43 protein-coding genes and 2 pseudogenes (1 of these 45 running past the window's edge) are annotated in these 57,671 nt (G+C 55.3%); 32 read left to right on the forward strand and 13 right to left on the reverse strand.

Features of this window, described 5'->3' with window-relative positions:
* From T9A_RS06850 to T9A_RS06885, 8 genes are all read right to left on the reverse strand, one after another.
* Positions 1-963, reverse strand: a 963-nt coding sequence (locus tag T9A_RS06850; RefSeq protein WP_035246356.1) for a recombination directionality factor, incomplete at its 3' end; no start/stop codon positions are given.
* A 94-nt stretch (positions 964-1,057) separates the two neighbouring features.
* Positions 1,058-2,065: a YqaJ viral recombinase family nuclease gene (locus T9A_RS06855; protein WP_035246358.1), complete on the reverse strand. Its 1,008-nt coding sequence runs from the start codon at positions 2,063-2,065 to the stop codon at positions 1,058-1,060.
* The gene (locus T9A_RS06860; RefSeq protein WP_232222030.1) at positions 2,062-2,562 is read right to left on the reverse strand and encodes a hypothetical protein; all 501 of its coding nucleotides are present in this window, start codon (positions 2,560-2,562) and stop codon (positions 2,062-2,064) included. The genes T9A_RS06855 and T9A_RS06860 overlap by 4 nt, the downstream gene beginning before the upstream one ends.
* An 84-nt stretch (positions 2,563-2,646) precedes the next feature.
* Complete coding sequence (locus tag T9A_RS06865; protein ID WP_035246362.1) at positions 2,647-3,615, reverse strand: TIGR03299 family phage/plasmid-derived protein; 969 nt, start codon at positions 3,613-3,615, stop codon at positions 2,647-2,649.
* A gap of 100 nt (positions 3,616-3,715) precedes the next feature.
* The gene (locus T9A_RS06870; RefSeq protein ID WP_035246363.1) at positions 3,716-4,210 is read right to left on the reverse strand and encodes a JAB domain-containing protein; all 495 of its coding nucleotides are present in this window, start codon (positions 4,208-4,210) and stop codon (positions 3,716-3,718) included.
* 80 nt (positions 4,211-4,290) lie between these two features.
* Positions 4,291-4,623 carry a hypothetical protein gene (locus T9A_RS17175; protein ID WP_035246364.1) on the reverse strand — a complete coding sequence of 111 codons (333 nt, stop codon included), beginning with the start codon at positions 4,621-4,623 and terminating at the stop codon, positions 4,291-4,293.
* Between the two features lie 534 nt (positions 4,624-5,157).
* On the reverse strand, positions 5,158-6,492 hold the full coding sequence (locus tag T9A_RS06880) for an ATP-binding protein (RefSeq protein WP_197017557.1): 1,335 nt from the start codon (positions 6,490-6,492) through the stop codon (positions 5,158-5,160).
* Between the two features lie 19 nt (positions 6,493-6,511).
* Positions 6,512-7,180 (reverse strand): response regulator, encoded by a 669-nt coding sequence (locus tag T9A_RS06885; RefSeq protein WP_007151491.1) that lies wholly within the window; start codon positions 7,178-7,180, stop codon positions 6,512-6,514.
* Between the two features lie 203 nt (positions 7,181-7,383).
* Between T9A_RS06885 and T9A_RS06890 the strand changes: the two genes are divergently transcribed.
* The 6 genes and pseudogenes from T9A_RS06890 to T9A_RS17045 form a co-directional block, all read left to right on the forward strand.
* Positions 7,384-7,917: a cupredoxin domain-containing protein gene (locus T9A_RS06890; RefSeq protein ID WP_035246366.1), complete on the forward strand. Its 534-nt coding sequence runs from the start codon at positions 7,384-7,386 to the stop codon at positions 7,915-7,917.
* Positions 7,918-8,005: 88 nt separating this feature from the next.
* A complete protein-coding gene (locus tag T9A_RS06895; protein WP_007150118.1) occupies positions 8,006-9,763 on the forward strand; it encodes a copper resistance system multicopper oxidase in 1,758 nt (585 codons plus the stop codon).
* Positions 9,760-10,509 carry a copper resistance protein B gene (locus tag T9A_RS06900; protein ID WP_035246369.1) on the forward strand — a complete coding sequence of 250 codons (750 nt, stop codon included), beginning with the start codon at positions 9,760-9,762 and terminating at the stop codon, positions 10,507-10,509. The genes T9A_RS06895 and T9A_RS06900 overlap by 4 nt, the downstream gene beginning before the upstream one ends.
* A 129-nt stretch (positions 10,510-10,638) precedes the next feature.
* A complete protein-coding gene (locus T9A_RS06905) occupies positions 10,639-11,991 on the forward strand; it encodes an APC family permease (protein ID WP_081737601.1) in 1,353 nt (450 codons plus the stop codon).
* Between the two features lie 30 nt (positions 11,992-12,021).
* Positions 12,022-14,331: a heavy metal translocating P-type ATPase gene (locus T9A_RS06910; protein WP_007151136.1), complete on the forward strand. Its 2,310-nt coding sequence runs from the start codon at positions 12,022-12,024 to the stop codon at positions 14,329-14,331.
* 390 nt (positions 14,332-14,721) lie between these two features.
* Positions 14,722-14,856 (forward strand): annotated as a pseudogene (locus T9A_RS17045) (Cd(II)/Pb(II)-responsive transcriptional regulator); the annotation flags it as partial.
* Between the two features lie 83 nt (positions 14,857-14,939).
* Here T9A_RS17045 and T9A_RS06920 read toward each other — a convergent pair.
* The 3 genes and pseudogenes from T9A_RS06920 to T9A_RS06935 form a co-directional block, all read right to left on the reverse strand.
* Positions 14,940-16,229: pseudogene (locus T9A_RS06920) on the reverse strand (ISL3-like element ISPpu12 family transposase).
* Between the two features lie 21 nt (positions 16,230-16,250).
* A complete protein-coding gene (gene lspA, locus T9A_RS06930) occupies positions 16,251-16,763 on the reverse strand; it encodes a signal peptidase II (protein ID WP_035246372.1) in 513 nt (170 codons plus the stop codon).
* A gap of 3 nt (positions 16,764-16,766) precedes the next feature.
* Complete coding sequence (locus tag T9A_RS06935; RefSeq protein ID WP_007150338.1) at positions 16,767-17,663, reverse strand: cation efflux transmembrane domain-containing protein; 897 nt, start codon at positions 17,661-17,663, stop codon at positions 16,767-16,769.
* A 95-nt stretch (positions 17,664-17,758) separates the two neighbouring features.
* Here T9A_RS06935 and cadR point away from each other — a divergent pair, with 95 nt between their 5' ends.
* The 12 genes from cadR to T9A_RS06995 all read left to right on the forward strand — a co-directional run bounded on the left by cadR (position 17,759) and on the right by T9A_RS06995 (position 34,077).
* On the forward strand, positions 17,759-18,166 hold the full coding sequence (gene cadR, locus T9A_RS06940) for a Cd(II)/Pb(II)-responsive transcriptional regulator (RefSeq protein WP_007148576.1): 408 nt from the start codon (positions 17,759-17,761) through the stop codon (positions 18,164-18,166).
* A 795-nt stretch (positions 18,167-18,961) separates the two neighbouring features.
* A complete protein-coding gene (locus tag T9A_RS06945) occupies positions 18,962-20,257 on the forward strand; it encodes a TolC family protein (RefSeq protein WP_035246375.1) in 1,296 nt (431 codons plus the stop codon).
* On the forward strand, positions 20,247-21,986 hold the full coding sequence (locus T9A_RS06950; RefSeq protein WP_035246376.1) for an efflux RND transporter periplasmic adaptor subunit: 1,740 nt from the start codon (positions 20,247-20,249) through the stop codon (positions 21,984-21,986). The genes T9A_RS06945 and T9A_RS06950 overlap by 11 nt, the downstream gene beginning before the upstream one ends.
* Positions 21,983-25,111 carry an efflux RND transporter permease subunit gene (locus T9A_RS06955; protein WP_007150465.1) on the forward strand — a complete coding sequence of 1,043 codons (3,129 nt, stop codon included), beginning with the start codon at positions 21,983-21,985 and terminating at the stop codon, positions 25,109-25,111. The genes T9A_RS06950 and T9A_RS06955 overlap by 4 nt, the downstream gene beginning before the upstream one ends.
* Positions 25,112-25,376: 265 nt before the next feature.
* Positions 25,377-25,763 (forward strand): BlaI/MecI/CopY family transcriptional regulator, encoded by a 387-nt coding sequence (locus T9A_RS06960; protein WP_007149039.1) that lies wholly within the window; start codon positions 25,377-25,379, stop codon positions 25,761-25,763.
* Positions 25,763-26,725, forward strand: coding sequence for a M56 family metallopeptidase (locus T9A_RS06965; protein ID WP_035246380.1), 963 nt, complete (start codon positions 25,763-25,765; stop codon positions 26,723-26,725). Before T9A_RS06960 ends, T9A_RS06965 begins: the two co-directional genes overlap by 1 nt.
* 10 nt (positions 26,726-26,735) lie before the next feature.
* The gene (locus tag T9A_RS06970; RefSeq protein ID WP_052042580.1) at positions 26,736-28,046 is read left to right on the forward strand and encodes a TolC family protein; all 1,311 of its coding nucleotides are present in this window, start codon (positions 26,736-26,738) and stop codon (positions 28,044-28,046) included.
* Positions 28,046-29,278, forward strand: a complete 1,233-nt coding sequence (locus T9A_RS06975; RefSeq protein ID WP_035246382.1) for an efflux RND transporter periplasmic adaptor subunit — start codon at positions 28,046-28,048, stop codon at positions 29,276-29,278. The genes T9A_RS06970 and T9A_RS06975 overlap by 1 nt, the downstream gene beginning before the upstream one ends.
* Positions 29,279-29,290: 12 nt before the next feature.
* A complete protein-coding gene (locus T9A_RS06980; RefSeq protein WP_035246384.1) occupies positions 29,291-32,419 on the forward strand; it encodes an efflux RND transporter permease subunit in 3,129 nt (1,042 codons plus the stop codon).
* Positions 32,420-32,422: 3 nt separating this feature from the next.
* On the forward strand, positions 32,423-33,316 hold the full coding sequence (locus T9A_RS06985) for a HupE/UreJ family protein (RefSeq protein WP_007148867.1): 894 nt from the start codon (positions 32,423-32,425) through the stop codon (positions 33,314-33,316).
* A 32-nt stretch (positions 33,317-33,348) separates the two neighbouring features.
* Positions 33,349-33,696: a DUF6488 family protein gene (locus T9A_RS06990; RefSeq protein ID WP_035246386.1), complete on the forward strand. Its 348-nt coding sequence runs from the start codon at positions 33,349-33,351 to the stop codon at positions 33,694-33,696.
* Positions 33,697-33,726: 30 nt separating this feature from the next.
* The gene (locus T9A_RS06995) at positions 33,727-34,077 is read left to right on the forward strand and encodes a DUF3147 family protein (RefSeq protein ID WP_035246388.1); all 351 of its coding nucleotides are present in this window, start codon (positions 33,727-33,729) and stop codon (positions 34,075-34,077) included.
* Between the two features lie 205 nt (positions 34,078-34,282).
* On the opposite strand, the gene T9A_RS07000 is transcribed toward T9A_RS06995, so the two are convergent.
* On the reverse strand, positions 34,283-35,623 hold the full coding sequence (locus T9A_RS07000) for a tyrosine-type recombinase/integrase (protein WP_007150272.1): 1,341 nt from the start codon (positions 35,621-35,623) through the stop codon (positions 34,283-34,285).
* Between the two features lie 903 nt (positions 35,624-36,526).
* Here T9A_RS07000 and hsdR point away from each other — a divergent pair.
* The 8 genes from hsdR (at position 36,527) to T9A_RS17420 (ending at position 49,697) form a co-directional block, all read left to right on the forward strand.
* On the forward strand, positions 36,527-40,051 hold the full coding sequence (gene hsdR / locus T9A_RS07005) for a type I restriction-modification system endonuclease (RefSeq protein ID WP_035246391.1): 3,525 nt from the start codon (positions 36,527-36,529) through the stop codon (positions 40,049-40,051).
* A gap of 117 nt (positions 40,052-40,168) precedes the next feature.
* A complete protein-coding gene (locus T9A_RS07010; RefSeq protein ID WP_035246392.1) occupies positions 40,169-41,245 on the forward strand; it encodes a Fic family protein in 1,077 nt (358 codons plus the stop codon).
* A gap of 27 nt (positions 41,246-41,272) precedes the next feature.
* Positions 41,273-42,949: a class I SAM-dependent DNA methyltransferase gene (locus tag T9A_RS07015; RefSeq protein ID WP_035246393.1), complete on the forward strand. Its 1,677-nt coding sequence runs from the start codon at positions 41,273-41,275 to the stop codon at positions 42,947-42,949.
* Positions 42,946-44,358, forward strand: a complete 1,413-nt coding sequence (locus T9A_RS07020) for a restriction endonuclease subunit S (RefSeq protein ID WP_052042582.1) — start codon at positions 42,946-42,948, stop codon at positions 44,356-44,358. Before T9A_RS07015 ends, T9A_RS07020 begins: the two co-directional genes overlap by 4 nt.
* A 28-nt stretch (positions 44,359-44,386) precedes the next feature.
* On the forward strand, positions 44,387-45,526 hold the full coding sequence (locus T9A_RS07025; protein WP_035246394.1) for a hypothetical protein: 1,140 nt from the start codon (positions 44,387-44,389) through the stop codon (positions 45,524-45,526).
* Positions 45,527-45,622: 96 nt separating this feature from the next.
* The gene (locus tag T9A_RS16585) at positions 45,623-47,869 is read left to right on the forward strand and encodes an McrB family protein (RefSeq protein ID WP_052042584.1); all 2,247 of its coding nucleotides are present in this window, start codon (positions 45,623-45,625) and stop codon (positions 47,867-47,869) included.
* Position 47,870: 1 nt separating this feature from the next.
* Positions 47,871-49,430, forward strand: a complete 1,560-nt coding sequence (locus T9A_RS07035) for a nuclease domain-containing protein (protein ID WP_035246395.1) — start codon at positions 47,871-47,873, stop codon at positions 49,428-49,430.
* Between the two features lie 102 nt (positions 49,431-49,532).
* Positions 49,533-49,697, forward strand: a complete 165-nt coding sequence (locus T9A_RS17420) for a YhfG family protein (protein ID WP_084573419.1) — start codon at positions 49,533-49,535, stop codon at positions 49,695-49,697.
* 30 nt (positions 49,698-49,727) lie between these two features.
* Here the strand turns inward: T9A_RS17420 and ylqF are convergent, their stop codons facing one another.
* Positions 49,728-50,666, reverse strand: a complete 939-nt coding sequence (gene ylqF / locus T9A_RS07040) for a ribosome biogenesis GTPase YlqF (protein ID WP_035246397.1) — start codon at positions 50,664-50,666, stop codon at positions 49,728-49,730.
* Positions 50,667-50,873: 207 nt separating this feature from the next.
* Between ylqF and T9A_RS07045 the strand changes: the two genes are divergently transcribed.
* The 6 genes from T9A_RS07045 to T9A_RS07070 form a co-directional block, all read left to right on the forward strand.
* Complete coding sequence (locus tag T9A_RS07045) at positions 50,874-52,076, forward strand: acyl-CoA dehydrogenase family protein (protein WP_035246399.1); 1,203 nt, start codon at positions 50,874-50,876, stop codon at positions 52,074-52,076.
* Between the two features lie 117 nt (positions 52,077-52,193).
* Positions 52,194-53,318: an acyl-CoA dehydrogenase family protein gene (locus T9A_RS07050; protein ID WP_035246400.1), complete on the forward strand. Its 1,125-nt coding sequence runs from the start codon at positions 52,194-52,196 to the stop codon at positions 53,316-53,318.
* A gap of 103 nt (positions 53,319-53,421) precedes the next feature.
* A complete protein-coding gene (locus T9A_RS07055) occupies positions 53,422-54,048 on the forward strand; it encodes a TetR/AcrR family transcriptional regulator (RefSeq protein WP_035246402.1) in 627 nt (208 codons plus the stop codon).
* Positions 54,049-54,180: 132 nt separating this feature from the next.
* Positions 54,181-55,098, forward strand: a complete 918-nt coding sequence (locus tag T9A_RS07060) for an oxygenase MpaB family protein (protein WP_052042586.1) — start codon at positions 54,181-54,183, stop codon at positions 55,096-55,098.
* Entirely contained in the window at positions 55,085-56,752 is a 1,668-nt protein-coding gene (locus T9A_RS07065; protein ID WP_035246404.1) for a class I adenylate-forming enzyme family protein, read from the forward strand. The genes T9A_RS07060 and T9A_RS07065 overlap by 14 nt, the downstream gene beginning before the upstream one ends.
* Positions 56,753-56,897: 145 nt before the next feature.
* A protein-coding gene (locus T9A_RS07070; protein WP_035246406.1) for a lipoprotein insertase outer membrane protein LolB crosses the window boundary here: on the forward strand, positions 56,898-57,671 show its 5' end (the start). Its footprint extends 870 nt past the window's final position; only the first 774 of its 1,644 coding nucleotides appear in the window; its start codon is at positions 56,898-56,900; its stop codon lies off the right edge, out of view.

Below are 57,671 nucleotides of genomic sequence, written 5' to 3' on the forward strand. Positions count from 1 at the left end.
GGCCAGCTTCTGGCTGAGTCCCTGTGCCGACTGCGGTTGAGCATTGCCCGGTGGGGCCGAGCCTTCCGGCACGAACTCCTCCACGACCTGTAACCCTTCCTCCTCCGAGTACTCGAACTGAGTGTTGAGCAGGCCGGCATGGGCCACCTTGTCCAGCTCTGCTTGGTTGATGCCTTGGTTTTCCCTGGCCTTGGCCGTTTCTCTAGCGTAGCTGACGGCGTCCTCCATGGATTGCTCAGCGCGCAGTGTCAGATCCACGTAGTAGATTGGTGCCCGGTGGCTCTGGGTAGTGCTCTTCCCGCGCAGTTTCAATTCCAGGGGCAGGGTGGCTAGGTTGCCGCCAGAGATGGCATGGAAGTAACGCAACCTGGCTGTAAGGGTGCGGATGCTGTTGTAGCCGGTGGTCCGAAACACGAAGCAGCCCAGTTCATCCTCTTCCCCGATCCGCACGTACAGCCGCCCGTAGGGTTTGCACAGATCGTGGGCGCCGAATTCGCATAGGTCGGGTGACGGGCAGGGTAACTGCTCTAGGCCCTGGTCGGTGCGGCGTCGACAGCTCTCACCGTCGCCACTGCACAGCGGGCGGCCACTCTTGCGCTCGAAGAAGGTGTACTCCGCCCGCAGATTCAGGTCCGGATCATTGAAGGGCAGGGTGACGGGAATGTTAAGGTCCGGATCATTGAAAGGCAGGGTGACGGGAATGCTGCGCAGCTTCTTGCCTTGTACTTCCTGACGTAGAGCCTCATCCAGCGGGTGCGGTAGCCAGCGTAGTTTCTTGCCCTGACCCTCCTGGCGCAGAGCCTCATCCAGTGGGTGCGGTAGCCAGCCCTCCCGGGTCTGGATCTGGGTAGTAATGGTGAATTGGTCGTCTTTCTCCGGCAGACGCTTGCCGTTCTTTTCTACCATGCGGCCAATACTGATACGGCCAATCACGGGGGGCGTAATGGCGAGTCCTTTGATCATGGGAATCTCCTGTTATAAAAAGCACAGCCGCCGGGCTGGGCCCGGCGTTTATGCTGTTAGGCGTGGCGTGTTGAGTGGGGGGATGGTTGAACGATCAGGCGTTGGGCTTGACCAGGAACCGGCGACTGCCGGCCCGATGCTTGGGGAATTGCTGCAGTAGCGCGGGCTGAGTCTTGAGCAGGGCGTCAGTATCGAGCACCGTACTGTCCTTGCTGCGTTTCCAGCTCACCTGGCCATCCAGGAAGTAAGCCCGAGCGGCGTCCCCCATGCGTTGCTGGATGCGCTGCTTGAGCCTTGCTTCCCGCTCGGCCAGACGGGCCAGTCGCTCCCGGATATCCAGCATCTCACTGAAATCACCGTTGAGTGCGGTGTCTTCAATGAGATCCAGGGTTTCGCCATCATCACGAGGGTAGAGCGCCCGCAGCGCCTGGTCGGCGGAGTCGGAGCCATCGGCCTCGGGTGGCGTATCGGTTTCCACCAAGTGCCAGAAAGCCCGCTCCAGCTCGATCAGTTGCTTGATGACGGCTTCATCCCGCTCGATGCGATGCACCTGCAACTCCTGCCCGCAGATCAGTACCGCCACGTCCGCTGCCTGCTTGCCGGTGACGGCCAGTTGATGCTGAACCTGGCACTGGATGTACTCCGGTACGCCATCGGCCCAGAGCCGGGCACCATTAAGGCCAGTGGTTTTGCACTCCAGGATCTGCACCTCTGGATTGCCCACTACCGAGTAATCCAGATTGGCCAGCATCCAGGACTTGTCCGCATCCGGGTGCTGGAGTACGGCATTCACTCGCCGCACCTTGTTGCCTGTCGCCTTGGCATAGGCCTCGGCCACCTTGGGTTCAAGAAGATTGCCCCAGTACAGCGGGGTATGGATGTCGTCCGGATCGGGGGCCGGTAATAGCCCATCCCGACCGGTCTTGATCATCCACAGCTCCAGGGGCGACTGATACGGGTTGAGCCCCACTGCCGCAGCGGCATCGCTGGCGCCGATACCTTGTTTGCGGACCTTGAGCCATTGTTCCCGGTTCATGCCCTTGGTGGACACCAGGCGCAGGGCCGGACGGGATGAGGGTTTGATGGCGCGGGGCGTGCTCATGAGTGACCTCCTTCCAGTTGGGCCAGCCGCTCGGTAAAGCGATCATGGAGATTGATCAGCCGATGGGTCTGGGGTGTCTGATCCGACGGGATCTCATGACTACCGCCCTGGCTGAAGAAGGTGACCACCAGATCGGTGATCATCTGCTGGATGTCAGCTTGGGATGGAAAATTGCCGTCATTATCGAGCAGATAGGTACCGAGCTGTTCGCCCAGAATGGACACCACCTCGTACTCGAACACCCCAGGAAACCCTTGCGGGCCGTACCAGTAGGGTTGCACCTGTTTCCAGATATCGGGAATGAAGTCACACAGGGTGCGGATCAGCTCGATACAGCCATTACCCCAGATCTCCAGAAGCCGGGTGCCGCGCTCCTTGTTCAGCATCACCCCTTCATGGAGAAAGGCACCCCAAATGGCGGCCAGATGCGGTGAGAGGGGTGGCGCAGAGAGTCTTGATTCCCGGGTTACAGGACTATCGTGATTGCGTTCTGTCATGGTCAGGCTCCAAACAATAAAAAGCCCAACCGGCACAGAGCGGGTCGGGCTTTAGTCGAGGGAAAAGAGTGAGTCGGGAATCAGTCAGGCCACCAGTTCCAGGGTCTGGCTCAGGGCCCGCTGCTTGATCTGGGCACCCTTGCCGAACCAGGCGGAATCCAGCCGGTTGTCGGTGCTGCGGGCGCGTCGTTCGTGGTCCACGAACTCGGTGACTGCATTGAGCAGTCCGTAGGCCGTGTTCTTGGCAGACGGTAGCTCTGCACCGCGACCGGCGCCCTCATACAACGCCATGGCCTTCTTCATGGCCTGTTCGTTGGGCTTCACCAGCATGTCACCAGAGGCGTAGTTCACATCGGTGAAGACCGAGCGCATGACTTTCTCGGCGGTCTTGCGGGTGATGCGCCGCTCGCTGAGGGCCTTCAGGCGATACATGAAGTCATCCCAGGCGGAGACGGAGATACCCAGCTGTTTCTTGACGGCCTGGGCATCGAAGGTGGTGTTGTGGCGGACCTTCACCGCTTGGCCGGCGCCATTGAGAGCTACCGCCAATGTGTTATTGCACACCACCCGGATGCTGGTGAACTGGGCAGTGGTAGCCAGAGTGCCGTCACAGGCGGTGGCCAGCAGCACATAGCCGTTGGTCTGGTCATTACCTGCCAAGGAGCCTGTTTGCCCGGTGCGGGCAAGGGCCCACAGCTTGCGGCCTCCTTTAAGGACGCCAGCGGTTTCCAGCTCAAAGCCAGAACGCTCGGTGAGATCCCGATAAAACTCCAGGATCTGCCGTGGCTGAACCACCTTGAAGCGGTTGCTCACTACGGACAGAGGTGCCTGATTGTCTGAGCGGAACAGAACCTTCTGATCCGGGAAGGATGAGATCTGCCCGAGAGTCCCGGCCTCGCTACTAATGAAGCGGACAGGAGTCTCACGGATCTCCCAGTCCATGCCGGCTTCGCGCATCCAGACATTGAGGGGTTGTTGGGTGGCGAGCTGGTTACCCAACCCGTGCCAGGGGGTGCGGCCTGCATAGGCCATGCTTTCGACAAGATGTGCCATGGTAAATCTCCAGAAATAGCAATGAGCCCGAAACGGGCGGCTTAACGAATGAGAAGAGGGGGTTGAGTCAGGGGTAGAGCAAAAGCAGAAGAGGAAAAGCTCAGAGCCAGCCACGCTCGGCCAGGCTGACCCACTCGGAACGGGACACGACGAAGTGATCCAGGACCCGCACATCGATCAGGGCCAGAGCGTCCTTGAGCCGAGTAGTGATGGTGCGATCAGCCTGGGAGGGCTCACAGCACCCGGAGGGATGGTTGTGGGCGAAGATCACGGCAGCGGCATTGCAGGCCAGAGCCTGCTGTACCACCACACGGGGATACACCGCCGCGCCGTCAATGGTGCCGCTGAACAAGGGCTCGAAACTGAGCACCTTGTGCTTGCTGTTGAGGAAGATAGCGGCGAAGACTTCGTTCTTCTCCTGGGCCAGGGCCATCTGCAGGAACTGGGCAACATCGGTAGGCGCAGTGAGCGCCTCCCGACCGGTCAGCTCATTCAGCAGGATGGTGGCAGCGGTACTGACAATCTCCTCGGATTTAACGCAGCCCTGTACGTGGTACAGGCCCTGCTCGTTCTTTACGAAAGTGGGAATATCCATAAAAACTCCAAAGCGGCATAAAAAAGCCCGCACAAGGCGGGCTCTGGTATGCAGTGAAAGGGGGAAATGCGAAATACGGGTTAATCGGTGTCGAGTCGAAAGGCGTGGCCGCAATCCAGGCATTGCAGATTGTCGAGAAAGGTTTGGTCTAGCTTGTCACCGAGAGCTGCACCGGCCTCTCCGCCGGCAACACCTCCAATCAGACCGCCAATCACGGCTCCGGCGATGTCGCCGAGCAGAGATCCTCCAGGGCCCGCGACATAGCCCAGTGTCATGCCCACACGGGCACCACTGGTGGCTGCAGCTACCCCACTAGCGGCACCTGCAGCTGTGCCGACAGAGCCGCACACTCTGCGTCCGTTGTGGAGTGCCGCTATCCGGATAGATTGGCAGCTGGGACATTGAATGATCATGAAACCTCCATGCGATGGGTCAGGAAGGTCATTCCTTCCTGGCTTCATGGGGGTGATATGTAGGTGAAAAAATCTGGAATCGAGACGTAGACTAGGTAACAGAAATGAAATTACTAAGTGGGAAGTCAGTTCAGGTGTGTGAATCGCCACCGGTTTGCTAGACACCTTTCAGCCATACAAAATGGTGGCCGCCGTACTGATAATCTCCTCAGGATTAACGTAGCCCTGTACGTGGTACAGGCCCAGCTCGCTCGAATATCCATAGAAACTCCAAAACGGCATGAAAAAGCCCGCACAAGGCGGGCTCTGGCATGCAGTGAAAGGGGGGGGGTATAAAATTCATGATCAAAAGCATCGGTTTGCTGTTTTGGGTTGCAAGTAGAGCAAGTAGTGTTAGTGGGTGTAGATTCAGTATCCTTCAGGGAAAGCTCATTATAGAGCGGTCGAGATTGAACAGGCTGGACGAGACTCCAAATCATCATCCCAACTATTGATGAATTTGACTTGAAGCATAGAGAATGGAGGGTGAAGGTGTCAGTTGTCTGACCGGTCGCCGAATCGATCAGAACCAGGGATTACAACAACTGCAGTAAGGCCTCCTACCTTACTGGACGTGTAATGAACCTGTCCCTGATAACGCTCAACTATTGCGTGGACAATAGCCAGCCCCAATCCATGACCGGGTGTTTGCTCGTCCAGCCTCAATCCTCGCTTGCCCAATTGTGAGTGGGCTGTTTCTGATACGCCCGCTCCGTCGTCGCTGATGATAATTTTTAACTGCTCTTGATCTTCACTCAGCGTGAGCTCCACCCAGCGGGATGACCATTTGCCTGCGTTATCCAGCAAGTTGCCAAGGATTTCGTTCAGATCATGCTCCTCGACAGGCCAGCGATGGTTTTCAGGCAGATCCGTTGACAATTCAAAAGATTTATCGGGGTAGAGGCGGCCAAGCATCCACAGCAGATCCCGGGCCTGTTTGATCGGACATACACTTTGGCCGACCTGTGGACCCGCAAACCGGCTTCGCCGCATTTCGGCCTCAAGCTGAGCATCTATGTCGTCGAGGCGCGCCGCCATTTCCCATCTCAGCTTCTCATCGAGCGGGCGACTGGTGTCTTCCAGGATCTGTCTGACAGCCGCTATGGGGGTTTTCACGCTGTGGGAAAGGTTGGCAAGTGCGTCACGGGAGCGTTCCAGCCGGTCATCCAGTGAATCCAGCAGTCGATTGAGTTGCCGGACGAGGGGCCGGAACTCCTCCGGGCCGTCTGCGTTAATACGGGAGAGCTCGCCTGACTGAAGTTTTTTCAGGTTCATCTGAAGGCCCGCTATTGACCGCAGGGCCAGAGTGATTCCCAGCCATATGCTCCCGATCATCAGAATGACCAGTAAAACCGAGACGACGGCAGTCCAGATATGGAGTTTGGCCTGGCTCCGATGAAGCGCCTCCATATCCTCGGCAACAATGATCACGAAGGGGTTTCCGTCGACCGTGAAGGCACGGCGATACCCAAGCATTTGGGAAGGCGCAGATGGTACCTCAGCATCCCTGGCTCTCACGGCTCCCTCCTGCCCGGAGGTGAGCAACGGCCTCAGAATCGGAGTCCAGGTCTCCGGTGAGATGGACTGCCCAGACGGAGAAGCGATGGCGATGGCGAAGGCGTGGAGGAGCACTTCCTGAAAATAGTCGCCGGTCTGGAGTGTATCAATCTGGCCACCGGATTGGCGGATCTGGTGTTCCAGAAAAGCTACCTCATCTTTCAAGCGGCGTTCTACTAAGTCCATGGTCATCCTCTCCAGCAAGGCCCCATGGATGATCCAAGCCAGTGCCATCAGACCAATACCGGCCGGAAGTAGCAGAATCAGGAGCATCCCCCTGACTGAGCGAGGTCTAGCGGCTATCGGCATCGAACAGGTACCCTTGACCACGTCGGGTCTTGATGGTGTCCGGTCCCACCAGCTTCCTGAGCCGCCGCACATACGCTTCGATCACGTTCTCGCTGGGTATGTCGTCGATGCTGTATAGCTGGTCGAGAAGCTGTTCTTTCGAGAAAACCTGCCCGGGACGACTCATCAGACATCGGAGCAAACGGAACTCCGTACCGGTCAGGCTATGTTCGGTCTCGTCACCGGCCCTTAACGTCTGGCGATTTTCGTCCAGCTCGAACCGGCCCGCTGTCAGGGTATCCATTATTCTGCCTTCGCTTCGCCGGACGATGGCGTGAAGTCGGGCAATCAGCTCTTCGGTCTGGAAAGGCTTCGCGAGGTAATCATCGGCGCCGGCCTTCAAGCCATTGACCTTGTCCTGCCAGTCTCCCCTGGCGGTCAGGATCAACACCGGGAAACTGACCTTATGCGTCCGCCACTGTTTCAGTACGTCCAGGCCGTTGCCGTCGGGCAGGCCCAGGTCAAGAATACCGGCGCGGTAACTTTCCTGCTGCCCGAGGTGCCGGGCTTCCCGCGCTGTACGGGCGGTATCCACGCTGAAACCGGCCTTTTCCAGTTGGGCGCTTAGCCCATTTGTCAGCAGGTAGTCATCTTCCACCAGAAGTAATCTCATTCCTGAACTGCCTTTCTAAATTGAGCATCAGAGTCCGTCAGTGTCGCTGCCCAAGCTGAATTGTGCCAGAACAAAAAATAATTCCGATTTTCAGCCTGGATTCAGGTTGCTGAGCGATGGTAGCAACCGCTTCTGGATATTGCTCAAGTTTTGAGTGAGACAACCCGGCCCTCAGGGCCAAAGCTGTTCAAAGGAGAAGATATATGACCGTATCAAAATTCCTCGTTGCTGCCGCAACTATCTTATTGTCGGCGACCACCTTTGCCGCTGGAATCCATGGTGGAGGACATGATCACGGCGCTGCGAGTGGTGAGCCCGGCAAAGCCTCAGAGGCCAGCCGAACCATAACAGTCGAAATGTACGACAATTACTATGAACCGGGATCAATCATCGTAAGCCCCGGGGAAACGGTGCGGTTCGTGGTGGAGAACAAGGGGAACCTCGTTCACGAGTTCAACATCGGCACACCTGAGATGCATGAGGGGCATCAGGAGGAAATGATGATGATGGTCGAACATGGCGTCATCCAGGGCGGAAAGCTCAACCACGACATGATGGAAATGGACATGGGGAACGGCCAGTCCATGAAACACGACGACCCTAACAGCGTCCTGCTGGAACCGGGCCAGAGGCAGGAAGTTATTTGGAAGTTTTCCGATAACAGCAATATCGAGTTCGCCTGCAACGTGCCGGGTCATTACCAGGCAGGGATGTACGGTGACGTCAAGGTCCAGTAACTGAGTTCACTAATGGGGCGTTGATCCAGTGGGCTTGTAGGTATTTATTTTGAGGGTTCTTAGTGAAGAGCGATTTGGAGCAAAAAGTATGAACAGCCGCTTAGGTTCAGTGTTGTTAAGCCTGCTGATGTCTGCATCGGTCATGGCTGGCGAATATAATCTCACGGTTGATCGGGTCGAAATTGACACCGGCGATTTCGTGAAAGACGGCATCGGTTATAACGGTGCATCTCCCGGGCCGGTGATGCGCTTCAAGGAAGGCGAAAACGTCAAGATCAACGTGACCAACAACCTGGATGAGATGACTTCCATTCACTGGCACGGCCTGATCCTTCCTTTTGATCAGGACGGTGTGCCTGGTATCAGCTTTCCAGGCATCAAGCCGGGTGAAACCTTCACCTACGAATTTCCCATCCAGCAGGCTGGTACTTATTGGTTTCACAGCCACTCCGGTTTTCAGGAGCCGGATGGCGCCTACGGTTCCATCGTTATCGAACCTGAGGGACGTGAACCGTTCCGCTACGATCGCGAATACGTAGTTCAGCTAACCGATAAGCACCCGCACTCCGGTGATCGCATCATGCGTAACCTGAAGATGATGCCGGACTACTACAACCGCGAGCAGCAGACTGTCGGAGAGTTTTTCTCTGACGTGTCCGAGAACGGCCTGATGAACACCGTTCGGGACCGTATGGCCTGGGGTGGCATGCGGATGATGAAAGCGGATGTCGAGGACTTGCAGGGTTTTACAGGGCTGATCAACGGTAAAGGGCCGGATCAGAACTGGACTGGGCTTTTTGAGCCGGGCGAACGCATTCGGCTGCGTTTCATCAACTCCTCGGCGATGACTTACTTTGATATCCGGATCCCCGGTCTGGACATGACCGTTGTGCAGGCTGATGGCAACAACGTTCAGCCGGTTAGTGTGGACGAGTTCCGGATCGGTGTGGCGGAAACCTACGATGTGATCGTCCGCCCGAAAGGTGAGCAGGCCTACACCATCTTCGCCGAATCCATGGGGCGTTCGGGCTATGCCAGAGCGACACTGGCCCCAGAAGAGGGTATGGAAGCGTTCGTGCCGCAACTGCGTGAACCGGCCCGCCTGACTATGGCTGATATGGGCGGTATGTCCGGTATGGACCATGGCGACATGGATATGAATAGCTCAGAAGGGATGTCCGGAATGGATCATTCTTCGATGGAGGGAATGGATCACGCAAACATGAGCAACATGGACCACTCAAATATGAAAGGAATGGATCATTCGGGCACGTCCGGCATGGACCATGGTTCCATGGCGATGGGAAAAGAAGGTCCAAGCGACCCCTTCTATGCGAAGGGAAGTGGCCTCGTCCCCACGGCAGCCAATGGCGGCAAGTTCCTGTCCTACGCTGACCTCAAGGCCCAAGATCCACTGTATGAAGACCGCGAACCGACTCGAGAAATAGAGCTTCGTTTGACCGGCAATATGGAGCGGTACACCTGGAGTATCAATGGCGTTAAGTACGAAGATGCCGATCCGATCCGCCTGAAATATGGTGAGCGGGTCCGCTTCAAGTTTGTCAACGAAACCATGATGACTCACCCCATGCACTTGCACGGTATGTGGTCCATTCTAGATGTTGGCGCAGACCAGTGGAATCCGATCAAACACACGGTCAGTGTGCAGCCCGGCACCACCGTTTACATGGAAACCGAAGTCGACGAGCCAGGCCAATGGGCGTTCCACTGCCACCTCTCTTACCACGCGGCCGCTGGTATGTTCCGTAAGGTGATTGTTGAAGGTGGGCCAGAGTCGACGCAGGCCAAAACAGACGCGGCTGCTGAAGAAGGAGGTGAGGCATGAGTTGTATTCGATCACTTGTTGCGGTCAGTTTCTTTGCCTCTATCGGATTCTCAACGGCGGTGACAGCTCAGGAAATGATCTCCGACACCACCGCTCGTAAACAGCCGCTCACAACCTGGGGTGTTCAATTCGAGGAGTTTGAATACCGCTACAGCGACGATGACGAGGAACTGGGCGTCTGGAATGCGGATGCTTTCTATGGCACCGACGAGTTCAAAGTCCGGTTGCTCACAACCGGGGAGTACGAGATAGAGGAGCAGGCCTACGAAACACTGGAAAACCAGCTGGTCGGCCAGATCCCCATCTCCAAGTTCTTCGACGCCAAAGCGGGCGTACGTTTCGATACGCCCGAGGGGCCGGACCGTACATATGCCGTTCTCGGTGTAGCCGGGCTGGCTCCCCAATGGTTTGAGATCGATGCAAACCTGTATGTCAGTAAGGATGGCGATACGTCAGCCGAACTGGATGCAGAGTACGAGCTGCTTCTCACCAACTACTGGATTCTGGCGGCAACGCTGGATGCCACGGTTGCGTTTAGCGAGGACCGGGAAATTGGCGTTGGTAAAGGACTGGTTTCTACCGAAACCGGACTCAGGTTGAGCTATGATCTGATCAACCGTGCGCTCTCGCCTTATGTGGGCGTGGTGCATGAGCGCAAATACGGCGATAGTGCCGACTTTGCCGAAGCGGACGGCGGCAGTACAGCAGATTGGTTTGCTGTGATTGGAGCGCGCATCGCACTCTGATCAGGTACTTAGGGGCTAAAGATATTTCTTTGGCCCGTTTTTCTCGACATTGATGCAAGTGAGATCTACCCAAGCCAGCATTGGCTATTTATTGAGTATCAAACGCCGTTCAAAACAACAGGAGGTTGTATGAGCAGCACGCACGACAGAACCACGCGCTATCAGAAAGGCAGTCTTACACTTCCGGGAACTGTTATGCTGGGCACCGGTGTCATGATTGGCGCCGGTATCTTCGCCCTTACCGGGCAGATGGCGCAGATGACTGGCGTTCTTTTCCCGTTGGCGTTTCTGGCCGCGGCGGTAATCGTAAGCTTCAGTGCCTATTCCTACATCAAAATTTCCAATGCCTACCCGTCAGCCGGGGGCATAGGCATGTACCTGCACAAAGCCTATGGCAATCGGTTACCGACGGCTTTCAATGCTTTGCTGATGTATTTCTCGATGGTGATTGCCCAGAGCTTTCTTGCGCGAACCTTCGGTTCTTACACCATGCAACTGTTCGATGGCGATGAAAGTGGCCGCATGGTGCCCATTCTTGGCGTCTCACTAATTCTGGCCGCGTTTCTGATCAATCTGTTGGGCAACCGAATGATTCAGGGCGTGGCTTCCTTTATAGGTATCCTGAAGATCGGAGGCATTCTGGTTTTCGGGCTGGTGGGTATCTGGATTGCCGACAGTGTTTCTGTTGATTTCTCTAGCCCCGGTGAGGCTGGAACCTTTGGCAATTTCCTGGGGGCAACGGCCCTTGGCATTCTGGCCTTCAAAGGTTTTACCACCATCACCAACAGCGGCTCGGAAGTCATAGACCCCAAGAGAAACGTGGGGCGAGCGATTATTATTTCCATCGCAGCCTGCGTGGTGATCTACACCCTGGTCGGTTTCGCCGTTGCCAGTAACCTGTCCCTGGCGGAAATCATCAAAACGCAGGACTACTCTCTGGCGGCCGCTGCGCGTCCCGCATTGGGCGACTACGGCGTCTGGTTTACCGTCGCCATTGCGATGATGGCCACCGCCGGTGGCATTCTGGCCAGTATTTTCGCCGTCTCACGCATGTTGGCCATGCTGACTGAAATGAAGCTGGTCCCCCACAGTCATTTCGGCATGCCCGGTAGCATCCAGAAGCACACGCTGGTTTATACCGTGGTGCTTGGGCTTATCCTCACGGCCTTCTTCGACCTGTCCCGAATTGCAGCGCTGGGCATCATTTTTTACCTGATCATGGACATTGCTATCCATTGGGGCGTTCTGCGCTATTTACGGGAGGATGTGAAGGCCAATGTGTGGGTGCCCACGGTGGCAATTGTTCTGGATTTGCTCGCTCTTGGTGGCTTCGTTTGGGTCAAACTGAATACTGACCTGTTTGTTATTGGCGTGGCGGTTGTCACCATGATTGTTATCGCAGTGGCCGAGCAACTGTTCCTGAAAAAGGCCACAGAAGCCGAAGAAGCGGGACACAAAGAATCTCATGCTCATCATCACTAATCACCAGAACTCGATAGGGAGGGATCGGCCATGACGGCTGAGCACACGGTCAAAGATCCTGTTTGCGGCATGTCGGTGAATCCACACTCGGCGGAACATCGCAGCGAGCATGGCGGGAAAACCTGGTATTTCTGTTCTTCGGGGTGCAAATCGAAGTTTGACGGCGACCCGGGACACTACCTCAGTGGAGAACAGAAACAGGACGAACCCGTGGCTCCGGGCACCATGTACACCTGCCCGATGCATCCGGAAATTCGCCAGCAGGGCCCCGGAGATTGCCCTATCTGTGGTATGGCCCTGGAGCCCGAGCAGGTAAGTCTGGATGACGGGCCCTCGGCAGAGCTCAAAGACATGACCCGTCGATTTTGGATTGGCCTGGTGCTGGCCCTGCCGGTATTGGTGCTGGAAATGGGCGGACATCTCACCGGCCTTGACCAGATCGTTGCCCCACAAATGTCCAACTGGATTCAACTGGTGTTGGCGACGCCAGTAGTGGCCTGGTGTGGCTGGCCTTTCTTTGTCAGAGGCTGGAAGTCCGTCGTCAGCCGCAATCTGAACATGTTCACGCTCATTGCCATTGGTACTGGCGTGGCGCTGATCTACAGCCTGGTGGCGACACTGGCGCCCCAGATTTTCCCCGACGCCTTTCGGCAGGAAGACGGTTCTGTCGCCGTCTACTTCGAGGCGGCTGCGGTCATCGTGGTGCTGGTTCTGTTAGGCCAGGTGCTTGAACTGCGGGCCCGGGAGAAAACCTCGGGCGCGATCAAGGCGCTGCTGGATCTGGCACCGGCGACGGCCCGAAAGCTGGATGACCAGGGCGACGAGTCCGATGTGTCGCTGGATCAGGTCAAGGTGGGTGATCGCCTGCGAGTGCGCCCGGGGGACAAGGTGCCGCTGGACGGTGAGTTACTTGAAGGCAGCTCCAACGTGGATGAGTCCATGGTGACCGGTGAGCCTCTTGCAGTCAGCAAAAAGTCTGGCGACCAAGTGATTGGCGGCAGTATTAACCAACAGGGCAGCTTTATCATGCGGGCCGACAAGGTTGGCCGGGACACCATGCTTTCCCAAATCGTGCAGATGGTGGCCAGCGCCCAACGCAGCCGCGCACCGATCCAGGGGCTTGCCGATAAGGTGGCGAGCTGGTTTGTGCCCACCGTGATCCTAATTGCCATTGTTGCCTTTATAGCCTGGTCATTCCTTGGGCCGACACCGCCCATGGCGTTCGGGCTGATTGCGGCGGTCAGTGTTCTGATCATTGCCTGCCCTTGCGCACTGGGTCTGGCAACGCCGATGTCGATCATGGTAGGTGTTGGCCGCGGCGCCCAAAGTGGTGTGCTGATCCGCGATGCGGAAGCCCTTGAACGCATGGAAAAGGTAGATACGGTGGTAGTGGATAAGACCGGCACGTTGACAGAGGGGCAGCCACAAATCACCCGAATTGTTACAGCGAATGGGTACGATGACGATGCTTTGATGCGTTTTGCGGGCGGACTCGAGAAAGGCAGTGAGCATCCACTGGCCCACGCCATTCTGGACAAAGCCAAGGGCATGGAGCTGAAGCTGCCGGATGCGGAAGACTTCGATTCTCCCAACGGTAAAGGGGTAACAGGAAAAATCGACGGCAAGCGGGTGCTGCTTGGTAATCGTCTTCTCATGGAGTCGGAGAATGTCGACACCACTAGATTTGACAGCGATGCCGACGAGCATCGCAAAGATGGTGCTACCGTGATTTTTGCCGCCGTCGATGGAAAAATCGCTGGGCTGTTGGCCATCTCCGATCCCATCAAGAGAACGACCCACGCTGCTATTGTCGCGCTGCAAAAAGACGGCATTCGAGTGGTCATGCTGACTGGCGATAACTACACCTCGGCCGAGGCGGTTGCTCGCAAATTGCATATCGATGAAGTGGAAGCGGAGGTACTGCCGGAAGATAAGGGCAAGATCGTCCAGCGTCTGAAAGATGAAGGGGGTGTTGTCGTGATGGCGGGTGATGGCGTTAACGACGCGCCTGCATTGGCAACGGCGGACGTGGGGGTGGCCATGGGCACCGGCACAGATGTGGCCATCGAAAGCGCGGGCATTACGCTGCTGCGCGGCGACTTGATGGGTATTGTAGAAGCGCGTCGTCTGTCGCTGGCGACCATGCGCAATATCCGACAGAACCTGTTCTTTGCTTTTGTGTACAACTCCGCGGGCGTTCCGATTGCGGCGGGGGTTTTGTACCCGTTCTTCGGGATACTGCTTTCACCGATCTTCGCGGCTGCTGCAATGTCGCTGTCGTCTTTCAGCGTGATTGTGAATGCATTGCGCCTGCGAGTTATCAAGCTTGGCCCTAAGTAATAATCGCTGGTGCCGTACACTATTGATCGAACCATAGAAGATGCTGATTTTGAGGCGGTTGACAAACGAGCGCGTCAGTCTCTCACGGATAACTGCTTCGGGGTGCTGATCGAAATCGACGTCAAAACCACGATGAAGGAGAAGCTGGGCACGGAAATACCTGCCTACCGGATCTTTGGGCATGCAATCCTAGGCCATCGGCGTGGAGCCTCGAGTAGGGGCTATTTTGCCATAGCTGGCGCCTTAAGCGACTTCATCCGTGATCTGTTGACCGTGATCAAGTTCCACGGGGTTTGCTCAGCCCGTTCAACTTTAATCCAACTCATTGTGATTAACTCTCTAGGTGTGTAAAGCCAACAGGTTGCTTATAACAGGAAGTCTGCTGATGCGCGGTCGCAGATAACGGCTTTGCAAGCGCTTGAGAAGCAACTCGTTTCCCTGAGAGCGAGGTGCAACGATGGCCGTGAAGTTGATGCTTGCGGGGTTCTTGCAGGCATCAGCGAAGGCATCGTACAACCGCAATAGATCAAAGTGTCGATTTTATAGTTCTGGGTATACGGATTTAATGGTTGATGGGGCACCTTCACCCCATCAATCTGATACCACCCTCAGATGGTTGATAGATCGACTCCGTAGTTGAGTTCCTCTGCGAAGTCCGGCAGTCCGTAACCGATGGTTTTCTTGTAGAAAGGAGAGACCTTCGCAGTCGGTGCCTTCTTCTTGTGCTTCGTGGTGTAGAGCATTCGTGCCCGCATCACCTCGAAGGAGTAACCGCGCCCTTCACGGTTCTTGTCCTTGGCCAGTCGGTTGATGGACTCCGTGTAAGCGTTGGTGACGGGCATGTCCGTCTCGAAGTAGGTCATGGTCTCTTCGCGCCAGTTTCCCACTGCCCTGACCAGATCGCTCCAGACTTCCTTTTGGCCCTTCGGGATGGTGGCTATCCACTCGTCCAGGGCGGCTTCTGCCTGGAGCCGTGTGGTGGCGTCCCAGATGCCGTAGAAGCGCTCCTTGTGCTCGTAGGCGGCCAGCAGTTGCGGGAACGCGCCTGTCCAGGTCTCCATGATGAGGCGCTCCCGGTCTGAGACTTCGTGAGCGCGTTTCAGCAGGATTTTCCGGTCTCCCTTGAGAGTCCGGCTCTGGGACGGTTTCAGCTCCTTTCTGAGGCCCTTGCGCACTCTCTCTAGGGCATCGTTGGCCATGCGCACCACATGGAACTTATCGACCACGATACGGGCCTGGGGCAGCACAGCCTTGACCGCTGCCCGGTAGGGGTTCCACATGTCCATGCTGACGATCTCGACCTTCTGCCGGTCTTTCAGCTTCATCAGGTAGTTGGTCACCACGTCCTGGCGGCGGGTGGCCAGCAGGTCGAGCAGGGTTCGCTCCTCAATGTTGGTCAGAATGCAGCGGTAGCGCTTGTTCAGGTATAGCTCGTCAATGCCCAGGATGCGGGGCGTCTCGAAGCGGTGCCAGCGCCCCAGGAACTCGGCGCGGGCGTTGAAGATGTCGCGCACCGTCTTCTCGTCCAGGCCGGTCTGTGCCGCCACAAAGGTTTAGGGGTGGTTGAAGGATTCCTTCTCCACGTACTCATGCAGCCGCAGTGTCATACGGAATCCGTCCACCATCTCCGGTAGCTGGGGCCTGAATGTTGTCTTGCAGGCCCGGCAGGTGTATCGGCGGCGGACCACCCAGAGAGTGACCCGCTTGCCGTGGATGGGCAGATCACGATAGGGAACGTCACGCTTGCCGAACCGTACGAACTCACCCTGCACGCCGCATTCCTCGCAGGCGATGGGATCGGGCACGTCCACCTGGAAGTGCATTTCGTCGTCGGTTGATTTGCAGCCCAGTACTTGGTATTGCGGCAGGTGAAGGATGTTGTCGGGAAGTTCGGTCATGGTGTTGTATAGGCGTAGGTGTCAGTCAGATCCATCCGACTCGGCATTGGTGTTTGCTTTTTTACCCAACAAGCTGCTGGAAACGAAAAGTAAGGCACCGAGGACAATTGCAATATCAGCCAGGTTGAAGGCCGGCCAATGCCAGTCTCGCCAATAGAAATCAAAGGAATCCACAACATAGCCGCGAAAGATCCGGTCAATCAGATTGCCCATGGCGCCACCGAGGATAAGACTGTAAGCGATGGCGTCTCCATTATGACCTTTTTCACGAATCAGCTTGATCAGCACGACCGAGACCACTACCGCGATTCCGATAAAAAAATAGCGCTGCCAGCCCCCAGCATTTGCGAACAGACTGAATGCGGCACCGGTGTTCCATACGTGCACCCAGTTAAAGAACGGGGTCACCGCGATCGACTCGCCATAAGCCATTGTTTGTTGAACCAGCCATTTTACAGTTTGGTCCGATGCTGCTATCAGGCCGGATATGGAAAACAGGACATACGGCGAGAGATTGTTGCCAATAAAGGGCATGCTTTAACCCTTGAGCGCCAGAATGCGCCTGGCACCGTTAAGCACGACGAGCCCCGCGATGCTACCGATAACCAGATCCGGATAATTGGAGCCGGTCCACGCGACCAGAACGCCGGCGGTAATGACCCCCAGGTTGATCACCACGTCGTTGGCCGAGAATATCCAGCTTGCCTTCATGTGCGCTCCGCCCTCCCGGTGTTTGGCTATCAGCAGCAGACAACTGGTATTGGCAATCAACGCGACGAATGCGATAGCCATCATCACCAGCGATTCAGGCTCACTACCGAATACAAAGCGTCTCACCACCTCTACGAGCACGCCCACAGCCAAGATCAGTTGCAGTACACCAGCAAGATGCGCGGCACGTACCTGCATTTTCACGCTATGTCCAACCGCATAAAGGGCAAGCCCGTACACCGCCGCATCGGCAAAATTGTCCAGGGATTCTCCAATCAGGCCGGTGGACTGGGCGATCAGACCGGCAGTCATTTCCACCACGAACAGAAGTGCATTGATGCCGAGCAACCAGCGCAGGGTCCCGGATTCTTGCTTAGCAGAAGCTGCCGAAAACTCGGCGGCCTTGATGGTCTCCGGATTTGCAGCGACGGTTTCCTGAAGCGAGGCGCCTAGCCCCAAGGTCTTCAGTTTCGAGGTGACGGGCTCGACCTCGCCGTCATGCACGACCTTCAGCCGGCGGTTCGACAAGTCGAAGGACAGCGCCCGAATCTCCTCAAAGCCGTTCAGGGCTAGGCGAATCATTCGTTCTTCTGATGGACAGTCCATCTTCGGCACGGCATAAACACTGACCCATCTCCCTGGCGCCTCGGAGGAGGCCTGTATATCGGTATCCGCTGCGGACGTTGCATCACCGCCACAGGCGCCACCACAGGATTTGCTCATGATACGACTCCACTTGAACAATGTTGTGGTACCATTTAAAACTATAAAGCTACTATAAGGTCAATAGAGTAAAGAATCCGTTGGGGAGGAGGCTGATGCGCATTGGTCAGTTGGCGCAGTTGGTAGGGGTCGAAACACAGACGATCCGCTTCTATGAACAGCAGGGCTTGTTGCCGCCGCCTGATCGGCAGGACAACGGTTACCGTGTCTATACCGAGAAGCATGGTGAGGGGCTGGCCTTCATCCGTCGCTGCAGAATCCTGGGCCTGTCACTGGCTGAGATTCACGAACTACAGAGCTATCAGGACGACCCTCATCAGCCTTGTACCGCCGTCAACACCTTGCTCGATGATCACATCTCTCATGTGCGGTCGCAGATAACCGCTCTGCAAGCGCTTGAGAAACAACTCGTTTCACTGAGAGCGAGTTGCAACGATGACCGGGAAGTTGAGGCGTGTGGGGTTCTTGCTGGAATTAGCGAAGGAAACATGCACCAGCAGTAGGTGAAGCATCAACCAGATAATCCGATGAGATGCCGGTCTGTCTCACTCTCATGCAAAGGTAAGATCAACCATTTAATCCGCTTACCCATAGTTCTTAACCACGCCGCCACCTGTCGACATAAGCCTCGGTACCCAGCATGCCAACAGGCGCCTGGAATGGCATCGAGAGACACTTTCACGCTTCATCAAGTAATGCTATTGAAGGCTGTGGCGTAGCAGAAGAGCATGCCAGAGGGAGCAGAGCTGGCGATCAATAGTTACATAGCTCAATATTAAACGTTGACATGGGGGCTACCCCAAGGTTTATGTTGTTAATAGCACATTGCTTCGGACTATGCTGACACCATATGTTTATTGCTCGGTTTTTCATTAGTTGCCTATTTCTGCTTAGCATCTCCTTGCAGGGGATGGCAGCGGTGCAATTGGCGCAGCCTTGCCCCATGGAACAAACCATGATGCAGGCAGACATGGATGACCGTTGCAGCATGATGTCCGCCATGCCACAAAACGATTGTTGTCTGGATGGTGAATCCAACACGCACAGCGGCCCGGTTTGCAAGCCTGGCCAGGAGTGCCATGCTGGGCAGCTCTCGATCATGAATACGGCTCCGGCGGTTTCTTTTCAGGCAGCAAATCCGGCTACCCCTCATTTTTCTAACCCTCTCTATCTCCCCCTTGCCTTATCTACCATCTGGCGACCGCCTCTAGCACTTTCTCACTGATCTTTTCGGGGTCCGGCCTGGTCTGGGCCCACTGAGGGCGCGTTGCGCGCCATGATCCGTGTTGGAGTGACACATGTATTGGATATTTCTGAGCGCCGGCCGGTATCGGCGCGCACTCGGCTGGCTAGCGCCCTCCCTGCTGCTAGCTAGTGTCCAGGCGTTTGGGGCAGAAGGCCTGACTTTTAATCAGGCGCTACAGCTCGCCTTACGTCAATCACCGGAATTGCGGGCGGAATCGGCCCGCGTCGAGGCCGCTCAGCAGGCAGAAGGGCCTGCCGATGCTTTGCCCGATCCCACCCTGATTCTTGGCCTCGACAATGTACCTGTGGATGGCGCCGATCGTTACAGCCTGTCGAGTGATTTCATGACCATGCAGCGTATTGGTGTAACCCAGCGTTTCCCCAATCGCAGCAAACGCACAGCAAGGGCAGAAGGTGCCAGACAGCAAATCGGCTTAACGGAGGCCACGAAAGAGGCCACTCGTCTGGCCGTGCTGCGTCAGACCGCTCAAGCCTGGATTGAGCTCCACACTCTGGATCGTCAACTAGTCCTGCTGGAAGAACTCATTGCTGAAAATCGTTTGTTCGACAAGGCAGTGCGTGCCCGGCTTTCATCGGGTCAAGGAAAGGCTATTGATAGCGTGGCACCCAGGCAGGAAGCCGTGACATTACTGGATCGGCGAGATGCTCTTCTGGCCAGGCAACGCCAGGCTAAGGCTCGTTTAATACGCTGGCTGGGGGAAGCCGGCCGGCAATCACCGGCTGGCCAAGCACCTGATTTCGCCATCAATGCTGAACAGTTACTGAATAGCCTGCATAAGCACCCTGAACTTGAGATAGCGTCGCGTCAGGCTTCTGTCGCCCAGGCTAACGCGGACGAGGCTCGTGCCGCCAAGAAGCCGGACTGGGCTTTAACTCTGGCTTATATGAATCGTGAAGAATTCAGTGACATGGCGATGCTACAGGTCAATGTGGACCTGCCATTGTTCAGCCGGTCGCGCCAGGGGCCTCGCATTGCCTCGGCGGAAGCTGAGTGGCAAGCACTGGAATCTCGTGCAGAGGCGGTACGTCGCGAACATGAAGCGATGCTGCAGAGCGATCTGGCCGAATATGAACGCCAGGAACGCACGCTTGCCCGGCAACGGGAGCGACTGGTGCCTCTGGCAAAAGAGAAAGTGGGATTGGCTAGGGCCGCTTGGCGCGGCGGTGATGGCAGTTTGGCCGATCTTGTACGGGCACGTAGCGAATGGCTGGACGCCAAACTGAAGGAGATTGATCTCAGCGGGCAGTATGACCAGCAGGCAGCCGCCCTCCATTTTACCTACGACCACCACGGCATGGTGGGCGAGGAGCAAGATAATGAACATTAAACGCAATGCCTTGATCGGTTTGGCTGCCTCGCTGTTGTTGCTAGCCGGAATATATTTGGGCCGTTACGTCACCCCTTCGCAGAGCAGTATATCGATGGCGATGGACAGCGGTGAAACCAACAGCAAAGCGGATGAAAAGGAAGTGCTGTACTGGTATGACCCTATGTATCCCCAGCAGCACTTTGACGAGCCCGGGCCCTCACCTTTCATGGATATGGAGTTGGTGCCCCGTTATGCCAATGGTGGTGATGATAGCGATCAGCCAACGGTCCGTATTGATGCAGCCATGGTACAAAATCTGGGAATTCGCAGTGCCTCGGTGGTCGTGGCTCAGTCACAATCTCAGCTTGATGTCACGGGGTTGATTGCTTACAACGACCGCGCCCTGACACGCCTGCAAAGCCCCGCGCCTTCCTTCGTAGACAAGGTCTGGCCTCTGGCTGAGGGCGACACTATCTCCAGTGGTCAGCCGCTGATGCAATTGAGAGTTCCGGCCTGGACTGGAGCTCAGCATGAATGGCTGGCCGTGCTCGGCAGCGGCAACAACGAACTGATCGTCGCCGGGCGGGAGCGCCTGTTGTCATTGGGCATGCCTGCATCCCTGATCCGAAGTATTGAACGCCAACGTAAACCGCTGGAAACCTGGACGGTGACAGCTCCGCATGATGGCGTGATACGCAGTCTCAATGCTCGTGCTGGCATGACGCTGTCGGCCGGTGCTCCCGTGGCGGAGATTCAGTCACTCAACCCCGTGTGGGTGGAGATAGCAGTCCCGGAACGCCAATTGGGGCAAGTCAGTAGTGGTAACGCTGTTGACGTGACCGTTCAAGGAGTGAAGCCAGCACTGCGTGAGGGGCAAGTTGCCGACATTCTGCCTCTGGTGGATCAGTCCAGCCGAACTGTGCCGGTGCGAGTGACCTTGTCCAATGACGAGGGTGATCTGCGTCCGGGCATGAGCGCTCAGGTACGCATTCATGGCGAAGCCACACAGAAAGCATTGGCCGTACCAACCGCAGCCTTATTGCATACAGGAAAGCGCAGCCTGGTGATGCTTGATGAGGGGGAGGGTCGATATCGTCCGCAGGCAGTGTTGCCGGGGGGCGAGCTGGGAGACCAAACGCTGATCCTGGCAGGGCTGAAGGAAGACCAGAAGGTGGTTGTCAGTGGTCAGTTCCTGCTCGATTCCGAAGCCAGCCTGCAAGGCATTGCCGTTCAGGAGCTGGCTATGTCAGATGAGACGGAAATGATGAACGCACTGCACTATGCCGAAGGTGTTGTCGAGCAACTGAATGGCAGCAAAATAATGCTGGACCATGGCCCTTTCAAGAGCTTGTCCATGCCTGCCATGACCATGCGTTTTAACCTGGCGAATGAACAAGTAGGCAAAGGGATATCGGTAGGTGATCGCGTGCGCATTGGCATTCGTGATACAGACAAAGGGTTGATTGTGGAGCGCCTAGAAAAGCAGGTGGCGGAACAAAAAGACACCCAAGTGAATTCGTTGCATTACGCCGAGGGGGTTATCGAGGGGCTATCCGACGGCAAGGTCAAGCTTAAACACGGTCCTTTTAAGACGCTCGGTATGCCTGGCATGACCATGCGCTTTCGTCTTGCCAGCGAACAGGTGGCCAGCGATATAGCAGTGGGCGATCGTGTGCGCGTCGGCGTCAAAGATACCGATAATGGCTTGACTGTGGTGTCTCTCGACAAACAGGAGGTTGCACCATGATCGCTACCCTGATTCGCTGGTCGTTGGCTAACCGATTTTTGGTGCTGCTGGCGACGCTGTTCATGAGTGCGTGGGGAATCTGGTCTATCAACAATACCCCCGTAGATGCTTTACCGGATCTGTCCGATGTACAGGTGATTATCCGCACCAGTTACCCAGGTCAGGCACCGCAGCTGGTGGAAAAACAGGTTACCTATCCACTTGCCACCACCATGCTGGCCGTGCCAGGTGCGCGCACAGTACGTGGTTACTCGTTCTTCGGTGATAGTTATGTTTACGTGTTGTTTGAAGATGGTACCGACTTGTATTGGGCACGCTCACGGGTGTTGGAATACCTTAGTCAGGTCCAGTCTGAATTGCCGCGTACAGCACGACCATCACTTGGGCCAGACGCTACCGGTGTCGGCTGGATTTATCAGTATGCATTGATCGATCGCACCGGCCAGCATGATCTATCGCAGCTAACCTCGATACAGGACTGGTTTCTAAAATACGAGCTGCAGACTCTGCCTGACGTTGCAGAAGTGGCAACCATCGGTGGCATGGTACGTGAATATCAGGTAGTCCCTGACCCGGTCAAACTCGCCAGCCATGGGATTAGTCATCAACAAGTACGCAAGGCGATAGAACAAGCTAACCAAGAAACCGGGGGAGCAGTGCTGACGCTGGGCGAAGCGGAGTTCATGGTGCGCTCCAGTGGCTACCTTCAATCACTCGAAGATTTCCGAAAAATCCCACTAAAACTGGTTGATGGGGTGCCAGTACAACTTGGAGATGTAGCGCAGATTCGCCTTGGTCCGGAGATGCGGCGTGGTATTGCCGAGCTGGACGGAGAAGGGGAAGTCGTCGGCGGGGTCGTCATTCTGCGTTCGGGCAAGAACGCCCGCGCTGTGCTATCTGCCGTGCATGAGCGACTTGAGACACTGCGGGAAAGCTTGCCGGAAGGGGTTGAAATCGTCACTACCTATGATCGAAGTGAGCTGATTGATCGAGCAGTCACAAACCTAAGTTACAAATTGATTGAAGAGTTCATTGTAGTCGCACTGGTGTGCGTATTGTTTCTTGGCCATTTGCGTTCGTCACTGGTGGCCATCATTTCCCTACCGCTGGGAATCCTTGCTGCCTTTATTGTGATGCGTTACCAGGGCATCAATGCCAATATCATGTCGCTTGGCGGCATTGCTATCGCTATCGGCGCGATGGTGGATGCAGCAGTGGTGTTAATCGAGAACGCCCACAAGAAAATTGAGATTTGGCATCGGGATAACCCAGGGCAATCTCTGACTGGTAATGCGCATTGGCGAGTCATAGAGCAAGCAGCTGTCGAAGTGGGGCCGGCGCTGTTCTTCTCGTTGCTAATTATTACCTTGTCGTTTATTCCTGTCTTTACCTTGGAAGCACAGGAAGGGCGGCTATTTGGCCCACTGGCATTTACCAAAACCTGGGCTATGGCGGCGGCAGCCGGCCTATCGGTGACATTGGTTCCACTGTTAATGGGGTACTGGATTCGGGGAAAGATACCTTCCGAGGAAAGTAATCCAATCAGTCGCTTTTTGATTAGTTGTTATCAACCCGTACTAGAGCGAGTCTTGGCGTGGCCGAAAACCACCTTGCTGGTTGCCGGTTTAGTTTTTGTTACCGCCTTTTGGCCGCTAAGTCAGCTTGGTGGTGAATTTTTGCCACCGCTGGATGAGGGCGATTTGCTGTATATGCCAAGTGCCTTACCAGGCTTGTCAGCACAAAAAGCTACCGAGCTTCTACAGCAGACCGATCGGTTGATCAAAACGGTGCCTGAGGTGGAGCAGGTGTTCGGCAAGGCGGGGCGTGCGCGGACAGCGACTGACCCTGCACCATTGACGATGTTTGAAACCACCATCCGTTTCAAGCCCAAGGACCAATGGCGTGAAGGCATGACAACGGAGAAGCTTGTCGAAGAGCTGGACCGTATTGTACGCGTGCCTGGACTGGCAAATATCTGGATTCCTCCGATACGCAATCGTATCGACATGCTTGCCACTGGCATCAAGAGCCCAATTGGCATCAAAGTAGCGGGTAATGACCTAGAGATCATTGACCAGGTGAGCCGTCAAATCGAACAGGTAGCCAAACAAGTACCCGGTGTCTCCTCAGCATTGGCTGAACGGTTGACTGGTGGTCGTTATGTGGATATCGATATTCGGCGTGGCATTGCGGCTCAGTATGGCCTCAACATCGCGGATATTCAGTCGGTGGTCAGTGGTTTGATTGGTGGTGAAAACATCGGTGAGACAGTGGAAGGGCTGGAGCGTTACCCGATCAGCCTTCGTTATCCTCGCGAGTGGCGCGACACGGTGCATCGCTTACGCGATTTGCCCATAGTCACTCCCGAAGGAAAACAAATTACCCTAGGAACTGTGGCGGATATCAAGATTACCGATGGGCCACCGATGTTAAAAAGTGAGAATGGCCGACTGTCTGGGTGGGTGTATATCGATGTGCGGGGGCGTGACCTGGCCTCGGTAGTGGATGATCTACGTGTCTCAGTGAATGATGGAGTCAGGCTGCCAGAGGGGGTCAGCTTGTCCTTTGCCGGTCAGTTTGAGTTCCTGGAGCGGGCCAATGCGAGACTGAAAGTGGTGGTGCCGGCGACCTTGCTGATCATTTTCGTACTGTTATTCCTGACCTTTCGCCGTGTAGGTGAAGCCTTGCTGATTATGGCGACGTTACCGTTTGCGGTGACCGGCGGTATCTGGTTCTTGTATCTGCTGGACTACAACTTGTCGGTGGCTACTGGTGTCGGCTTCATCGCCCTGGCGGGTGTCGCTGCCGAGTTTGGCGTAATCATGTTGCTGTACCTAAAGCAGGCGTGGCAGGAGAGACAGGAGCAGGGCCAAAAGGGTGAAGCTGCCTTGATGGGTGCTATCCGTGATGGCGCGGTATTACGTGTTCGACCTAAGGCGATGACTGTAGCTGTTATTATTGCCGGCCTTCTTCCGATTTTCTGGGGGGGAGGCACAGGTAGTGAGATCATGAGCCGCATTGCTGCGCCCATGGTAGGAGGGATGGTAACAGCACCTTTGTTATCACTTTTCGTACTGCCCGCAGCCTATCTGCTGATGCAACGACGCAACAGGAATCCAGGTTAACCAAGCTTAAAGCTTGGGTGGTTGCGATTGTGAATAAGTAAATAGAGCACATAAGGATCGCAATCTTCTGGTCTTGGCACCCTGCTTAGTGTCAGATCAGTGCTGATCTGACACTAATAATCGGCGGGGGGTTACAGGTGCTAAAGACAAAATTTGTCCGTGTGATGGTGGGAGAGGGAGCTAGTCATACAAAAGCCGATTGACGATCGGTTTTAGGTGTGTCAGTCTGATTACCAGATTGATAATCTCTAAGTGGTTAGGATTCATGCAGCTGGGTGAACTAGAAAAGCAAGTCTTGCAATACTTCTGGAAGGGGCGGACGGCAGACGCAAAGTCTGTCTATGCGCATTTCGAGAAGCAGCGCGGAGGTACCTTGAATACTATCCAGAGCACGCTGGATCGATTGTTCAAAAAAGGGCTCCTTTCCCGTGAAAAACAAGGGCATGCCTTTCAATATAGTGCAGCCATGGATCGCCAAGCTTTTATCGCCAAGCTTATCGAAGAAATTGGCGAAGATTACAGTGCGGATCCTGGCAGTACCCTTATTGCAGCTTTCAGCACCTTTTCTGAAAAGCTGTCGGATGATCAGGTTTCGGCCCTGGAAAAGCTGATTGAAGCGCGCCGGGCTGCCGACTCGAAGAGTAGTTGCTGATGATATTCGGCTATCCGGCGTTGTTTCTTCACTTGTTGACGATCCTGATATTGGGAATGGTCACAGGAACGATGATGGCTAGTCTGCTGGTTCGTCTGGTTGCCAGTCGTCTGCCGCACTATCAATTGGCTATACGAAGAAACCTACTTTGGGCCTTTGCCGTTTTTCCGCTGTTTGCCGGGGTGGCTGCAGCGTTGCTTTCCTACCTCCCTGAGTGGAAGCCTCAAGCGAACCTGTGGCTGGCCGACATTATTCATTGGCATCATGCCTATCTTTTCTCGCCCGCATCCTGGCATGGGGTATTCTTGCTTTTTTGCCTTATTGGGCTGCTGGCCTTGTTTGCTTGGAGGGGCTGGCAAGGGGTGTCCGAAGTTCAGCGTCAGCAACTTCTCGGACTGCTCAGTGAGCGCGACAAAGATGGACTAGCAGAACTAGACACCCCTGTGCCAATGGCGTTTGTGGCCGGTTTGTGGAGTCCCAAGGCCTATATTACTCGAGGCCTTGCCTCCAGAATCAGTGCGAAAGAGCGGCGGGTTATTAGTCTTCATGAGCAGGCTCATATTTGTCGCCGCGATCCGTTGGCCAAGTTCGCCTTCTCCCTGTTGACGTGCCTGTATCCCCCCGGTGTACGCCGTTTCCTGCAGGCCGAGTTTGAGCTGGCGATTGAACAGTTGGCTGATGAGTGGGTTGTGCAGCGCTATCCCCAGCCTGCAATTATCGCTCAGGCGTTACTCCAGGTGGAGAAAATCGCCGTAAACGCTCAAGACAGGCAAGCAGATGATGCATATAGCTATTTTGCCCGCCATGCGGTTGAACGGCGTGTTCATCACCTGCTAGGCGTCAGTGAATATCGTGCTTTGCCTGTGGTGACTGTTGTAGTGCTTGCTATTTCTGCAACATTAAGCAGCGCGGCCGGTGTTGACGTGCTCCATCATTTATTCGAAACCCTTTTCCTTCATTGAGAGAGTTCAGATGAGCTGGATTTCTGTTTTTTTTACGCGTAAAAAACCGATTGCCAATCGGTGTTTTACGCACTTGATGCTGCCCATTTTACTGCTGATAGGTCAGACCGCTTTAGTGGAGGATGCGGCGGCAGCCTCGCTGACTCTACAGCAAGCTATTGAGCGCAGCCTCACTCAGCATCCGCAACTGGAAGCCATGTCATTTCGTGCTGGCGCGTCACAGGCACAAATTAACCAAGCCAAATTAAGAACCGCTACCGAAGTCCAGTTCGAAGTAGAAGATGCGCTCGGTAGCGGTGTCTACGAAGGGGCTGACAGCGCCCAGGCGACCTTGAGTCTGAGCTGGGCTTTGGAAGGTAAACAGATAGATAGTCGGGTCGGCGCCGCTGAAGCGCGCCAGTCTCTGGTTACCATCGAGCTTGAGCGCCAGCGATTTGATGTAGGAGCGCGTACCGCACAAGCATTTCTCACTGCGCTGTCTTACCAGGAACGATTGGCTGTAGCCGAAGGGGCAAGAGACAGTGCGGCCCAATCTCTTGAAGAGATACGTCGCCGTGGTCGGGCAGGGGGGGCATCCCGAGTGGATGTCCTGCGTACAGAGGTGGAATTGCGTCGCCGTGAACTTGATGTGGAAGACCTGGAGCATGAGCTGGCGATAGCCCGTCAGCAGCTTGCAGCGCAATGGGGTAACAGTGATTCAGCGGACTTTGAGCTCCTCGGACAGCTTCAGACAAATCAGACGCTGGTTTCCATGGAGGATCTGAAAGTCAGACTCAAAGACAGCCCTAGAGTCAAAATCTTCCTAACCCGAGCCAGGGTGAATGAATCGGAGATGGCGATAGCCAAGTCTGATGCGCTTGCAAGTTGGCGCTTTTCTGCGGGTGTCCGTCGCTATGAGGCGACAGATGATTTTGGCGTAGTGGCCGGTGTTGCGATTCCTCTGGGTAAAAATCGGCGCAATGAAGTAAGGGTCAGCGAATTGCAGGCTAAACGATCAGTCAATCAAGCCATGGCGATCAGCGAGGAATCGCGTTTAAAAGCCAGGCTGTTTGAGTTGTATCAAGCCTTACAGCACAGCCGGCATCAGACCAGCACCTTGCATGAAGAAATTATTCCTCGGCTACAGAAGGCGGTGGCTGAGGCAAATAAAGCATATTCGGTCGGCCGTTTTACTTATCTGGAATGGCAATCCGTTAAACAGGAATTGCTGGATGCTCGATTGGCGTTGATCAGTGCGCAGTTGAGCTCCCACGTTAATCTCACAGAAATTGAACGTCTCACCGGAATATCTCTCTCTGCAAACAGTAAGGAGAAAAATTAATGAAAGTAGCAATAAAAAATATTGGTCTGCTGTTAGTGGTTTGTCTATTGGCGATTCTCCCTACTGTTGGTATTGCTGCTGGTGCTGTTGAAAATAAAGAGGCCGAGCCTGATAAGGGACCCAATAACGGTCTGATGCTTCGCGAAGGAAATTTTGTGGTGGAGCTGGCTATCTTTGAGACCGGAGTGCCGCCAGAGTATCGCGCCTGGATAACTGACGATGGTAAGGCAGTGGATCCGGAAGTAGTGGAACTTGAGGTTGTGCTGACACGGCTTGGCGGCGTGCGTGATGAAATCGGTTTTACTGTTCAGGAGTCGTTTTTGCGCGGAGATATGGAAATATATGAGCCTCATTCATTCAAGGTGACGGTAACCGCGCAATATCAGGGGAAGAACTACCAATGGCAGTATGACAGTTTTGAAGGCCGCACAACCATCGATCAAGAAGTCGCTGACTCCATGGGTGTTGTCACGGAGGTCGCTGGTCCCGCTCTCTTGCATGAGACTATTTCTGCCTACGGAAAGCTGAAGCTTCCTCCTTCTGGAAAGCGAGAGCTGCGAGCTCGTTTTAAAGGACAGATTGTCCGTGTGCACAAAAAACTTGGTGATACGGTTTCCCGTGGAGATATTCTTTTTACTATCGAAAGTAACGATAGCCTACGGTCTTACTCATTGCGTGCCCCTATGCCCGGTGTGATCGCTTTTATGGATGGGGGGGCTGGTGAGGCGACCGGAGAACGTATCTTGGCCGTCATAGTAGATATCGAGCAAACCCAGGCAGAAGTCGCGGTCTATCCTCTTGACCGCCAGCGGGTAAAAGAGGGTAACCGGGTCATGTTGAAGCAGGCAGGTGGCAAGACGCCGGTGTCTGGCGAGGTGATCTTTATTGAACCTATGGCTGTCTCAGGCCAGTCCCAGAACGTGCTAATAAAACTAGACAAGCTTCCTTTAGGCTGGAAGCCGGGGCAATTTGTGGCTGCTGAAATCGAAGTGGCTAAGCATCCGGTCGACCTTGCTGTGAAATGTATTGGGTTGCAGGGATTCAGGGATTTTACCGTAGTGTTTGCCAAGGTAGGGCAGCAGTATGAGGTGCGCATGCTGGAGCTGGGTCGCCAGGATAAAGAGTGGGTGGAGGTGCTCGGTGGTTTGAAGCCCGGCACCGAATATGTCAGTGAGAACAGCTTCCTTCTCAAGGCCGATGTCGAAAAGTCCGGCGCTTCCCACGATCACTAAAGGCCTGTAGATATGCTAGAAATCATAATTCAACACGCCATCCAGCGCCGCCGTTTGGTGCTGGTGGTTGTCGCTCTTCTGTCTTTTCTTGGATTGTGGAATTTCAGTCGCTTGCCGATTGACGCGGTGCCGGATATCACAAATGTCCAGGTGATGATCAATACTGAGGCGCCGGGATATACCCCGTTGGAAGTTGAGCAGCGGGTTACCTATCCGATTGAAACCACGTTGGCTGGCCTACCTGGGCTCGAATATACCCGCTCGGTCTCCCGTTATGGCTTATCTCAAGTAACAGCAATTTTCAGTGACGACACTGACGTCTACTTTGCTCGACAACTAGTAAGTGAGCGGTTATCAGGTGCCCGTTCAGATCTGCCTATGGGTTTGCAACCAGAGATGGGGCCAATCGCTACCGGGCTGGGTGAGATCTTTATGTTTACGGTGGATGCGGAACCCGGTGCCGTTGATGCACAGGGCAATTCCATTACACCCACGGACCTGCGTTCAGTGCATGATTGGATCATTCGCCCGCAATTGTTGCGTGTGCCCGGTGTTGTTGAGGTGAACCCCATTGGGGGCTATAAGCGGGAAATTTTGGTGGCTCTTGATCCGGGTAAGTTACTTGCAGCCGGTATCAGTCAGCAACAGATCGTAGAGGCTGTGGAGGCCAATAATCAAAATCGTGGTGTGGGATTTGTAGAGCAGAACGGCTCTCAATGGTTGCTGCGGGTGCCGGGTCAAGTTGTCTCACTTGAGGCTCTTTCCAATACCCTTGTGACGGCAGAGGATGGCAGTCGGTTACGACTTAAGGATGTGGCTACGGTAGAAGAGGGGCTGGAATTACGTTCGGGAGCGGCAACCCAGAATGGCCGCGAAGTGGTAATGAGTACGGTGTTTATGCTGGTCGGTGAAAACAGCCGAACGGTCGCTAGCGCAGTGGGTGAAAAGCTTGAGGAAATCAAGGCTGGCCTACCGGAAGGTATTACCGCCACCGCTGTCTACGACCGCACCGGTCTGGTAGAAAAAACCCTGGAAACTGTACAAAAAAACCTATTGGAAGGGGCGTTGCTGGTCATCGTTATCCTGTTCCTTTTGCTGGGTAATGTTCGTGCAGCGCTTCTAACTGCTGCTGTGATTCCCATCGCCATGTTAATGACCATTACTGGCATGGTACATGCGCGAGTAAGTGCAAATTTGATGAGCCTGGGTGCGCTAGATTTTGGTTTGCTGGTGGATGGCGCAATCATCATCGTGGAGAATTGCCTGCGCCGACTGAGCCAAGCGAAGGGGGCGGGGTCGTCACCAAGTCAGAAAGAGCGTCTGGTTATTGTCTTTACGGCAACCAAAGAGGTGATGCGGCCTGCACTGTTTGGTGTCTTTATCATTACCGCCGTCTATCTTCCGATATTTTCCTTGTCCGGCGTAGAAGGGAAGATGTTTCACCCCATGGCGCTGACAGTGATCATAGCCTTGGCTAGCGCCATGTTGTTGTCAGTAACGTTTGTGCCTGCCTGTGTAGCTTTGCTTTTTCGCAATGGAGTGGAAGAGAAGGAAAATAGAGCCATGATAGGGTTGCGAAATGGCTACCAACGTCTGGTAAAAAAAGCCGTAGCTCTACGTATGGTGGTTGTCTCTTTAGCTGTATTCGTTGTGCTCGTATCAATGTTTATGGCCAGTCGTCTTGGCAGTGAGTTCGTGCCGAATTTGGATGAAGGGGATATTGCTATGCATGCCCTTCGCATCCCTGGAACCTCCCTTGGTCAGGCAATTTCGATGCAGAGAACGCTGGAAGAAAAAATCCGGAAGATGCCTGAAGTGGAGAGAGTTTTCGCCAAAATTGGCACAGCCGATGTGGCAACCGATGCCGTTCCACCAAGCGTTGCGGACAACTTCATTATTCTCAAGCCTAGGGATCAGTGGCCAGATCCAGGGAAATCCAAGGCGCAAGTCGTCGAGGATTTATCTGCCATCGTCGATACTGTTCCGGGTAGTCGTTATGAATTTCTGCAACCGATACAGATGCGCTTTAACGAGCTGCTGGCCGGTGTTCGCGCGGAGCTGGCTATTAAAGTATTCGGTGATGACTTCAAACAGCTTGAGGCTGTGGGAAAGCAGATTGAAAGTGTGGTGTCTGAAATAGACGGGGCTGCGGACATTCAGATGGAGCAAGTAACTGGCCTACCTGTTTTGACGATTACACCTAAGGAGTCAGTGTTATCGTCGTATGGCCTAGATAAGTCAACGCTGCAATCCCAGTTGTCTATAGCATTAGGGGGTGAAGTGGCAGGGCGTTTCTATGAGGGTGATCGTCGAGCCGATATCGTCGTTCGACTGGCTGAAAAATATCGAACCGACATGGAAGGCTTGGGATATCTTCCTATTCAGGTTCCTGGTTTCGGTTCGATTCCCTTGCGCGAGCTGGCTAGTATTGACTTGGTTGATGGATTCAACCAAGTAAACCGTGAAAATGGCAAGCGTAGGGTGGTCGTCACCGCTAATGTGCGTGGCCGAGATCTAGGTTCGTTTGTGGAGGAAATTCGCGAAGCCATCAATGAAACCGTACAGGTGCCGGCAGGTTACTGGGTGGAATACGGCGGCACCTATGAAAAACTGCAATCTGCTAGTCAGCGACTGACGCTGGTTGTGCCACTGACATTGTTGATGATTGTGGCGCTGCTGTATTTTGCACTGGGTTCTATCAAGGATTCACTCGTGATCTTTACTGGTGTGCCGCTAGCGTTGACGGGCGGTGTGCTACTGCTGTTTCTCAGAGATATCCCCTTTTCCATTTCTGCAGCTGTGGGTTTCATCGCGCTCTCGGGTATTGCCATCCTCAATGGGTTGGTAATGGTGTCGTTTATCCGTGAGTTGATGCATGAAGGTGTAACGCTGGATGACGCGATTATTGAAGGCGCGGTGACCAGATTACGGCCAATTATAACCACCGCACTGGTGGCATCATTGGGTTTTGTGCCGATGGCGCTGAATACGGGTATCGGGTCTGAGGTTCAGCGACCACTGGCGACTGTCGTTATTGGCGGCATTATTTCTTCTACCTTGCTAACGCTATTTGTCCTGCCAGCCCTGTACCGGCTGGTCAATGGGAAGGCAGCGCAGCAAATCAACAACAAGGGAGTTTAGGTTGTGAAATTGAAATACTGGATTGGTCTTCTATCCATTTTGGCAAGCAGCATCGCCATGGGGCATGGCATGTCAGCAGAGGATAAGGCGAGGGCGCTCAATGCCGGTTTCATGGAGTACATTGAGCTTGGAGCGATGCACATGGTCACAGGCTATGACCATTTACTGTTTCTGTTCGGCGTGGTGTTCTTTCTGACCCGCTTCAGTGACATTGTTCGTTTTATAACCGCGTTTACCATTGGCCACTCGATTACTCTGGTGTTTGCCACCCTCTATAGTATTCAGGCGAATTACTACCTAGTGGATGCGGTTATCGCTCTGACTATCTGCTATAAGGCGTTTGATAACCTTGGCGGTTTCAAGACTTATCTGAAGATGAAGTCACCAAACTTAATGTGGATGGTTTTCGCTTTCGGTCTTATTCACGGGTTTGGACTGTCGACGCGATTGCAGCAATTACCTCTGGCAGAAGATGGTTTGGTTTTTCGCATCCTGGCTTTCAATGTTGGCGTAGAGTTGGGGCAGATTGCTGCGCTGGCCATCATGTTGTTTTTATTGTCTGGTTGGCGCCGCATGGCATCGTTCAAACGCTTCAGTCAAGCGACCAATGGGCTGCTGATGGTGTTGGGGTTGCTGTTGCTGTTGATGCAGCTGCATGGATATCTACACTCAAGCAATCCTGATGAATTTCCGCTGAACAAGGATGATCACCAGCATACTCATGAAGACATGGGGGTTGCTAATTCTCCGCTGTCCGGGTACGAGAAGCGCTTTGATTTGGATGCAGAGGATAGTGTTAACGGTGAGGTTGAAACAGAGGGTCGTGAGCCGGAGGAGTTGCCAAACAGTGCCTCTAATCCTCACGCCCATGGTGACGGCGAAGCCCATGTACATTAATAAATTTGATCTGTTTTTATGAGGAAAATGTTATGAGATGGATGAAAATCTTGATGACGATGATGGCCTTGAGTTTTGCCTCGCCGGTGTTTTCTCACGGCGGAGGGCATGCCACGGTAACCGCCGATCAGGCGGAGGAAGTAGCCAAGTATGTGGCTGTCGAGCTCACCGAGGAAGATCGGGGTATGGGATTTGGCAAACTGGACGAAAGCTGGAGAGAGATCCCCGACGAGAGCGTGGGTATCAGTAAATCTGGCCCCGGATATTACATTGTGGCTATGAATCATGAAGATGAGGAGCGAACGCTTTATATACTTATGTCCAACACGGGTAACGTGTACGACGTAAACTTCACTGGTGAGTTCAAAGGAATTGATTGATATTAGGCTAGGGAATCAGGAGGAAAAATTATGTCAATGCTAGTCATTAAATACCTAGTATCAGCCGCAATTATAGTCTTGGTTTCCGAGCTAGCTAAGCAGAGTGATAGGGTGGGGGCGCTATTGGCGTCACTGCCTGTCGTTACACTAATGGTCTTGGTGTGGCTTTATTTTGAGGGCCAACCCACTGCCAAACTGGCCAATCATGCTTGGTATACCTTTTGGTATGTGCTCCCAACGCTGCCCATGTTCGCCTTATTCCCAGCAATGCTTGAGCGCTGGGGATTTTGGCTGGCTTTATTAGTGTCAGCTTTTTTGACCGTATTTTGTTTTGCTCTGCTTGCTTTCTTGGTAAAACGCTGGGGAATTGATCTATGGTGAGGAAAGCGACTATTTTGCGGAAAATTGCCCAATCCTGTTTAGACTAATGTCGATTGCTGGCTGTCAGAATTCAATAATAGGCGTGTTATTTAGGCGTGGGTCAAATATGTGAGTATATTCTTCATAGAAAGAGTAGGTAGCCTGAATGCTTAGTTGAGCTCTAGATGTCACTTGGAGCGAAAACTCCCATTTAACGCATCAGCTATCATCTTGGTTCTGTCAGATCCTGGAGCCGGGAGCCCAATTTCTCCCAAGCCTCGCTGCATTCCTTGGTATAGCTATGGCGTTGATAGGTCCTTTTAACCCTATTTTCTTCGGTGTGGTTCAGGCAGCGTTCTGCGACTTCAGGAAGTACGCCTAGAGCGGTCATCATGGTTGCGCCGGTTCTGCGAAGGTCGTGAGGTGTCCACTTGCCACCGGGTAAACAAAGAGCTTGCGCGTTGTTAGTGCGATTGCTCATGGTGCCACTATTTGACGGGCGCTGTCGGTCAGAAAGCTGCTTGGTTATGGTTTTTGAGCAGAGAGGGCCGGTTTCCGCTCTGTTCGGGTAGCACCATGGGGACAGGCCTGTCATTTCCTGCAGCTGTTGGAAGAAACTGACAGAAAAGGCTGACAGGTGTACTTGATGAGGCTTGCCGTTCTTGCTGTTTTCGGCAGGAATAAGCCAAGTTCTTTGCTCTAGGTCAATATACTCCCAGCGTGCCGCCAGAAGTTCACCAATGCGGCAACAGGTGGAAAGTGCTATCCAGACAGCCAATTCAGAGGTTTTCAGCAGGTTGGCAGAGGGTAGGGCGTTTGTCAGTTGTCGAATCTCGTCCTCGGATAGCACTCGGTCACGTTCAGTCTCCTTACCTCCGATTTTGGCTTTCCGAATACTGCTGCTGGGGTCGAATTCAATGATGTCTCGGTCCACGGCAAAGCGGAACATCTGTCGCATCAGGCTGAATACGACTTTCACCATGCGGGTGACACCCCGTGCCGCCATGGCATCTGTCACCTGAGTGATGTGCCCTTTACGGATGTCTGCGACAAAGACTTGGCCAATGAGGGGGAGAACGTCCTTCTCGAACATGCGCCGGACTTCTGTACCCTTGTCTTTCCGGTGTGACACGTCAATTTCCATCCATCGCTCAAAGAGCTGGGAAACGGTTTGCCGAGAAGCCAGTGCAGCGGCCTCGGCCTCTTTTTGTGCCGCTTCTTGCTCAAGGCGTGATAGCTCTGCTTGCCTAGCGGCCTCTCGAGCGGCCCGTTCTGAGTTAAGGTGCTCTCCAATGTTCTTGATGCCTGAGACGTAGAGCCGCGATAACTCGCTGGCTTGGGTGCGGGCTTGCTTGAGAGTGAGCCCGGTGGTGCCAGTGCGTGAGTAAACTCCAAGCGGGTGAAACTGGCGTTTACCTGTCTGGTCACTGTAACGGAAGTAGAAGAGATGCTTCCCGTTTGGCTGAAGTCTGACCATGAATCGACCATGCCCACGTGGGCCGTCTTCGGTTAGCCAGGCATCTTTGGGGTCTTTTGGAGTGAGGTGTCTATCTGTGATGATGCCCATGTATGCTCCGAAATCTCGTCACCGTTCCGTCACCGTTTCTCAATCGCTTTCGGTGGATTCTAGTGGACGTTGTTGGACAATGCAAAGATGTATTTTTAACTAACTTACTGATATTTAATGGTTTATAGATTCTGTTGGACGGCGACGGACAAGCTGTAACCTTTATGGGGTGCAAGGGGTAGGAGGTTCGAATCCTCCCGTCCCGACCAATCGAGATACAAAAAAGCCCGGCTGGAAACAGCCGGGCTTTTTTGTGCCTGAAATCCGGCAGCTCCACCAAAGGCTAATCCTGCGCCAGGAACGGAGCGTAGCGAAGTAACGCACGTCGTTCCGTGCGGCCCAAAGGGTGAGCTCAGCGAATAACACCTCTCGAGGTCCGAAACGCCCACGTTCAAGAAAACCTCACTATTTCACCCGCAAAATCTCAAAATCGGCCGCAAAGGCCCCGGTTTTCGTTAAAAAATGCGCAAGCGAAAGTCCCAGTTGTCACAAAATTTGTGACAACTCAGCGCCTTGCGGATGTCGATTCAATCGACATACTGGTTGACCATGTCGAAATTTTGCCATTCTTTCGACATTGATTGCTCCTGAGATCGCCGACTTATGGGTGAAGTGTCTCTCATGCCGGTTTCTAGCCCCGCCGTAGGAATTCGGGGACGTAACGCACGTAAGGGGTATAGAAGAGAATAGCGGCTCTCAAAACGCGTGACCTGGTCTAGACCAGTAGTGTGATTCGAAAGCGCCCAGCCAGATGCGAAAAGTAGCCAGAGAAAGCTGGCAGCCCTGTGGCCTTGTGATAAGGTTCACAGCAAATATGAATAAACTTCAGGCTGCCAGGGTGGTGGCTGATATCGCTGGTGACAGGGACACTAAACCGGCACCTGAAAGGATTTGGGGGCAGCATTGAATCAGGGAACCACCTCGACCAATTTCGATTTCCTGCAAGAGCACGACCCACTGTTCGTGGAGCTGGCGGCGTCGGCGGAGCGGGCCTTTGCCAGTGACCCCAACACCACCCTGATCAAGCTGCGTCAGTTTGCGGAAGCCATTACCCAGCATCTGGCAGCACGTGCCGGTGTCGATTTTGATGAACAAACCTCCCAGGCGGACCTGCTCTATCGCTTGAATCGCGAGCTGCGCTTCGAACCGGTGGTGCGAGAGTTGTTCCACACCCTGCGTATCGAGGGTAACAAGGCCACCCACCAGTTCCGCACCCAGCACCGCGAAGCCATGGATGGACTGAAAGTGGCACGCGCTTTGGCTATCTGGTTCCACCGTGCTTTCGGCAAGGCGGGAGCCGGTTTCAAACCAGGCCCCTTCACGCCCCCCGAAGACCCCAGTACTCAGCAGCGCCAGCTACAGGTGGAAATCGAAAAACTCCAGCATGAGCTGCAGGAAGCCAACGTCAGCCTGGGTTCCAGTCAGCAGCTCAATGACCTGATCGAAAAAGAAAAAGCGGAATATGAAGCCCTGGCGCTGGCCATGGATGAAGAGTCTCGCGCTCTGGCCAAACAGGCAGAAGACCATGAAGCCGCGCTAAAGCAGCAACAGCAAGATTACGAAAAAACCATCCAGACCCTGCAGCAGCAGTTGAAAGAGCAGGGCGAGAAAGCGGCCTCCAGCCAGATGCAGTACGTGGCCACCCAGACCCAGGCCGCCAGCAAGGAAATCGTGCTGGATGAAGCCCTGACCCGCGTACTCATCGATAACCAGCTACAGGAAGAAGGCTGGGAAGCCGACAGCGAAGAACTCACCTACCAGAAAGGTGCCCGACCGGAGAAAGGCCATAACCGGGCCATCGCAGAATGGCCCACCACCTATGGGGGCAAGAAAGGCCGCGCTGACTATGTGCTGTTCGCAGGCCTTACCCCCATCGCCGTGGTCGAAGCAAAAAAGGAAAACACCAATGTGGCGGGCAAGATCCGCCAGGCAGAACGCTACAGTAAGGGCTTTCAGATTGCGGCACCGTTAGTGCCCGCCTTCGAGCTGGCAGGGCGTACCATCGCTTGGCCCGATGATAATGACGCGCACTACAACGTGCCCTTTGTCTATTCCTGTAATGGTCGCCCCTATGTGCCGCAGCTGGCAGAGCAGTCCGGCACCTGGTTTCGGGATGTCCGCGCACCCAGCAACACCAAGCGCGCACTACCCAAATTCCACACCCCGGGAGGCCTGCTGGATCAGCTCAAACGCAGCAAGGAAAAAGCCGAGCAGGCGCTGCAAAGCGAACCCTTCGGCTACCTGAAACTGCGCGACTACCAGGTAAAAGCTATCCATGCGGTGGAAGACGCCCTGTCACGGGACATCCGACGGGCTCTGCTGGCCATGGCCACCGGCACCGGTAAAACCCGCACCGTTATTGGCTTGATGTACCGCTTCCTGAAAGCGGAACGTTTCAAGCGCATTCTCTTTCTGGTGGATCGCTCAGCGCTAGGCCAGCAGGCCATTGATGCCTTCAATGAAGCCCCCCTGGAACAGAACCAGACACTGTCCAAAATCTATAACGTGGCCGAGCTGGGCGACATGGCTGCTGAAGCGGAAACTCGTGTGCAAGTCGCCACCGTGCAGGCCATGGTCAAACGCGTGTTCATGAGCGACACGCCGCCGCCGGTGGATGCCTATGATTGCATCATCGTCGACGAAGCCCACCGGGGGTACACCCTGGACCAGGAAATGACCGAAGGCGAACTGGCCACCCGCGATGCCAGCCAGTATCTGTCCAGCTACCGCCGGGTGCTGGATTACTTTGATGCTGTCAAAGTCGGCCTCACCGCCACCCCGGCCAAACACACCAGCGACATTTTTGGCAAACCGGTCTACACCTATTCCTACCGGGAAGCCGTAGCCGACGACTGGCTCATCGACCACGAGCCGCCCATTCGCTATGAAACCCAGCTCACCCAGGAAGGCATCAAGTTCGACAAGGGTACAAAAGTGTCCGTCATCAACACCCGGAGCGGCGCCGTGGAAACCGCCGAGCTGGAAGACGAAGTGAGTTTCGAGGTCGACACCTTCAACAAGCAGGTCATCAACGAAAACTTCAACCGGGTGATCTGCGAACAACTGGTGAAAGAACTGGATCCCTTCGGTGATGAAAAGACCATGATCTTCTGCGCCACTGATCGCCACGCCGACATGGTCAAACGCCTGCTTGATGATGCCTTCAAAGCGCTCTACAACGGCACTTACAACCAGGCCGCCGTCGCCAAGATCACCGGGCAGAGCGACAAGGTGTCCCAGTTGATCAGCCAGTACAAGAACGAGCGCTACCCCAGCATCGCCATCACTGTGGATCTGCTCACCACCGGCATCGACGTACCCGCTATCTGCAACCTGGTATTCCTGCGTCGGGTGCGCTCGCGCATCCTCTACGAACAGATGATCGGCCGCGCCACCCGCCGCTGCGACGACATCGGCAAGACCGTATTCCGCATCTACGACCCGGTGGATATCTACGCCGCCCTGGATGATGTGAACACCATGAAGCCCCTGGTGAAAGACCCGAACATCACCCTGGAGCAGCTGGTCAACGAACTGGCCAACCCGGACACCCTGGAGCAGGCCCTTAACGCCCCCGGCGAACAGCAGGACGAAAGCCATGCCGACGTGGTGCTCAGCCAGCTCAGCCAAAAACTCATGCAGGTGCTGCGCAAGGCCGGACAAAAGGCGGACACCAACCCCCAGGTCAAAACCAAGCTCAGCGAACTGGAGCAGCTGTGGGGCGTGGAGCCGAAAACTCTCCACAAACACCTGCACGATCTCGGCCCCAAACAGGCTGCCGCCTTCCTGCAGCAGCATGGCGGCCTGATCGACCAGTTGGCGGAAGTCAAAGTGCTGCTCGGCAGCGAACGCATGCCGCTGATCTCCGATCACGACGATGAACTGAAAGACCGCACTCAGAGCTACGGCAAGTACCAGCGCCCGGAAGATTACCTGGACAGCTTCAACCAGTTCATCCAGCACCAGCTCAATGAGTCCGCGGCCCTGGCCGTGGTGGTCAACAAGCCCCGCGACCTCACCCGTGAGCAACTCAAGGAAGTGCGCCTGCTACTAGACAACAACGGCTACACCGAAGCCAAGCTGCAAAGCGCCGTGCGCAACCAGACCAACAAGGACATCGCCGCCAGCATTGTCGGCCATATCCGCCGCGCCGCCCTGGGCGAAGCCCTCAAACCCTTCGAGCAGCGTGTCACCGAAGCCATGGACCGCATCTACGCTCAGCACAGCTGGGCCCCTAACCAACTCAAGTGGCTGGAGCGTTTGGCCAAGCAGCTGGTCCACGAAGTCATCATCGACCGGGACTTCGTTAACCAGCGTTTTGGCGAGCAGGGTGGCGTCAAAATGCTGGATAAAGTGCTGGAAAATCAGCTGGATACGGTGCTGGATGAGCTGGGGGAGGCGATCTGGCCACCCCAGGATGCAGGCTGATATATATAAAAAACCGAATTTTCTATATATAACTATGCGAATATGTATAGCAAATTGCGAGTTTCTATACCTGATATCGCGATACCTATAGGAAACGGCCGAAACGGAGCGCCACCCATGACCACCGTCACCCCGCTGCCTCTTGAGGATATCGAGCGCTTCGAAACCCGCGCCGTGCTCAAGAAAACCGCAGAGGCGCACCGTTATCTGGCCGAACTCAAAGGGGTGGCTGCCACCATCCCCAACGAAGCCATCCTGATCAACACCCTCACCCTGCAAGAGGCCAAGGACAGCTCCGAAATCGAGAACATCGTCACCACTCACGATGAGCTCTACAAGGCCAACCTGTTTGCCGAAGCGGTCACGAACCCCGCCGCCAAGGAAGTGCAGGACTACGCCTTTGCCCTGCAGGAAGGCTTTCGGGTCGCGCGCACCCAGCGGTTGCTCCGTCTTCACGACATCATCGCCGTGCAGCAACAGCTGGAGCGCAACAAGGCAGGCTTTCGTAAACTGCCGGGCACCGAGCTGAAAAACTCACAGACCGGGGAAGTGGTCTACACTCCGCCGCAGGATGCCAACGACATCGATGCACTCATGAACAACCTGGTGGAGTACATCAACGATGACGGCTGCTGTGATGCCGATGAGCTGGTGAAAATGGCGGTCATTCACCACCAGTTTGAAAGTATCCACCCCTTCTACGATGGCAATGGCCGCACCGGGCGCATCCTCAATATTCTCTACCTGGTGGCCAAGGGGTTGCTGGATCTGCCGGTGCTTTATCTCAGCCGCTACATCATCCGCAACAAGGGCGATTACTATGCCCAGCTACAGGCCGTGCGGGATACCGGTAACTGGGAGCCCTGGTTGCTCTACATGCTGGAAGGCGTCGCGCAAACCTCCCAGACCACCATCCAGTTGATTAATCAGATCAAGCAGCTCATGCAGCACTACAAGCACCGCATGCGTGAAGAGCTGCCCAAGATTTATCGGCAGGAGCTACTCAACAACCTGTTCAATCACCCCTATACCAAAATCGACTTCGTAATGAACGATCTGGGTGTCAGCCGAATTACCGCCACCCGCTACCTGGATCTGCTGGTCGACCATGGCTTCCTGCACAAGGAAAAGATTGGTCGCGCCAACTACTACATCAACCAGCCGCTGTGCGAACTGCTCATCGAGCACGCATAACGCCAATGGAATAACGGAAACACCTTCATGACTAACAACGATATCGTCCAGAAACTCTGGAACCTCTGCGACGTCCTCCGCGACGACGGCATCAACTACTCCGACTACGTTACCGAGCTAGTGTTGCTGCTGTTTATCAAAATGGTTCACGAAAACACCGAAGCGGGCACCCTGAAAAACCACCCACTGCCGCCAGGGTGCCGCTGGACCGATCTCAACGAAAAATCCGGCATCAACCTGCTCAACGACTACAAGCGCATCCTGCTCAGCCTTTCCACCGGCAAGGACAACGACGGCAAGCCGGTCCACGAAGACCCGCTCATCAGCGCCATCTACGCCGACGCCCAGACCCGCCTGCGCGAGCCCCGCCATCTGGAGCAGATGATCAAGACCCTGGACCAGATCGACTGGTTCAGCGCCCAGAAGGATGGCCTCGGCGATCTCTACGAAGGCCTGCTGGAAAAGAACGCTAACGAAACCAAATCCGGCGCCGGGCAATACTTCACTCCCCGCGCCCTGATCGATTCCATGGTGCGCTGCATCCGGCCGCAAATCGGCGAAACCATTCAGGACCCGGCCGCCGGCACTGCCGGCTTCCTGGTGGCCGCCGATCAGTACATGCGCGAACAAACCGATGACTATCTCGATCTCAGCGCCAAGGATGCCAAGTTTCAAAAGAACAAGGCCTTCATCGGCGTGGAGCTGGTGCCCTCCACCCGCCGCCTCGCCTTGATGAACTGCCTGCTCCATGGCATGGAAGGCGACAAAGAGGGTGTGGTTCACCTGGGTAATGCCCTGGGTATGGTCGGCCAGAGCCTCGACAAGGCCGACATCATCCTCGCCAACCCGCCCTTCGGCACCGCCAAGGGCGGCGAAGCCTCCATCACCCGAGATGACCTCACCTACAAGACCAGCAACAAACAGCTCGCCTTCCTGCAGCACATCTACCGCAACCTCAAACCCGGTGGCCGCGCCGCCGTAGTGCTACCGGATAACGTGCTGTTCGAAGCTGGCGTCGGCACCGACGTGCGCCGCGACCTGATGAACAAGTGCAACCTGCACACCATCCTGCGCCTGCCCACCGGCATCTTTTACGCCCAGGGGGTCAAAACCAACGTACTGTTCTTCACCAAAGGCAGCGCCAAAGACAAGCTGCAAGAAGAAAACTGCACCGAAAACGTCTGGGTCTACGACCTCAGAACCAACATGCCCAGCTTCGGCAAACGCACCCCCTTCGGCGAACAACACCTCAAACCCTTCGAGTCTGTTTTTGCTCCCCTCGCCCCTGCGGGGAGAGGGGCCGGGGGAGAGGGGGGCGCGGCGCAAGCCGCCTACCCACAAAACCGCACCGAAGGCGAATACAGCTTCAACGCTGAAGAAATTGATCTAAGCGCCGATGCAAAAAAAGCCGAAGAAAACCAGGACGCCGACGAACAACTCATCAAAAGCCGCTGGCGCTGCTTCACCCGCGAATGGATCGCCAACCACAAGGGCGACTCGCTGGATATTGCCTGGCTCAAGGACAGTGACAGTGTGGACGCGGCGAACCTGCCTGAACCGGAAGTTTTGGCCGGGGAAGCCATGAGTGAGTTGGTGCAGGCGTTAGGAGAGCTGGATGGCTTGATGCGGGAGTTGGGGGCAGAAGAGGAGGCTGATGGGCAAAGAATACTGCTGAAGGAGGTTCTTGGGGAGCGGCAATTATGACAGAGGCAGTCAAACCCCTTGAGTGGATTCGGTCCCCCCTCGGTGAGATAGTTAGTTTTCAAAATGGATTTGCTTTTAAAAGCAGCACTTATTGTGATGATGGTGCATTTGTTATCAGAATCGGCAACGTACAAGCAGACGGCATATCGCTTCATAATCCTGCCTACGTCAATATTGAACAGCTCGGCGCAGAGAAATTCATGCTCCGGTGTGGGGATATGCTTATGTCTCTCACAGGGAATGTGGGGCGTGTTGCAACAATTAGAGAAAAGCATTTGCCTGCCGTATTGAATCAGCGTGTTGCACGGCTAGTTCCATCGGTAAAAATGGATAGTAGGTATATTTATCACCTAACTCGGTCAGACTTGGTTCAGAGAGAAATTCAGAGGTCAGCTAAAGGAGCTGCTCAGCTTAATATAAGCACAAAAGATTTGTCTTTGATTGAGGTGGTTATCCCGCCGCGAGCCGAACAAAAAACCATCGCCGAAAAACTCGACACCCTGCTGGCCCAGGTGGAAAGCACCAAAGCCCGCCTCGAACGCATCCCGAAAATCCTCAAACGCTTCCGCCAATCCGTCCTCGCCGCCGCCGTGAGCGGGAAGTTGACGGAAGAGTGGCGAGGAACAAACGCAATTTCATTCCAGCAGCCTCCAATCACTATTGGTCGAGAGTATGAGGAGGTGCCTGAAGGGTGGGCTTGGAATGATTTGGTTGATTTGGCAAAACTGGAGTCTGGCCATACCCCAAGAAAGTCTAGAACGGATTATTGGGAAAATGGTGATGTTCCTTGGATTAGCCTTCAGGATATTCGGGCCGCTCATGGCAGGGTAATTGAGAAAACAAAGTTCATGCCCAATATGAAAGGGATAGAGAATTCCAGTGCGCGAATTCTTCCAAGGGGCACTGTTTGTTTCTCCCGTGATATCTCTGTGGGCTATACGACAATCATGGGCTGTGAAATGGCAACGACGCAGCACTTCGTGAATTGGATATGTAGTCCTGAGCTCAATAATTATTACCTGATGTATGCTTTTATGGCGGCCAAAGATCACCTGACAATATCGGGGCAAGGGTCAACGGTAAAAACAATCTACATGCCTGCATGTAAAAAATTTCGCCTGATTGCCCCGCCGCTTGACGAACAAACCGAAATCGTCCGCCGCGTAGACCAACTCTTCGCCTACGCTGACACCATCGAAACCCAGGTCAACAACGCCCTGGAGCGGGTCAATAACCTCACCCAATCCATCCTCGCCAAGGCCTTACGCGGTGAGCTCACCGAACAATGGCGCAAGGACAATCCCGACCTGATCACCGGCAAAAACAGCGCCGAAGCTCTGCTGGAAAAGATTAAGGCAGAACGCGTAGCGGCCAAGCCGGTGAAGCGGGGAAGGAAGAAGGCGAAATGAAGTCGGATTCAAGGTTTGAGCGATAGTCATGACTGCTAGAGACTCTCTTCCTGACATTGAGTTGGCATGGAACAGCCGCTGGTGGGAAAAGCCGGTTTGGCGTGACCAGGTTGCGCTATCGGATGCGCGGATCTCTAAACTGATGTCAGTGTTAAGAGGTGTTTTCGATGCGGGCTGGCAGGCAGAGAACCAGGATTACCCGAGACATCCGGTCTACCAGAAACTGGTGTTCGGAGAGGGGATTTCACAATTCGGCAGCTTGCTAGCGAAGGCGAAGCAATATGAGTTGCTCCGCAATGTTCATGGCTTCAAACGGGTAAGGGAGGGCTATGAAAATCCCGCGACCTGGGAAGCCGCGGACCTGGAGATGTTGATGGGGGAAGTCTTTTCCCATCCGGGTTTTGAACCCGAATACATAGTGCCGCGTTCTCGAATGGGGAAAACGCCAGATCTGATCGTGAGCACAGAGGCCGGACGCTTCACCGTCGAATGCAAGCGCCTTCAGGAAGCCGATGGCGAACAATGGATTGGCGGTTATCAGATGGCGTGGCCCCAGTATCTCAGGAAAGCCGCGGAGCCGTATGGCCTGTTTCTTGATAGCGGATATAAGGAGATTGATATCAGGGATTATGGCTATCCAGATAGCCTGTCCCCGCCATCACTGCCTGCCGCCATCGATGCAGCCCCTTTCGTGGCCTTGATCAATAGCCTGAAGCAGAAGAGAAAGAGCAATGTGCTGGTTGCTCACCAGGAATATAAGCTGGCTTTGTTGGATGGGGCAGCCAATTTGGACTTCATGACTGTGCCGGGGTTAAGTGAAAATTTTCTGCTCAGGCGGCTGATCGGGAATGGGCTGAAAGCAGGCTCCAAGCAGGTCATGACCTACTATGAAAAGGAAGGTGTCCCTGGAGTGGTATCCATATGGCAGGGCTATCCCTGCGATTTCTCACGGCTGGGTGGAGCCATTGTTAAAGAATTGATGAAGCCAGAGCATGAGGGAGTGATGGGCGTTATCGTGCACCAGATGGGAAATATCCTCACCCATCAACCTCCTCTTTGGATAAAGAGCCCTCTGTATAGAGATGAACCAGTTCTGGAGGCCATCGAGTCAAGGCTGGTGCAGGCTTTCTGTCCCGTTGTGTATTCTGGGCGTTGTTGGGGAAAGTGAAGCTCTGTTGGGAATAGCTGGATCTCAGTCATTGATTCCAGCGGTTGAGAATAATTGGTTGATGTGTATTACGGGATTGCGAATGGAGAATCTCATATGGATTTGAGCAATGATCAGCAGCTTGCTGAGGTGCTGGCGAAAATTGATCCGATGGAAGTGAATGCAGGATGGGTAAACAATATTGTCAATTTCCTTGATTATGTCAGGGCGGCGGATCTTGATACCCGAAAGACGCATGAGTTTCAGCGTCGACTTTGGGAAGACAATCCTGTTTCCGGTATTGGAATGGGGACTGTTGATATCAGCGCTGCACTGGATGATCCTGAGTTCTGCTCATGGATGGCAGAGGAATCTTTCAAACTATTGCCGGAAAGCCCTGATGCAAGAAAGGCGTTTCTGCAGAACTTTTTCAATCAGATAGTAGAAAAGCTGAAGCAATATTCACGGCGCGTCCCGTGGATGAAAATATTTCGGGCCTTGGCTGCGCTTTATCCCCGTTACTTTACAACCATCACTTACCGGCGGATGGCCTTTGAGTGTCATCGGGCCTGGTTTGGAAAGCGCAGAAAGAAGCCCGGCCCGCTAGCCTGTCAATTGGACATGATGGCGAAGCTGGATCAGATTCTTGGCCCTGCCGAAGACTCGACCGAAGCGCTTGCCATCCGTATGACTTTACCCTGGATGGTATACGAAGCTCACGTTCAAGTGGAAAGCGCTGAGCCTGAAGTTGAATCCGCTAACAGTCAGGGCGATATTGAGTTGCGACCACTGCCAGCGTTGCAGCGGCGAAAAGGTCTTAACAGCGTACGCAATGGATTGGCGATGCTGGCCAGTGCGGTCAGTTTTGTAGTGGATGGGGTCACTCGGGAAGAGCTGATTGATTTTTTGCGGGGAGAGTTTCCGGATTACAGCGATGCTTCTTTGAGAACCGTTGTTAGCCTTCTCAAGAATGAATTCTATGTGGTTCAGGAGGAGGGAGGCGTCTTTACTCCCACAAGCAGGGGGGAGTCGTATCTTCTGGATAACGATCCGTCTGAACTTGTTCCCCTGTTGATCACCCGAACCCTGGGCGTCGATCATTTGTTTATTCGCATGAAGAATGGTCCGGTTCAGGTAAGTGAGCTGCTTGATCTCCTTCAGTCTGTAAACCCTGGCTGGAAGTCGCAGTTTGCACCCCGCGCATTACTTAAATGGATGCGTGATTTCGAACTGGTAGAAGATTGCCGGGATGGAAACTATGCCTTGACTGAATCCGGCCGATTTTGGGCTAACCAGATTGATTGGGAGCCAGAGTTTCTGCCGAAAGAGAGCGTTAGTGAAGATGTTCTTCCTGTCGATGATGCCGCAAAACTGGATATGCGGGGTGTCAACCAGGAAAGGATGATTGCATCGACTATCGATGGTCTCGCATTTTCTCCCCGTTTGGTCAGTCAGCTGCATGTCGGGTTGTGGGCAAATCCGCGCCGTCATTTCGCGATTCTCGCTGGTTTGTCTGGCTCTGGGAAGACCCTTTTGGCGCAACGCTATGGACAGGCAGTAATGGCTCAGTTTGCTCTGCCAGCTGAGGATCATGTGCTTGTGATGGCTGTTCAGCCGGGCTGGTATGACCCTTCTCCATTGTTTGGCTATATCAATCCGCTGCAAAGGGACCATTATGTCAGATCACCTCTTCTGGATTTTTTGCTAAAGGCAGTGAATCGTCCGGATCAGCCCTTTATGGTGATTCTGGATGAGATGAACTTGTCCCATCCGGAGCAATACTTTTCGCCTGTGCTATCTGCAATGGAGTCTGGTGAGGATCTGTGTTTACACAATGAGGGGGATAGCTTTGATGGTGTGCCGGGCCAGATACCGTTTCCTGCCAATGTGGCGATTATTGGCACGGTAAACATGGATGAGACGACTCATGGGATTTCCGACAAGGTACTGGATCGTGCCTTCACGCTGGAGTTTTGGGATATTAGCCTGGACGACTATCCCCGCTGGGGCAGTTTTGGGCTGGATGCAGAAGAATTGACGACTGTACAGGCCTGCCTTGCTGGCTTGCTTGATGCATTGGCCCCGGAGCGACTGCATTTCGGCTGGCGTACAGTGGAAGATGTGTTGTCCTACCTTTCTCTGGCCCGCCAGGCTTCAGGATTTTCGTTTGTCGATTCTCTGGACGATGTGGTTTATGCCAGGGTCCTGCCGAAGTTGCGTGGAACGGAAAGTGAGCGTTTACGGATGGCGATGGATGAGACGATCAAGATCCTGGATCAGCATGGGCTGGAACGCAGCGTGAATAAAGTGAAGTCTCTAAAGTCAGATCTTGCTGATATTGGCATGATGCGATTCTGGCGATGATATGGAACTTCCTGTCTTTCTCGAATCAGAAGGGGGGCTGACTCAGGTCGGCTGTCTGTCTGTTAGGGCAACACTGCAAGGCTTATATGAGCTTGGCCGTTATCAAATTGCGGTGCCTTTCAGTGGTGCGCGCTTGTACGTGGATGACGCCTTGCTGGAAATGGATCGCCAGCAAGCATTCTGGATTTGGCAGCCGGGATTTTATTCCGGTGAAGTGACGGTTGAACTTGAACTGGCCGACGAAAGCAGATTTTGGCGTTACGTCGCAGATGTGGCGCCTGCAGAAAACAAGTCCGGGCGGGATCAGTTCCATGAATACCTTTCCGCGATAGTAGAGTACTCCCCATCGCTGGTACTGGGCAGCGAGCCAGGAAAGCATGGCCTGGCCGGTCAGTCAGATAATGCACGGTCTATTTGGTTGCGCTATTTTCGCCTCAAGAAGTATGTATCAAGTTATCTTGACGGACTAAAACTAATCAGCGAACGGCCTGTAGTTAGGCCTGAAAGCTATCGGGAGCAGGTGCCGTTGTCGATGGCCCGCAGGGTGGATGTGGCCACCTTGCGGCGGCTGGCGGGTGATCCTGCCTTGCTGGCTGCATTTGCAGGCGTGGGGGACGAGCCGCTCCATGATCCCGCCGGAAAATATCTGGATGTGCCATTTCATGAGCCAACCCAGGATAATCCTGCTAATCGTCTAATGGCAGATCAGCTGAATACAGTTAGGCGACATGTCAGGACCTTGGCTGCGATCTTGTCTGATTGGAAAGACAGGACGTCAGATACTGAAACGGATCTGTTGCCACGGTTGCCGAGAAAGTTGGCATTCCTGCGTGATATCGATCAGAAGTTATTGCGCTATTCACGCATGGAGCCGTTCTGTCATGCCAGTGAAAACCGGGGCGGTGTTGCCGGACTGAATACCGTCTCTGGTCATCCGCACTATCTCCGTGCTTATCAGTCTGGCGGCCGAATTATTCGCCGTGGAATCAACTCGCTTTCCCCTGATGAGAAGCACTATCTGGCGCCGACATGGGCGATCTATGAAGGCTGGTGTTTTGTCGTTCTTGCGCAGGCTCTGGAGGCGGCGTTTCCTGAATACAGCTGGTCGCTGGATCAGCCTTCAAGCACGGTTGATCATTGCCTGACAGGTCGAAATGGCGATGCTTCCATTCGGCTTTATTCTCAGCTGGTTTGTGGATCGATGCTAAGTCGCAACCGCTATGGCTATTGCTCTGTGTCACGCCAGCGAATACCGGACCTGCTTTTAGAAGTTGATGACTTTAGTGGAAAGCGCTTCATGTGCTTGGACAGTAAGTACTCTGTCAGTCGATCCAGAATTCTTGATGCCATGGCGTCGGCGCATATCTATCGGGACTCTATAAGAAGGGGTGATGCTACACCTGTTCTATCTATCTTGCTGGTGCCGGACTGTGAAAGTGGTATTAGTATGCTGACCAATAACAGTTTTTGGGGGGAGCATGGCGTCGGCTGTTTTGCGCTCTGCCGGGATCCTGATGCGGAGTTGCTCCTTGATCGGCTCAGATCAGCGCTGAGTTTCTAGTTGTGCGGGAGATATGAATCCAGCGCGAAGCGTTGATCAAAATATGCCACTTTTTACTGATATTAATATGATCTTAGGTGTGAATTTACCCGAAGGTGCTTTATGTCTTCTCCTTCTTTGAAAACCAAAAAGGCGTATTTCGCCAGCGTTCGCCGTCGCAATTATGAAGCGAGTTTGAGACTAGAGGGCTTTGATGTCACCCCTAGGGCGTCCGGATCACGATTTGTTTCTAAAGAAGACGCCATACGTTTTCATCGTCGCCACTAATGATGTTTTGTTATTGCCAATGGGATAACACTACTTCTGCCCCTTCGCCTTATACGCCGCCTTCCTGGCCTTCTTCTTCGCCTCCTTTTCTTCCTCTTTCAGCCTCCGTATCTCCGCCACCTTTACATGCTCCTGCTCTGCCATGGCCGGGGTTTCCAGGGTGAGCTGGCCGAGTCTGCCGCCGCGGTATTCGCTGATCAGCAGGGTGGCGGCGCGGTCGAAGTCCACGTGGCCGCCGCTGCCCAGGCAGCCCCGTTGTTTGCCGATGGTTTCCAGGAAGGGCACGCCTTCTTCGGGCAGGTCGTCGCGTTTGAAGCGCTCTTTCATTTGTTCAGGGTAGGCCTGCATGAAGTATTCGGCGGCGAACAGGGCCACGTCGTCTTCCTGCATGGCGGTGGCCTTGATGGCGCCGGAGAGGGCCAGGCGGTAGCCGCTGTTACGATTTTCGATTTTCGGCCAGAGTATGCCGGGGGAGTCGATGAGGATCAGGCCGCCGCCCAGTTCGATACGCTGCTGACGCTGGGTCACCGCCGGTTCGTTGCCGGCCCGGGCCACCTGACGGCCGGCCAGGGTGTTGATGAAGGTGGACTTGCCCACGTTGGGTATGCCGGTAATCAGGGCGGTAATGGTGGTGGCCCGGTCCCGCTTTTTGTGGACCATCTGCTGGCAGATATCCGCCAGTTTGCGCATCGGTTCCGGCTGGTGGGTGGTGATGGCCAGGGCGCGGACGGTGGGGTCTTTTTGCAGGTGCTCAAGCCACTGCTGGGTGATGGCCGGGTCGGCCAGGTCGCTTTTGCTGAGCAGTTTCAGACAGGGCTTGCCGGCACGGAAATTCTCGATCACCGGGTTGGAGCTGCTGTAGGGCAGGCGGGCGTCGACGATTTCGATGATCAGATCCACCTTGGGCAGGATCTCGCGGATCTCGCGGGTGGCCTTGTTCATGTGGCCGGGGAACCAGTTGATGCTCATAAGCGGGTGTTGCCTGTCTGCATGGAATATCGGCGCATTATAGCGGACTTGCTCCGGCGGGGCGTGGATCGTAACCGGGTTGCCTTGAGTCAGGAGGGGGCGGACCTTTGACGCTTTGCGCCAGGGGCGTGATACGAATCGTCATTAGTGTCTCATTTTGTCTCCCGTACACTGGGTCCACTGAGTCTGATAACAGCGGAGTAGGGTATGGATCTGCGGGTGCCGGAGCAGGAGAAGGCGTTTCGGGATGAGGTGCGCACCTTTCTGGAGGAGAGCCTGACCCCGGAAATTCGGGAAGCGGGCAGGATGGTGACCTCGGTGTTTGCGCCGGTGAAGGAAGCCATGGCCTGGCAGCGCATTCTCAACGACAAGGGCTGGGCGGCGCCGCACTGGCCGAAGGAATTCGGCGGCACCGGCTGGAGCGTAACCCAGCGGGCCATCTTTGCGGAGGAGCTGGTCCGTGCCGAGACGCCGCCGCTGGTGCCCATGGGCCTGCACATGTGCGGCCCCTGCCTGATCGGCTGCGGCACCGAGGAGCAGCAGCAGGAATACCTGCCGAAGATTCTCAACGGTGAGCACTTCTGGTGCCAGGGCTATTCCGAGCCGGGTTCCGGTTCTGATCTGGCGTCCCTGAAGACCTTTGCCGAGAAGGATGGCGACGACTACATCCTCAACGGCACCAAGATCTGGACCACCTACGCCCATTACGCCAACAAGATGTTTGCGCTGGTTCGCACCAATCGCGATGGCAAACCCCAGCAGGGCATTACCTTCCTGCTGCTGGATATGGATCTGCCGGGCATCACCATTGAGCCCATTGTCGGCCTGGATGAAGTCAGCGAGCAGTGCCAGGTGTTCTTCGACAATGTGCGCGTGCCGCAGAAGAACCGGGTGGGCGAAGAAAACGATGGCTGGACCGTGGCCAAGTACCTGCTCACTTTCGAGCGTGGTGGCCAGGAATATGCCCCGGGCCTGAACGTGATGCTGGAAAAGATCCGGCTGATGGCCGAGAAGCAGCAGACCGCCTTTGGCCCGTTGAACCAGGACCCGGTGTGGCAGTACAAGTTTGCGGCCCTGGAAGCGGATGTGCTGGCGTTGGAATTTACCGAGATGCGTATCAAGTCCGCCCTGTCGGCAGGTAAGGACCCGGGGGCGTTGTCGTCCATGAGCAAGATTCTCGGCACCGAGCTGCTGCAGAAAGTCACCGAGCTGCGTATCGAAACCCTGGGTAGCCAGAGCGTGATCTGGCAGCCCCAGGCCCTGGTGCCCGGCGAGGAACAGCCGGTGATCGGGCCGGAGTATGCACTCACTGCCATGCCCCATTATCTGAACTCGCGGGCCTGTTCCATTTATGGCGGCTCCAATGAAGTGCAGCGCGGGATTATCGCCAAGGCGGTGTTGGGGCTGTAAACGATAGTGTTGGAGCCTTGCTCGCAAGACGAAGCGCGTAGACGAGGGTATTCGCCTTGCGAGCAAGGCTCCAACGGTGGGAAGGGGTGAGGCCCCGCCCGGGAATGGAGAACAACGATGAATTTTCAGTTGAGTGAAGAACAGCAAATGCTGGCGGACAGCGCCAAGCGGTTTGTGCGCGACAACAGTGATGTGGAAAAACATCGCCAAAATAAAAAGCTGATGCCACTGGATGCGGCCACCTGGCAGCAGTTTGCCGATCTGGGCTGGCTGGCGGTGCCGTTCGAGGAAGAGCATGGCGGCCTGGGCATGGGCCAGCTGGAAACCATGGTACTGCTGGAAGCCCTGGGCGAGGGCCTGATCATGGCGCCCTATATTGCCACCGTGGTGCTGGGCGGCGGTTTTCTGCGCCAGGCCAGCGCGGCCCAGCAGGCGGAAACCATTCCCGCCTTGCTGGAAGGCAAGCTGCAGGTGGCCTTTGCCGCGGAAGAGTACGAGCGGGTGTTCACCCTGGAAAACACCGCCATGGCTGCCGAGGTGCAAGGCACTGACGTCGTGCTGAACGGCATCAAGAGCTGCGTGATGAACGGCGACCAGGCGGACCTGCTGGTGGTGCTGGCGCGCACCGGTGGCCAGCCCGGTGATCAGGATGGCCTTAGCCTGTTTCTGGTGGATGCCAATGCGCCAGGTGTGGAGCGGGTGGCCCACCGCACCGTGGACGGTCGCCAGGGCGCGGAGATTCGCTTCAATCAGGTGAAAGTATCCGAGGCTGCACGTATCGGTGAACTGAACGGCGGCTATGCCATCGCCCGGGATGTGCTTCATGAAGGCCTGCTGGCCCTGTCGGCGGAATCCGTGGGCAGCCTGTCTGTGCTGCTCAATGAAACCGTGGAATACAGCAAGACCCGCAACCAGTTCGGCATGCCCATCGGCAAGTTCCAGGTGCTGCAGTTCCGCATGGCGGACATGTTCATCGCCATGGAACAGACCCGCTCCTTGCTGTTGGCCGCCACCCTGAAAACCGTGGAAGGCCATGATGATGCTGCCAAGGCCGTGCATGCCATGAAGGCCCAGCTGGGCCGGGCGGGGCGCAAGATTGCCCAGGAAGCGATCCAGATTCACGGTGGCATGGGCATGACCGATGAGCTGGGCGTGGGCCATTATGTGAAGCGGGTGACCGGTGTGGATGGCCTGTTCGGCAATGCGGATGTGCACCTGATGGCCATGGCTCGGTCGGCGTAAGGGCGTCCTGTTGCGGGTGGGCGAGTCCGGGATCGGATTTGCCGACCACGGTGACCATGCGGTATAAGCCATGGAAACCATCGGGCACACACCGGGAGTCTGAATGTCACGTAACGCGGCCGCGTCGAAAACCCTGCTGAAAAACCTGCAGGTGCCGGAAGGCGACAAGACCTACGAGAAAATCCTCGATGCGGGTCTGGCCCTGTTTGTGGAATTCGGCCTGCGCCGCACCACCATGGAAGATGTGGCCGGCAAGGCCGGTATCGGCCGGGCCACGGCCTACCGCCGGTTTGCCGACAAGGACCAGTTGATCCAGGTGGTGATCCTGCGTGAGTGTCAGCAACAGCTGGCCAGGATCGAAGCGGAACTGGCACAGATCGACAACGGTGTGGAACGGGTGCTGGAATCCTTTGTGCTGGCGGTGACCCGGGCCCACCACCACCCGCTGCTGCAGCGGCTGCTCACCTCCGAGCCGGAAACCATCTTGCCGATTCTTACCCAGCGCCTGTGGCAGATGATGGGGTTTTTCCGAATGTACATGGCCAGCATGCTGGACCAGGAGCAGGAGAAGGGCGCCATTCGCAAGCAATCGTCCGAGGCCCTGGCCGAGCTGATGCTGCGCCTGACCCAGTCCATGGTGCTGTCGCCGGACGGCGTGATGAACCCGGCCAACGAGGCCGGTGTGCGCCAGTGGGCCAATGACTATCTGCGCCCGCTGCTGACCCCCTGACATTATGTTCCTTACCTTGACCAAAACGCGCTAAACAGAAACGCGAAAACTGTGTGATGCGCTTGTCTGTGTGATCAATTGAGACGTATTTTAATATTTGTCTCAATCGAGTATGCATCGACAGGATTTGCCATGACACAAACGGCCACTGACACACCGCGCGATATCCCTCAGCCCCTGGGCCCGGATTCCTACACCTGGCAGGACTTCGGCTCCTGGCGTTTTCATCTGATGCTGCCCCAGGCCTTCGTGCTGCAGGTGGCGCACCCGATCATTGATGCCGGAGTGGGCGAGCACTCGGTCTACAAGACCGACCCCTGGGGGCGCGCCAAGCGGTCCACCGAACTGCTCTGGCCTATCGTCTATGCGCGCCCGCAGAAAGCCATCGAAATGGGCATCAAGCTGCGCGACCTGCACCGCACCATCAAAGGCGTGGACAAGCACGGCAACAAGTACTTCGCCCTGGACCCGGAAGCCTACAGCTGGGTGCACATCACCGGCTACGACGCCACCATCCGCATGCATGAAATGCTGGGCAAGTCGCCCACCGCCGAACAACGCCGGGCCATGTTTGTGGAGTGGCGGCAGCTGGGCAAGATGATGGGCATTCGCGACCAGGACCTGCCTGCCACGGAAAGCGACTACTGGGCCTATTTCCACGGCATCATCCGCGACCGCCTGGAGTGGGGCGAGGTGGTTCAGGACCTGATGAGCCCGGAACATTATCTGGAAATTCCCAAGCCGCCGGGCAGCCGCATTCCCGATACGGCCTGGGGCCTGATCCTGATTGTTATGGGGCGCTTCATGCGTTTCAACCTGCGCGCCACCTTGCCGCATCAGTTCCGGGAAAAATTCCAAATCCCCTGGAGCAAGACGGACCAGCGATTGTTCCGTGCCTGGTGTGGCGTCTACCGCGTGCTGCATGCACTGACACCGAAAAAGCAGCGGCTAATTCCCCTGGCTCGCAATGCCTACCGCGACGCCGAGCGTCACCCGGACGCCTATCACCTCAACACTATTCCCGAAGGTGCCCACTATGACATCGGATAACCGCCCCTGGCTGTCCACCTATGAATCCCTGGGTTACGACTGGCATTCGTTGCCGGCGTTGCCCGAGAAAACCCTGTCCGATTATGTTCGCGACTACGCGGAACAGTTTCCCGACCGGGAAGCCCTGGTGTTCCTGGGCAAGGCGATCAGCTACCGGCAACTGGATAATCTGGCCGATCGCATGGCGGCACTATTTGCCGCCCAGGGTGCCAAGGCCGGCGATGTGCTGGGCCTGCAGATGCCCAACACGCCCCAGTATGTAGTGGCCTTTATCGCGGCGGCCCGGTTAGGCATGGTCAGCACCAGTATTTCCCCGCTGATGACGCCGCCGGAAATTACCCATCAGGCCAATGATGCCCAGGTGAAAATCCTGCTCACGCTGATGCCGTTCTGGCAGACCTCGGTGCCGCCGGTGCTGGGCAAGGTGGACACCCTGAGCACGGTGATCGTCTCCGGCCCCATGGACCTGATGACCGGGCAGGGCGAGGCCCTGGAAGAGACTCACGAAGGCGTGCAGGTGATCTCCCTGCATGATCACCTGCCAGACACCGCCGAGCCGGTGAACACGCACGTGGATATGGATGCAGTGCTGTACCTGCAGTACACCGGCGGCACCACAGGCCTGCCCAAGGGCGCCCGGCTGACCTCGCGCAACCTGTTCATGAACAACCTGCAGGCCAATGTCTTTTACGGTTACCGCACCGGCGAGGAAACCGTGGCCTCCGCGTTTCCCCTGTTTCATATCGGTGGCGCGGCAGTGGTGTTCAATGCCCTGCGTACTGCGTCCACCTTTCTGTTGATTCCTGACCCTCGCGATATCGATCACTTCGTTGCCGAAATGACAGCGCGAACGCCCACGGTACTGGCGGCGGTGCCGGCGCTGTATCAGATGCTGTGTGCCAACGAGACCTTCAAGAGCCTGGATTTCAGCGGCCTGCGCATGGCTATTTCCGGGGCGGCGCCCTTTGCCAGGGAAGAAGTGCAACGGCTGGAAAGTGTGATCGGCAAGAACAAGTTCTGCGAAGTCTACGGCATGACCGAAACCAGCCCGGTGATCACCCTGAACCCGGCCTCCCACTTCAAGGAAGGCCATGTGGGCATTCCCCTGCCGGGCACGGAGGTGCGCATCGTGGATGTGGACACTGGCAAAACGATGCCCCTGGGTGAGCCCGGGGAAATCATCGCCGCCGGCCCCCAGGTGATGCAGGGCTATCTGGCCATGCCCGAGGCCACGGAAAAAGCCCTGCAGGAGATCGGCGGTAAGCGCTGGATGCACACCGGGGATATCGGCGTCATGGATGAAGATGGCTTTGTCCGCGTCTGTGATCGCAGCAAGGACATGCTGATTGTCGGTGGCTACAAGGTGTTTTCCGTGGAAGTGGAAGGCAAGGTGCAGAGCCTGCCTTGGGTGAGCATGTGCGCCGTGGTGGGTCGCCCGGACAGTAACCGCCCCGGCAACGAAATCGTGCAGCTTTATGTTGAACGCAGCGCAGATTGCGACAAGAGCGAAACCGATCTGAAGGCAGAGCTGGACAGTTTCTGCCGGGAAAACATGTCGCCCTACAAGGTGCCGAAGGAAGTGTTCTTCCTGGATGCCATTCCGCTCACCTCCGTGGGCAAGATCGACAAGAAAGCGTTGCGGAAAACCGCCTAGCTTGAAACGTAGGGTGCACTGAGCCTAAGGCGAACTGCACCGACCCAAGGCCTATGTGGTGCAGTTCGCCTTAGGCTCAGTGCACCCTACGGGAAAGGCTGGCGATATTTTTTACCCATACCAATAACGATAAAGGGTCACGACCATGACAAAAATAACGCTGCAACATAGCAAGGTGATCCTGCTGGGCATGCTGCTGGTTCTGCAGGGATGCTCGGCGTTCAAGGCATCCCACTTCGTGCCGGAATCTGCAGAGAACATGCGCGAGTGGGAAGTGGAAGGGCGCTTTGTACTGCGGGCAGACAGCACCGTCAGCAAAAGCCATTTTGCCTTCCGGCAGATCGGCGAGGAGTACGCCCTGTCCATTCTCATGGAGGAACCGGTGGGCGAACCCAAAGTCATCATTCACGGCAACGTCTATGAGCCGGACAGTGAAACCGTGGATGTGATCGGTGGGGCGGAGGCCATGAACGTGGCCGAGCATCTGCAGGCGCATATTCGTGCCGGCAATCTGTCCTACTGGCTGCGGGGTCTGCCGGCCACCGCCGATGCGGTGGTGTATCAGGAAGATCTGGACCGGGTGGATCGTATCGAGGAAGCCGACTGGGATATCGACTACAAGGAATATATGGCGGTGCAGAATTACCTGTTGCCGTCGGAAGTGAAGTTCAAGGGTGAGCAGGGGTCGTTCACCCTGGATATGGTGCGCGCGGAAACCGCTTATCTGACCAGCCCCTGTGGGCAGAATGTGTCGGCTAGTGAGCTTGAGTCGCCGCCGGAAAATAACGCCGTACAGGATGCAGTGAGACAACTGGTACCCAGCGACGGTAGTCCGCCGATTCCCCGCTGGGTGGACGAAGCCGCCTTCTGCCGGCAACTGGTGAAGGTCCACGGCAAGATCCCGGACTCCCGCGTGGGT

Origin of the sequence: Alcanivorax jadensis T9, assembly GCF_000756655.1 — a bacterium.
GTDB classification, from domain to species: Bacteria; Pseudomonadota; Gammaproteobacteria; order Pseudomonadales; family Alcanivoracaceae; genus Alcanivorax; species Alcanivorax jadensis.

What these genes read in the sequence shown, in the direction of transcription:
- T9A_RS06880 (WP_197017557.1), bottom strand. Translation starts at nt 6,492, where the DNA reads ATGCTCCTGATTCTGCTACTTCCGGCCGGTATTGGTCTGATGGCACTG.
- T9A_RS06905 (WP_081737601.1), top strand. Translation starts at nt 10,639, where the DNA reads ATGAGCAGCACGCACGACAGAACCACGCGCTATCAGAAAGGCAGTCTT.
- ylqF (WP_035246397.1), bottom strand. Translation starts at nt 50,666, where the DNA reads ATGAGCATCAACTGGTTCCCCGGCCACATGAACAAGGCCACCCGCGAG.
- T9A_RS07015 (WP_035246393.1), top strand. Translation starts at nt 41,273, where the DNA reads ATGACTAACAACGATATCGTCCAGAAACTCTGGAACCTCTGCGACGTC.
- T9A_RS06995 (WP_035246388.1), top strand. Translation starts at nt 33,727, where the DNA reads ATGTCAATGCTAGTCATTAAATACCTAGTATCAGCCGCAATTATAGTC.
- T9A_RS06990 (WP_035246386.1), top strand. Translation starts at nt 33,349, where the DNA reads ATGAGATGGATGAAAATCTTGATGACGATGATGGCCTTGAGTTTTGCC.
- T9A_RS06860 (WP_232222030.1), bottom strand. Translation starts at nt 2,562, where the DNA reads ATGACAGAACGCAATCACGATAGTCCTGTAACCCGGGAATCAAGACTC.
- T9A_RS07065 (WP_035246404.1), top strand. Translation starts at nt 55,085, where the DNA reads ATGACATCGGATAACCGCCCCTGGCTGTCCACCTATGAATCCCTGGGT.
- T9A_RS07035 (WP_035246395.1), top strand. Translation starts at nt 47,871, where the DNA reads ATGGAACTTCCTGTCTTTCTCGAATCAGAAGGGGGGCTGACTCAGGTC.
- lspA (WP_035246372.1), bottom strand. Translation starts at nt 16,763, where the DNA reads ATGCCCTTTATTGGCAACAATCTCTCGCCGTATGTCCTGTTTTCCATA.
- T9A_RS07060 (WP_052042586.1), top strand. Translation starts at nt 54,181, where the DNA reads ATGACACAAACGGCCACTGACACACCGCGCGATATCCCTCAGCCCCTG.
- T9A_RS06975 (WP_035246382.1), top strand. Translation starts at nt 28,046, where the DNA reads ATGAAAGTAGCAATAAAAAATATTGGTCTGCTGTTAGTGGTTTGTCTA.
- T9A_RS06865 (WP_035246362.1), bottom strand. Translation starts at nt 3,615, where the DNA reads ATGGCACATCTTGTCGAAAGCATGGCCTATGCAGGCCGCACCCCCTGG.
- T9A_RS07000 (WP_007150272.1), bottom strand. Translation starts at nt 35,623, where the DNA reads ATGGGCATCATCACAGATAGACACCTCACTCCAAAAGACCCCAAAGAT.
- T9A_RS07055 (WP_035246402.1), top strand. Translation starts at nt 53,422, where the DNA reads ATGTCACGTAACGCGGCCGCGTCGAAAACCCTGCTGAAAAACCTGCAG.
- T9A_RS06965 (WP_035246380.1), top strand. Translation starts at nt 25,763, where the DNA reads ATGATATTCGGCTATCCGGCGTTGTTTCTTCACTTGTTGACGATCCTG.
- T9A_RS06970 (WP_052042580.1), top strand. Translation starts at nt 26,736, where the DNA reads ATGAGCTGGATTTCTGTTTTTTTTACGCGTAAAAAACCGATTGCCAAT.
- T9A_RS07010 (WP_035246392.1), top strand. Translation starts at nt 40,169, where the DNA reads ATGACCACCGTCACCCCGCTGCCTCTTGAGGATATCGAGCGCTTCGAA.
- T9A_RS06895 (WP_007150118.1), top strand. Translation starts at nt 8,006, where the DNA reads ATGAACAGCCGCTTAGGTTCAGTGTTGTTAAGCCTGCTGATGTCTGCA.
- T9A_RS07050 (WP_035246400.1), top strand. Translation starts at nt 52,194, where the DNA reads ATGAATTTTCAGTTGAGTGAAGAACAGCAAATGCTGGCGGACAGCGCC.
- T9A_RS06950 (WP_035246376.1), top strand. Translation starts at nt 20,247, where the DNA reads ATGAACATTAAACGCAATGCCTTGATCGGTTTGGCTGCCTCGCTGTTG.
- T9A_RS17175 (WP_035246364.1), bottom strand. Translation starts at nt 4,623, where the DNA reads ATGATCATTCAATGTCCCAGCTGCCAATCTATCCGGATAGCGGCACTC.
- T9A_RS06935 (WP_007150338.1), bottom strand. Translation starts at nt 17,663, where the DNA reads ATGAGCAAATCCTGTGGTGGCGCCTGTGGCGGTGATGCAACGTCCGCA.
- T9A_RS06885 (WP_007151491.1), bottom strand. Translation starts at nt 7,180, where the DNA reads ATGAGATTACTTCTGGTGGAAGATGACTACCTGCTGACAAATGGGCTA.
- T9A_RS16585 (WP_052042584.1), top strand. Translation starts at nt 45,623, where the DNA reads ATGGATTTGAGCAATGATCAGCAGCTTGCTGAGGTGCTGGCGAAAATT.
- T9A_RS06955 (WP_007150465.1), top strand. Translation starts at nt 21,983, where the DNA reads ATGATCGCTACCCTGATTCGCTGGTCGTTGGCTAACCGATTTTTGGTG.
- T9A_RS06960 (WP_007149039.1), top strand. Translation starts at nt 25,377, where the DNA reads ATGCAGCTGGGTGAACTAGAAAAGCAAGTCTTGCAATACTTCTGGAAG.
- T9A_RS06870 (WP_035246363.1), bottom strand. Translation starts at nt 4,210, where the DNA reads ATGGATATTCCCACTTTCGTAAAGAACGAGCAGGGCCTGTACCACGTA.
- T9A_RS06910 (WP_007151136.1), top strand. Translation starts at nt 12,022, where the DNA reads ATGACGGCTGAGCACACGGTCAAAGATCCTGTTTGCGGCATGTCGGTG.
- cadR (WP_007148576.1), top strand. Translation starts at nt 17,759, where the DNA reads ATGCGCATTGGTCAGTTGGCGCAGTTGGTAGGGGTCGAAACACAGACG.
- T9A_RS06900 (WP_035246369.1), top strand. Translation starts at nt 9,760, where the DNA reads ATGAGTTGTATTCGATCACTTGTTGCGGTCAGTTTCTTTGCCTCTATC.
- T9A_RS17420 (WP_084573419.1), top strand. Translation starts at nt 49,533, where the DNA reads ATGTCTTCTCCTTCTTTGAAAACCAAAAAGGCGTATTTCGCCAGCGTT.
- T9A_RS06980 (WP_035246384.1), top strand. Translation starts at nt 29,291, where the DNA reads ATGCTAGAAATCATAATTCAACACGCCATCCAGCGCCGCCGTTTGGTG.
- T9A_RS06945 (WP_035246375.1), top strand. Translation starts at nt 18,962, where the DNA reads ATGTATTGGATATTTCTGAGCGCCGGCCGGTATCGGCGCGCACTCGGC.
- T9A_RS07045 (WP_035246399.1), top strand. Translation starts at nt 50,874, where the DNA reads ATGGATCTGCGGGTGCCGGAGCAGGAGAAGGCGTTTCGGGATGAGGTG.
- T9A_RS07025 (WP_035246394.1), top strand. Translation starts at nt 44,387, where the DNA reads ATGACTGCTAGAGACTCTCTTCCTGACATTGAGTTGGCATGGAACAGC.
- T9A_RS06890 (WP_035246366.1), top strand. Translation starts at nt 7,384, where the DNA reads ATGACCGTATCAAAATTCCTCGTTGCTGCCGCAACTATCTTATTGTCG.
- T9A_RS06855 (WP_035246358.1), bottom strand. Translation starts at nt 2,065, where the DNA reads ATGAGCACGCCCCGCGCCATCAAACCCTCATCCCGTCCGGCCCTGCGC.
- T9A_RS07020 (WP_052042582.1), top strand. Translation starts at nt 42,946, where the DNA reads ATGACAGAGGCAGTCAAACCCCTTGAGTGGATTCGGTCCCCCCTCGGT.